This window comes from Leptotrichia sp. OH3620_COT-345, assembly GCF_003932895.1.
Lineage (GTDB): Bacteria > Fusobacteriota > Fusobacteriia > Fusobacteriales > Leptotrichiaceae > Pseudoleptotrichia.
This window is the reverse complement of record NZ_RQYW01000009.1, coordinates 57,672-112,300: the sequence shown is the minus strand read 5'-3', so window position 1 is coordinate 112,300 and position 54,629 is coordinate 57,672. Positions and strand designations below refer to the sequence as shown.

The following is a 54,629-nucleotide window of genomic DNA, read 5'->3' as shown; positions in this document are numbered from 1 at the left end:
TCCCTGCTCTTTTGATTTCAAATCTTCCACTTCAGCTTCAAGCTGTACTTTCTGTGCTTCAAATTCTCTTTTCTTTTGCGCTTCCTTTTCAAGAAGATTATTAAATTTTGCTTCTATTGCATCCAAACTGTCTGCAAGACTTTTTTTAGGTGCAGAATAACTTACTGCTGAAATTACCATAAGCCCCGTTAAAAATAATATTGCTTTTCTCACTTTTCCTCCTTATAATATTTAATTTTTAATAATTATTAATAATAATAAAATTTCTTTTTCCTGTATTTTAGAGAATCAGGTTTATAATAATCAAGTCTTTCAAAAAAATATGTAACCTTTCTTCGTGCCAAATCATTTTTCACTTTTTTTATCAATTTTTCCTCATACACATATATTACTGAAAGTTCTTCTTCATTGGGAATATTTGGATAATCCCAATTAATATCCCTTTCCGAATTGTATGTTACACAAGAAGCAAAAATCTTTAGATACTCCTGTGTAAAATTTTTTATTGTTCTATTCCAATGAGAAATAAAACATTGTTGGTTTTCAATATAATCCATTTTTTTCTCTTTTATATTTTTAATGACTTCTTCGAAATTTTCTCTAATAGCTTGAGAAGATGTATCATCATTTTTTTATTTTCTGAAATATTTAATACGCACATAAAAAGAAAAATCAATAGTATTTTTACTAAGTTAAATACTTTTTTCATTTTTTTCTCTTTTCTCTTTACATTTAATTTTTTTTTATTTATAATTCTGTGTATTTAATAATCAGTTTTTTTCCCATATATTTTGCAATTAACAAAGGAGCAAAAGACATTTAAAAGGATAAAACTCTATAAAAATAAAAAATGACGGTTATTTTCTTTTTACAAGTTTAAATTCTATTCTTCTGTTCCGGAATCTTCCCTCATCAGTGTTATTCGTTGCTACAGGTTCCTCTTCTCCTCTTGATTCGACACCTTTTATCCTATCTGATGATAACCCGAATTCTAGCAATTTATTTCTTACACTGTTTGCCCTTCTCTGACCCAGTCTCATGTTATACTCATTACTTCCTTTAGCATCAGTATGCCCTACTATTGTCACATCATAGTCATACTTTTCTATAAATTCTTTTAAATTTCTCAATATACTATAATACTGAGGTTTTACAATTGATTTGTCAAAATCAAAGTTCAGTGCTCGATCATCCAATACAACTGTTATTTCATCATCAATAGATTTTTCTTTTAATTTTACTTCCAGTTCATCTATTTCCAGAGCATTTATTCTAATTGTATTTTCTCTCATCTGTTCTTTTGTAAGCTTTCTTACAGCCGCTGCATTTGCTGAAAGTAAGAATACGGATATTAACATTAATAAAGTTTTTCCTAACTTCTGACTCATAAAATAGTACTCTCCTTTTTTGATTTTTTTGTAAATTCTAAATAAGTTTTAAAATATTAAACACTAATAATATTACTGTATTCAATAAAACTAAGAATGTAATAAACCACTTCACAATATCCAAATCCAATATAATCACCTTTTTCTTTAATAAGATTTTTATAAAATAAAATTTTCATTTTCCTCAATTCTAATTCTTTACTAATAAAATACTATATTTTTTCTTATAATACAATACATAAAAAAAATATTGTCTTATACAACAAAAGGAAGATTTTTAATTATAGCTCTAAAATAAAAAATCTATAACCTTCAATCCCTCTAAAATGGTTTTGAAATCATATTTTTAATTCCATAAAATTAAAAATAAGTTAATTAAGTTTTTTGTCTTAGAACACAATTATTTTTTTCTTTCAAAAAATATAAAAATTTTTTTAAATTATTTTTATAAAATTTTGCCAAAATTTAATTATTCTTTTTATTCTAAAATATTAATTTTCATATCTAATATCTCAAATAAAAAAAATCCGAAAATTAAAAAATAAAACACAAATAACAAATGTTTCTTTTTTAAATTATCAAATTTATCTTTTCATATAGCATCCTCTAAATTTTTTTATGAAAGTTTTAAAACAAAATTTTCAGAAATTTTATATTTTCATAATTACCAGATTCGTCGTAAGCCCTGCTGCTGTTCCTATAAGCAAAATTATATCTCCCGATTTTATTATGCCTCTATCAAAGGCAGTACATAAAGTCACAGGCACCGAAGCTGAAACCATATTTCCATGCTCTCTTACAAGGTTTATATATTTTTTTTGAGGAATGCCTAGCTTTTCCATGACAAAAGGCATAGCCATACTTGCTTGATGTGGAATAACCATATCTATATCATCTATCGTTATATTCCCCTTATGCAAAAATTCTTTCACCATATCGGGTATTTTTTTTATTGAAAGAGATAAAACAGTTTTTCCGTTCATATCAAACATAAATTCCTTTTCAGTTTTTCCTGAATAATTTTTCGGATGAAGATTTGACAAACCTCCTCTAATTTCTGTAGAATGTGCACCTTCCGACCATGTTTTCTGTATAGCGGAAATTATTCCTTTGTCTTTCTCACTCTGTCTTAGAATGACTGCCGCTCCTCCATCACTGAAAAGCTCATAACTTTCCTTCTGTTCAGGATTTAAAGCTATTGAAGCAACATCACAGGAAACTATTAAAACTGTCTTGTATCTTCCTGCTTCTATTAAATAAGACATCATGTCAAGGGCAGTTATAAAGCTTGTGCACGTAGTATTTATATCCAGTGCGGGAATATCAGTTCCGAAAGCTATTCTTTCATGAATAAGTGCAGCTGTACATGGGATAGGTTGAACCCCCACAGCACTTGCCCAGACTATACAGTCTATTTCTTCTATTGAAATTTCAGATTTTTTTATTGCTTTTTTACATGCTTCTACGGCAAGTTCCAGCTGTGTTTCACTTTTTTCTATTTTATAACGTATATCATTTCCAAATTTTACAGTATTTTTCGGGAAAGCTGTTCCATATCCTATAATTTCCAATTTTTTCATTTTCATACCTCATTTACTTTATTTTCCTGCAAATCCTTTTTAATTTCACATATTTATCCGTTTTATATTCAATAAATTTTATATTTACATTTTCCACATTAATTGAACTGAATAGATTTCCAAATTCCTTTAAAATTTCCTTTTTCTGATCCGGCTGTAAATTCTGTATTGCTATTTCCAAATAATTATAATCTGTCTGAAAAACCTTATATTCTCTTATATTCTTCGCTAAAATCATACATCGCCTTATAAAATCGGGAAAGACGATCACAGTTTTACCGTTTTTATTTATAAACCTGAAAATATCATCTGAACGTCCTTCAATTTTCTCAATTTTCTCGTATACCAAGCCGCATTTGCAAGGAACGGAGCTTTCAACCAAAATATCATTCAGTCTGTATTTAACAAAAGGCTGACTCGTTCTTGTAAAATCGGTTATAATCGGATAAAATCTTTTATCATCAATATATTCCTTTTCAAACTTTATTATATCTTCATTCAAATGAATTGAACCATATCGACATGTATATCCTAAAAATCCTTCTGTTGCTTGATAAACCTGATGTATCTGATTAACATTAAAAATTTCTCGGATATATTTCTCATCCTCTTTTTCAAGTATCTCAGCTACTGAAATAATCTTTTCAGGGGAAATATCCAGTTTTCCTGATTTTTTTGCTTTACAGAGCAGTAACAGCATCGAAGCGGGGGCTATTAGAATAGTAGGCTTAAAAATATTAAGCCTTTCAGCATGACTGTCAATATTTTTAAAAGTATCGAAATATTCAAGTTTAAGAACAGGAGAATTTACCGACTTGTAAAGATCATTATCCGCTCTCAGGAAAAAAGCTATCTTATGTCCAAAAAGTTTCTTTTCAGGAAGCATTTTCGCTAATATAGTTCCGGCCCATATCCCCTGTTCCTTTTCGGTAGTTACAAAAATTCCTCTATGACCTGATGTTCCGGAAGACAATCCTACCGAAATTCTTCCGTATTTCTTTGTAAAATTACGCGTTCTCTCGTTTTCAAGAGCTATTTCCATAGCTTTTTCTTTTTTTATACCTAAAGTATTAAGACTGTCAAAATTTTCCATCATAAACTTTTTATCCATTCTGAAGCCTTCGCTAATATAGTTCTCTTTAAAATAAGGAGATTTTTTCTTTAAAAACTTCAAATATTTTTCTATTTTCTTTTTTTGATATTTTTCAAGTTTTTCTCTTGTATTAAATTTATTTAACCATCTCGTCTTAATAAATGAAATTATCAGTCCGGATATTTTATTCATCTAACACACCTCTTATTCTTTCGGGAGGATCATGGCTTACTATAATTTTCACTCCTTTTTCGGCTAATTTTTTAAGCGTTTCCACTCCTTTTTTATATTCAGAAAAATTATCCTGAACCATTTTAGGCAAAAACTTCATTTTCTCTGTCAATAAAAGCAACTCCATACCCCAACACACATCTGAAGCTATAAATAAATTTTTCTCAGGAAAAAATGCACAGCACTGTCCTTTTGAATGTCCATTTATACTTATAAGTAAAAAGCTTCCGTCATTAAATAAATCATAACTCTCAATTCCATAAATATTTTTATTCCTATTTTCCGAATTTATTATTTTTAATCTTTTTTCAAAATCTTTAGGTAAAAATTCCTTAAAAATCAACGATTTAAAAGATGATTTATCGTATTCTCTGAAGCATTCTTCCGTTATAATAATTTCAATATCAGAAAAATACTCAATCCCTCCTATATGGTCAGGATGGAGATGAGATAAAATAATCCTTTTTATCTCTTCTGCCTTTATTCCCGCTTTTTTCAAATGATTGTCAATCATATCTTCCCTTTTCAAAGTAACAGGATTAAGCTTTTTATATATCATATATTTTATGGTGTTTTTCAACAGTCTTATATTATATCCTGTATCATAAAGTACGTAACCATATTTTCTATGTTTTATTAAAAATACTCCTGCATAAAAATTCAATTTTTTTTTCGGAACTCCCTTAAATATCCTGCTCATCTCATTTGTACAGTATCCGCAAGAAAAATATCTAATTTCTTCTATTATGTTCGACATATTTTTTTACTCCTTCAACTACAGTCATTTTCGGTTTATACCCCAATTCTTTTTTAGCCTTTTCTATACAAAGTGTCTGACTGTACCTCATTAAATAAAGAGTGTATTTGGTAAAAGGAGGCTCCTTATCTATACCTGCAATCAGGTATATTTTTTCAATAATACTGACTAAAAATTTTGCTAAAAAATAATTTCTCTTCACATATTTACCTTTTATACCTGTTTTTCTGAAAAAAAGCTCGAGAACATCTTTAAACATCATAGGTTCATCATTTGTAATGTTATATACCTGTCCTATCGCATTTTCATTTTCCAAAGCTAGCCTTACAGCCAATGCCACATTTTCAACACATGTGACATCTATATACTGCTCTCCTTTTCCAAAAATAGGAATACCTTTTGTTTTATTCAGATGAAGAAGCCTCGGAATAACACTGGTATCTTCTATACCGAAAAGTCCCCTCGGTCGCAGTATAACACTCGGAATATCATTATATTCCCTAATTTTTTTTTCAGCTTCTATTTTACTTTTTATGTAAAAATTCAAGTTATTCTCATTAGGAGCATCCTCCTCTTTTACGTTCAGCTGGTTTTTATCTCCCGCATAAATACTGGGTGAAGAAATAAATACCAGTTTTTTTATACTATATTCCCTACATAGTTTCAAAATATTTTCCGTACTTTTTACATTGGCATTGTAAAAATCCTGCCATTTACCCCATACAGTGGAAAGTCCTCCTGCATGAATTATTCCCGAAACATTTTTTATTGCTTCGGACAATTTTTCATTATCAGTAAAATCTCCTTTAAAAAATATAACTTTTTTATTTTTTTCAAGATTCTTTCCAATTTCTTCATTTCGTCCAAAAGCAACAACATTATAACCATATTCTGTCAGCTCATTTATAATATATTTTCCTAAAAATCCTGTAGCTCCTGTCACTAAAACTTTCATTTTTTCCTACTTTCACATACTTTCTATAAATTTTTCGATTTTTAAACTTGAAGAATTCTTCTAATTTCATCTTTCAGAATTTTATCATAAGGATATTCCTCAAACTTATTATGAATTTTTTCAAGATTTTTCCATTCTGAACGATTCAGCATTTTTTCTACAGCTTTTATAACAGACTTTTCAGACTTCAAATTTGCAATTATTCCAACATCTGATAAAATTATCCTGACAGCATAGTCAAACTGATCATAGTCATGAGGAATTACCACCGACGGCTTGTTATACTTTATACAGTTATAAAGAACTCCTGTTCCTCCATGATGAATAATATAATCGGATTTCGGAAAAATTACTGCATAATCTATATAGTGATAAATAAACATATTTTCATAAACTTTTTTTATTTCCTTTTCTTTGTTTCCGTAATCTCCCAAAGATACTATAAAACATATATCAGGATAAATATTTGACAGCTTTTTCACTATTTCCACAAGACCTTTTTTCCCCCATAATACATGTGTACCATTTGTAACAAATACAGTTTTCCTAAAATTTGACACATCTATAAGGGGATAAATATTTTTATCAAATGTAGGAACAGGATATCCCGCCCACACAAAATGCTCAGGAAAATCATCTCTAAATTCAAGTTCTTTCATTCCCAGTCCTAAAATAGAATATGGAGAAAAAATAGTCTCTTCATTTTTTTCATTATATAATTTAAAATTATTAAGTTTCAGTTTTTTCACTGCTAAAAAAGCAAGGATTTTTTTTGCACTTCTTACTGCAAATCTTCCAATTGCATCCCTTATTTGATATAAGAAACCTTTTCGAGGATATAATCCTCCTAAATATCCGGGTGTCGTAGTTTTATTTTCAATTGCAAAAACCGTGGGTATAGATGTTATCCACGGTATTTTCATTTTATTACATACCAGTCCTGCAGGAATTGCCACAAAATCGGCTATCACAATATCAGGTCTATCTTTTTTAAATTCTTCCTCCAATTCATTCATTATTTGAGGTATCATTTTTATATTATCTCTGAATTGTTTATACATAGTCAGCATATTTGTCTGTTTTAAAGTATTTGCTATATTTTCCAAAGCTGAAGGTTTGTCTTTTAAAATAATTTTACAGTTCAATCCCGTATCCGTTACCGCTTTTTCTTTCTGCATTCCCGTATATACTGTGATTTCATACATTCCACTATTTAAAAGAGGTAGCAGAAGTTCCATCAAAGGATACAGATGTCCACTGAAAGGGGGAGAAACAGCACTAATTTTTATTTTTTTCAAGCCATTCATATATTATCTCCTTTACTTGTTCATTTTTCAAATAGTCGAAATGCCCACAATCAACTTTTATATCACATTTATGAAAATCCATAAAATTAGCATAAACATCTTTTTTACCTTTAAAAATGACACAATTTTGAATTTTTCTATGACCATAGGAAAAAGCTCCTAAAGCAAATATTTTTACTTTTCTGTTTGAAATATCCCAACTCTCCAAAGCAACTTTCAATAAATTCAATCCTGAACTTTGTGTCACTATAATTATGTCATTAAATTCAGATAAAGGCAAAAAATGCCTCTTTATTTCTTTTCTGAATCTTTTATTATATAAAGTATGTAAATAATAAATAATATTCGATATACTTGCTTTTAATATAGATACATCTTCAAAATTTTCATGCTCAAAATCATTGTTATACGGAAAATTGGATTTTATAATTTCATACCCGTACTTTCTAAAAATTTCGAGAAAATTTTTCTGTACATCTGATAAAGCAGAAGTTTCATAATTACTGCTTCCACTTAATAACAGTACTATTCTGTCAGATTTCAAGAAAGTTTTTGAATTATCCAATTTTTCGAGTTTTTTTAAATATTTTCCAAATTTATTCATAACGAATTTTCCCATCCATAACACGAATTTTCTTATTTCTCCATTTTATTATTGGAGGAGTTACTAAAGTATAAATAAAAATAACCGGCAAAATCAAATCACTTGCTATTTCATATAAAATAACCGTTGATTTTTCCTTTTTCTTGAGCATTTTATTTCTAAAAATATACATTGCAGATGATTTCACTGCAAAAAATAAAAAAACAAATACATTATATTTTATTCCCAAGATTAATCCCGTTATAAGCAGTAAAAAAGGCATTATTGACGGAAGCAGTACCAATGTGAAAAATTTCAAGGAAAAAGCATTTTTCATATATATTTTTGAAAATAAAAGCCATCTTTTCATAAGAAGCATGTAAGAAGTAAAGTTTTTTACTGTCGTCCGTACATTACAAAAAACAGCTGTCTGTATTATTTCCACTTTTCTTTTCAACATGTATTCAGCTAATGCCAAATCATCACAAAGCATGTACTTTATATTTTCAAATACATTATATTTTCTAAACAAATCAGTTTTTCCCATATAAAACATTCCATTTAAAGTTCTTGTTTCTTTCACATATGCCATTGAAAAATATGTAAGAAATGAATTACTGTTCACAAATGCCGAAATCATATTTGTCCATATTCCTTTTGTTCCGTAATTATAAGGTATTCCCGTAACAAGCCATTCATTTTGACTGTTTTCATAGTTTTCATATATCCCGAATTCTTTTATTCTCTCAATATCAATTACCGTATCGTCATCTAAAATAATTGTATATTCTGTCTTTACTTTCTCAATTACTTGACTGATTTTAAAAATTTTAGGATTCAATTCCTGAGGAACTTCATCTATAAGAAAAATTTCCACTCTATTTTCTAGATTAATGTTTTTCTGAAATTCCTGGAGAATATTTATAGCTGTTTCATATGCCGATAAATCACTCTTATCAATAAGCCACATAAATTTCATCTTATGGGTATTTTTTAGATTTGCCGATAAATCTTCCTTTAATCTTGAATCTCCTGAAAGTATTGTTTGAATAATTGTATACTTTTCTTCATTTATCTCTTTTTTTTCTTTTTTTTCAATATTTTTAAAATATCTCCATGAAAAGAAAATTCTTAAAATAAATAAAATTATTGTTAAAATCAGTAAACTTCTGAAAATTAACATTTTATACTCCTTTTTTCAAAAACTTTTCAACTATTTTTGTCTGAGCTGTAACAGGTAAAAATCTAATCATCCTTACAAAAAATTTATTTCTAAAACCGATAACAGTAAAGCTTTTCTTTTTATCAAAAGCTTTTATTATATGTCCTGCAGTATCTCGAACTTTCATTTCATATTTTACATATGTAGAAAATTTTCTCTTTGTACTTTCATTAAAAAAATTTGTAGCAGTAGGACCGGGACATATACTTAATATTCTTATATTTTTATTTTTACTGTTTACTTCTCTATCCAAAGCAAGAGAATAATAAAGCAAAGAAACTTTTGATGCACTGTATGCACCCAAATAAGGATTAGGATATAAAGCTGCCGTGGAACATATGTTAATAACAGTTCCTTCTTTTTTTAATAAATATTTTTTAATAAATATTCTTGTTAAAATTACAGGTGCAATTGTATTCAACTTGAATATATCTAATTCTTTCTCTATTGAAATATTGTCCATACTTGATATTTCACCTATTCCGGCACAATTCACCAATACATCCGCTTCCAAATCTTCAAAATTTTTTTCTATTTTCTTCAATTCTCTTAAATCATATTTAATTATATCACAATTAATTTTATATTTATTTAAAATCTCAGTTTGTACTTTTTTCAGTTTTTCTTCAGATTTTGCAAGCAAATATAAATTATAATTTCTCTGAGCAAATAAAAATGCCAATTCTTTTCCTATCCCTGAACTTCCTCCTGTTATAAGTACAGTTGACATATAAAACTCCTATCCTCTCTTAACTATATTTTACCTTTCATTCTTATAGATTAATCATTACACCCAAACTTTATAATATAAAAAATTCTAAAAAGTTTTTAATTTGAAACCAATAATCGGAATATGAAAATAATACAGTGCACCGGAATTTTTGAATGTTTATAAAATTTGAATTAAATTATTTTCGGGCACAATCTTTTTTGAAATAGAAATATAGATATTTCATCCAAATTTCTTTAAAAAAGCCTAAAATCATCTTTTTCAGACTTTATATTTTCTTTTACCTCGGAAATCTCAAATCCTGTCCAGTTTATAATCTTTTTTGTTTTTTCAAAACATTTGCTATTTAAAAAATCTTTTTCATTTCCGATATTTCCCGAAACTGCTGGAGATCCGTGCTTTATTATTTCTCCCGAAATTATATCTTTTTCAAATATTTCGGTATCTTTTCCCCATAAAAAATAAACCATATCTTTATTATGTAAAGATATATATCTACATAATTCCTTTATAAAAGGTATCCAAAATTTAGAATATTCCCCTGACTTTCCGTCAATTACCGTCAATGCTCTACTCAAAAATAAAACTCCCTGCTCTTTCCATGATTTAATAAGTTTGTCCGGAGAAAATATTTTAAAATTTCCGCTTAGTATTTTTTCTTTTATATTGTTTATATCTATTGATTTTCCCATATATGTCTTATATATAAGTTTTAATATATTTTTCAGTGAAGTGCTTATTTCAGGATCATCCCATGACGATTTTTCCTTTTCGGAGTCATTTTCCGAAGATTCACTATATTGAAAATAAATCTCTTTCCCTATTAAACAAACTTTTCTTGAATAAAGAGAATCTGAAAATATTTTAAATATATTTTCCTCTTTAGGAATGTAATTTACTTTTTGAATTTCCATCTGCTTCAAAAAATTATGTATTTTTACTATTTTTTCAAATGTAAAAAAATCATAATAATCTTTATGTATATTATGTTTTTTTAAAAACTTTTCTCTAAAAAGTATTTCAGACTTTTCATTTTTATTTCCTGTTATCTTTAAAGTAACTATTCTGTTATCAGTTCCCAGAACAAATATTCCGTCTTCAATAACACAAATTTTTCTAATCTCACTCTTAAATATATTTTGAACTTTTAAAACTTTAAATTCAGAATCTGTAATAATCAGATCTCCGTTACCTGTTCCGATAAAATAATTTTCATTACTTCTTTCAATATACGATATTTTTGTATCAGAAATTTTTAATGAATTATAAAGTTCTTTTTCCAAAATATTCCATATTTCAATTTCACCCGTTGCAGTTCCTGCTATATATTCTAAATCTACAATTTTAGAATATATGTGGTTATTCTCAGTTTTTATGTCAAATATTTTTTCAAGTTTACTGTCAAAAATATTTATAATATTTGTCTGACTATGAAGTTCCCTATATTTTAAAATAATATTTTCTCCGCTTGTAAATATCTTATAGTTTCCTTTATGTTTTTCTTCTTCTGTTAAAATTACCTCCGAAATCAGTTCTTTTGAATTAGGATCATATGAATACAATATATTATTTTCAATATAAACTACTTTTCCTCCTTTAGTAAAATTAATAAATTCAATCGGTTTTTCAAAATCAAAGACAGATTCTACTATTTTCTTTTTTATACTGTCACATTTAAATATTTTTCCATTTTGAGTGGACACAAAAAAAATACTTGAAACAAAAAGCTGATTTTTTTCTCTAATATATTTTATTATCTCTGAATTCTTAATTTTTCCTGCTATTTCTTTTTCAATTACACCGTTTTTAAAAAATACCAGTTTATCTCCTGTAGTAATGAACCTTTTATTTACAGGATCTACTCCGAAATCTTTTATTATATTTTTATAATTAATAATATCATCTAAAATTATATTCATATTTCACCTCATTTTCCAATTTATATATTTCCGTTTATTGAAAATTCCGCCGCCTTTTTTGCGTGAATTAATGCCGTATCAAATAATGGAATGTCAATATTTTCCTGGCCTATTAAAAGTCCTATTTCAGTACATCCCAGTATAATCCCCTCTATTCCTTTATTTTTAAGTTTATTCGCTATTTCAGTATACTTTAATCTGGAATTACTGTTTATAATCCCCACACAAAGCTCATCATATATTATTTTATTTATAATTTCCATATCATCTTTATCGGGAATTATCACATTTATACCTTTTTCAGTTAATACCGATTTATAAAATTCCTGCTCCATTGTGTATTTTGTTCCTAAAAGACCGATATTTTTTATTCCCTTTTTTAAAATTTCATCTGCTGTTGCTTCGGCAATATGAAATATAGGAATAGAAATTTTCTTTTTAATAATATTGACAACTTTATGCATTGTATTCGTACATATTACTATAAAATCAGCTCCGGATTTTTCTAAACTCTGTGCAGCATTTCCAAGTATTTCTCCACTTTTTTCCCAATTACCTGTTGCCTGACATTCTTCTATTTCATGAAAATCAACACTATATAAAATACATTTTGCCGAATGAAGCCCTCCTAACATATTTTTTACTTTTTCGTTTATTATCCGATAATATGTCACAGTGCTTTCCCAACTCATACCGCCTATCAGTCCTATTACTTTCATAACTTCTCCACTCCTTTAGTTTCTTCCTGCTTTTATCATTGAAGAAACCCCTATAAATAAAACAATTACACAGCTTATGAGTAAGTATACGGGACTTTGAAAAATATCTGTAAGAGAAAAATTAAATGCTTCGCTAAAAGGCACTTCAGGATATTCTTTTACTATACTTAAAGTATAATCCAGAACTTCGGCAATATAGACTCCTATTAATGAAAACAATGTTGCCAAAGCGACAGTTCCTTTTGAAAGATTATCTTCCTCTTCATAATACTTCATTCCATCATTGATTTCGTTCTCATCAGACTCACCTGAAAATAAATTTGAAAAAAAACTTCCTCCAAAAATTGATCCGTAAAATATTGCTACTACTGTTATAGAAGCAAATATCCTCAATCTTGAAGCAATTACATATAATATTATTCCCGGTATCACACCTATCAGTAATCCTAATATTCCTAAAAATTTATTTCTTTTTTTCATCTTTTTTTCTCCTTTTTCTATATAAACTGTATTTTTTTAATTTTATCATTTATAAGTCTATTTTACAATTATTTCAAAGAAAATTTTTATAAAAATATTGCATTTTTTTTAACTGTAAATAGAAAAATAAAAAGTAGGATTTTACTCCTACTTTCCCTATTTATGATTACGCCATTTCTAAGCCATTTTTACTGTTGAACACATCGTAAGGCAGAAACCATAACAGTCCAATAATTTGAAAAATATTATCTTTTTGAGAATTGCGGGCTTCTTCTTGCTTTCTTTTTTCCATATTTTTTTCTTTCAACCATTCTTGAATCTCTTGTCAGGAATCCTGCTTCTTTCAAAGCTCCTCTCAATTCTTCATCAGCAACAACTAAAGCTCTTGAAACACCATGTCTTATAGCTCCTGCCTGACCTGTATTCCCTCCACCGTTTACATTCACTCTAACTCCGTATTTATTTAAAGTTTCTGTTAATTCTAACGGTTGTTCAACTATTTTTGCTAACAGTTCTCTTCCACCAAAGTATTCTCTCATATTTTTTCCATTTATTTCAATTCCTGAAGCTCCCGGAATTAATCTAACTCTTGCTACTGAAGTCTTTCTTCTACCTGTTCCTAAATATTGAATTTTTTCTGCCACCTAAATTACCTCCTATAACTCTATCTTCTCAGGTTTTTGAGCACTATGATCATGCTCTGACCCTACATAAATTTTTAATCTTCCGATCATTTGACTACCTAATTTATTTTTAGGCAACATTCTTTCAACTGCTTTTCTTATTACTTCAGTAGGTTTTTTTTCAAGCATTTCTTCCAGACTTCTCACTTTCAGTCCTCCAGGATATCCACTATGTCTATAATATTTTTTGCTCAACATTTTTGTTCCTGTTACAGCAAATTTCTTTGCATTTGTAACTATTACATAGTCTCCTCCGTCAACATGAGGTGTATAACTTGGTTTATGTTTCCCCATTAATTTTACGGCAATTTCTGATGCCAATTTCCCTAATATTTTTCCTTCGGCATCAATTTCATACCAGTTTCTTGTTACTTCTTCTTTTTTTTGCATTACAGTGTATTTATTCACTTTTTATCCTCCTAGATTTTATCATTTTTAGGATAACGGTCCTTTGTGGGAAAGGATTAATTACATTAAGAGATTATATATTATTTGCTTTTAATTGTCAAGTAAAAAATCTTTATATATTAGAAATTTTCTCTAATTTTCCACATTTTTTAATATATCATATTTATTTTCAAATTTAGTCCGTATCTGCTTTAAATTTAAACTCAATTTCTTATAAATTTTCCTTAACTAAATCATCAATTTTATATTCTTCAACTATTTTGTTTATAACATTTGTTCTCTCTTCATTTGCTTTATTATTTAACAATCCGTTAGCTATTTGATTATAAGCGTCATTAGGAGTTACATTTCCTAATTTACCTTTTTCAGCTTCATATATATTTACTATTTCTTCATGAGTAACCTGTACTTTTTTTCTTACTTCCAAATCAATGTAATAATTTAAAAGAACATTGTCTTTTATTATTTTCAGGCTATTTTTTTCTTTCTTTTCAAAATCATTTTCTTTAGCTTTTTCAGTTACTATTTTATTCAATATAATATTTCTTATTACATCAGGATTCCCTTGGGAAAATAAAATTTCCTTTTTTGTTATTTCCACCGTTTCTCCCATTTCCTGTACTATTTTATTGAACTCTTCATTTTCAAGTGTTGCAACCTGCTGATTTAAAAGATCTCTCTGTATTATATCTCTTGCTTGAGAAAAAGGAACATTCTGCGCATCAAACTGTGCCTTATTTTCATTATAAATTTTTACAACTTCATCTGCATCTACAGATATTTTATCTTCTATCTGTTTTGCTACGAAATATTTTGTTTTTTCATTGTTATAAAAATAATCCAATTCTTCTTTTTCCTGTTCTGAAAATTCATTTTTTTCAGCAGCTGCAAGAGCAGCTTTGTTAATGAACGCTTGCTTTATCCCTTCTTCGTTTCCTTTTAATATTTCTTTTTCTTCATCAGTCAACTTTAATTTTTTCATTTTTTCTCCTTAATTTTATTATTTATTTAAATTTCATTTTATTTTACATTATTTTTCCAATAATATCAATACTATTTATTTAACATTCTTGACAAAAATTCTTTGGTTCTATCATGTACAGGATTGTCAAAAATTACTTCCGGTCTGTCATCTTCTACAATGATACCCTGATCCATAAAAACTACACGGCTGGAAACATCATGAGCAAAATTCATTTCATGTGTAACTACAATCATAGTAAGACCGCTATTTGCGAGATCTTTCATAACTTTTAGAACTTCCCCTACCATTTCAGGATCAAGAGCTGATGTTGGTTCATCAAATAATAAAACTTCAGGTTCCATTGCCAGTGCTCTTGCAATAGCCACTCTCTGCTTTTGTCCTCCTGATATCTGGGAAGGTTTTGCATGAACGTATCTTTCCATACCGACTTTTGTAAGAAGTTCCTTTGCGGTCTTTTCAGCCTCTTCACGAGATTTTTTCAGTACTTTCACCTGTCCTATCACACAGTTGTCCAGTACACTCAGATTATTGAATAAATTAAACTGCTGAAAAACCATTCCCACTTTTTCTCTTAATTTTATGAGCGGAACATTGCCTGAAACTATATCTTTTCCATGAAAAAGTATTTCTCCCCCTGTAGGTCTTTCCAGTAAATTAATACATCTTAAAAGAGTGGATTTTCCGCTCCCTGAGGAACCGATTATACTTACAACTTCTTTTTCATATACATCAAAGTTTATATCTTTTAAAACTGTTCTGTTTCCGAAATCTTTTCTTATATTTTTGATTTCTATTACCTTATTTCCTTTTTTCATTACTTATCCCCTCCTGTAATTATCCCCTGAGTTGTATCCTTTGTAGAAATTTCATCAAGAAATTCAAAATTCTGAGGTCCGTCTATTTTTTTCTCGATATATTTTAAAATAGAAGATAATGTAAATGTCAGAAAGAAATATATTACACTGGTAATAATAAATACTTCATAGTAACGGGAATATGACCCCGCTACGGATTTTGATATGAAAAAAAGTTCCGTAACACTTATTACATTTAATACAGAAGTATCTTTTATATTTATAATAAATTCATTTCCTATTGCAGGAAGAATAATTCTGAACATCTGCGGAAAAATTATATTTTTCATCATTTGAAAATGAGTCATTCCTATTGCTTGTGCAGCTTCAAACTGACCTTTATCTATGGAATCTATTCCCCCTCTTATGATTTCACACATATACGCACCCGTATTTATAGAAACTATAAAAAGCGCCGCTCCCATAGGAGAAAAATTCCAGTTAAAAACTTGAGATGAACCGTAATATATCACCATTGACTGAACGATCATCGGTGTTCCTCTAAATACTGTCACATAAATTGAAAAAAATGTATTTAGTATTTTCAGACCGATTTTTTTCAGTTTCGGTGTTCTTTCATCGGTATTTATATTTTTAACGAGTATAACTCCCAAGCCTATTATAAATCCTACTATAGTTCCTGTCAGCGAAACAAGCAAAGTAGTCAATGTCCCTTTAAGAAATGCTCCCCAATTATTTCTAAGGAAAAATAATACCCATTCCGTAAATGACCTCTGCTCCATTTCAGGTTGATTTTTTATGGCAGTTTCCATAATACTTTTTCTTTTTTCTGAAGATATTTCATCCAAAATCTCGTTTATTTTCTGAACAAGTTCTTCATTTCCTTTTTTTATACCTATTGCTACATCCACTTCAGAATTTTCATACTCAAATCCGTTTTCTTTATCAAATTCTATAAAAGTCAAATTAGGATTTGAAAGTTGGGCTGCCATCGCTCCCGGTTTTTCTGAAACATATCCGTCTATCTTCCCTGAACTTAATGCTACTATCATTGCAGGAAAATTTTCCATTGCAGGTTGTTTCGATACCCCTTTCATCTGATTTATGACATTATAATGTAAGGTGCTTAATTGACCCGTTATTCTTGCTCCCTGAAAATCATTAATTGACTTTGCTGTAGTATATTTCCCGTCTTTTGCCACTACCACTACCAAATCTGATTCGTAATAAGGTTTTGTAAAAGATAGGCTTTCTTTTCTTTCTATTGTAGGTGACATTCCTGCAATAACTATATCTACTTTCCCTGAAGTCAGTGCAGGTCCTAAAAGAGCATCCCATTCAGATTTTACTATAACTAATTTTTTCCCCAGTCCTTCAGCTATTAATTTGGCTATTTCAACATCATAACCTCCACAGTAGCCCCCTTCTATTTTTACTGCATCGTTTTTACCTGTATTTTGAAACCAGTTAAAAGGAGCATAACCACATTCCATCCCAACTTTAAGCTCTCCATTTTGAGCATATCCTCCAACAAATACAGTCAAAAATATTAGTAACAGAACTATTTTATTTTTTATTTTATTCAGTTTCAATTATATAACTCCTTTTTTTATTAATGTTTCAGCAATCTGAATAGTGTTAGTTGCCGCACCTTTTCTTATATTATCTGCAACTACCCATAAATTCAGTCCGCTCTCTACTGATTCATCTCTTCTTATTCTTCCTACATATATTTCATCTGTTCCTGCTGCTTCTATAGGCATAGGATATATATTTTCAGAAACATCATCTCTTACAATAACTCCTTCTTTTTCTTCAAAAGCTTTTATCACATCTTTTAAATCAAAATGTTTTTCCAGTTCCACATTTATGGAAACTGCATGTCCCATTCTCACCGGCACTCTTACACATGTGGCTGTTACTCTCAAGTCAGGAAGGTTTAATATTTTTCTTGTTTCCTGCACCATTTTCATTTCTTCTTTTGTATATCCGTTATCCAGAAACACATCAATATGTGGGATTAGATTAAATGCTATCTGATGAGGATACCCTTTTGACGGTTCCCCTCTTAAATTTGCTTCAAGATCGTCTATCCCTTTCTGCCCGGAACCTGCCACTGCCTGATAAGTTGAAAATACGACTCTTTTAAGTCCATATTTATCTTGAAGAACTTTCAATACAGGAATAACCTGTATAGTTGAACAGTTACAGTTGGCTATTATACCTTTATGCCCGTCAAGTGCTTCGGGATTTGCTTCAGGAACTACCAACGGTATGTCTTTTTCCATTCTCCATGCACTGCTGTTATCTACTACTACAGCTCCTCTATCTCTAAATTTCGGAGCAAATTCGAGAGATATTCCTCCTCCTGCTGAAAATAATGCTATATGTATATCTTCCCTTATATTTTCATCTTTCAGCTCAATCACCGTATAATTTTTCCCACCAAATTCGACAATCTTTCCTGCTGATCTTTTTGAAGCATATAAATATAAATTTTCTATAGGAAAATTTCTCTCTTTCAAAACCTTTAAAAATGTCCGACCTACCAGCCCTGTTGCTCCAACTATTGCCACATTATATTTTTTCATTTCATTCCTCCTGCTTTTATTAATTAGATTATCCCTTTTTCCTTAAACAGTTTTTCCAGTTTTTTCTGAGTTTCTTCCTCTGACGGAAGAAGTGGAAGCCTTACGTTGTCATTTTTAATTTTTCCGAGTATTTTCATTGCAGTTTTTACAGTAACAGGATTCCCTTCTATAAACATATTTCTGCTGACATCATATAAGTCGGTATGCAATTTATAAGCTTTATCAAAATCCTTATTTAAAAATGAATATATCAGATTGCTCATTTCCTGTGGCATAATATTTGCAACTACTGAAACTACTCCTTTTGCCCCTATCGACAGCATCGGTAATATTAAATGATCTTCTCCTGATAAAATTTCTATTTTATCTCCGCACAAATCCTGTATTTTTATCATCTGCTCAAGACTGCCTGTTGCTTCCTTTATAGCAACTATTTCAGGAATTTCTGCAAGTTTTGCTACTGTTTCAGCTTCTATATTTACTCCTGTTCTTCCAGGAACATTATAAAGCATTACCGGAAATTTCGCTTCTTCAGCTATTTTTTTATAATGTTCGTAAAGTCCTCTCTGGCTCGGCTTATTATAATAAGGACATGTACTGAGTGCAGCATCTGCTCCCAATTCCTTTGCATACTTTGTAAGCTCTATCGCTCTCTGTGTATTATTTGATCCTGCTCCCGCTATTACCTGTATTCTTCCTTTTACTTCTTCCACTACTATTTTTATAACTTTTTCATGTTCGGTAAAAGTCAGTGTAGGAGCTTCTCCTGTAGTCCCACATGGCACTATTCCTGCTGTTCCATTTTCAATATGATAGTTTACAAGTTCTCTTATTTTTTCTTCATCGAGTTCTCCGCTTTCTTTAAATGGAGTTATAAGTGCTACATATGATCCTTCAAATTTCATAGTTATCATCTCTTTTCTACATTTTATCTTTTGAAAATATAATATCCTTCAGCTATTTTTTCACTCGGACCCGTCATAAAAGCTTCACTTCCGTATCCTGCATAATCTATAACAAGCTGTCCTCCGGGAACTTTTACATTTATATGATCTTCTACAAATCCATAAATCCTTGCGAGAACTGCCGATGCTGTGGCTCCCGTTCCACATGCAAGAGTTCTTCCTGCTCCTCTTTCCCATGTAATTATTTCAATACGTTTTTTGTCTATAACTTTGACAAAGTTTACATTCACTTTTTTGGGAAACAACTCAGTAAAGTTTTCTACTTTTTTCCCGAATGTATCTATGTTGTACTCTTCAAAATCATTTACAAATATAACCGAATGATCCGTCCCCATAAAAATATATGAAATTTCCACTTCTTTTTCATCTATAGTTATTTTTTCCCGCATAAATCTTTCATTTTCAATATTAATCATCTTTTTCACGTCAAATATAGGTTCACCCATATTTACTTTAGCAAAAAAAACGTCATTTTCAGTGAAAGTTTCAATAATCATGTCACCTGCAAGAGTTTTTATTGTAAATCTATCTTCCTGTTCAACATTGTTATTTTTTAGGTAGTGACCAAAACATCTTATTCCGTTACCACACATAGGAGCCTGACTTCCATCCGGATTATAGAAAAACATGAAAGGCATATTCGCTACATATTTCAATATTAAAAGACCGTCCGCTCCAATACCGAAATGTCGACAACATATTTCATGGGCAAATTGACTGTAATCGGGTATTCCTTTTTCTATAAGGTCTTTTTCATTGACAATAATAAAGTCATTTCCCGCTCCCTGATATTTTTCAAATTTCAGCATCTTTAATTCCTCCTTTATTTAATATTAAGTCTTTATTCTTACTAATATTTATATCTACTTTACTAAATGTTAAATTCTTTTGCAAGAAGCCTTGCAGCTTCTTTCCCCATTACTTCATCCACTATTATGGCTATACTTATTTCTGAAGCCGCCACTTGATGGAAACTTATATTATTTTCCGCAAAAACTTTAAATATCCTTGCCGCAACTACTGTATTACTTATAAGTCCTATTCCTACCAAAGAAACTTTAACTACATAAGGATTTATAATTACAGATATATCCTTAAATTCCTCTTTTAGTATTTCACTTAATTTTTCCAGAGAAGTCTTTTCAGTTTTAGGACAGGCAAAAGCAAAACTCCCATGTTCGCTTAACACATCATTCTGACTTATCATATCAATATTTATCCCGAGATTTACAGCTTGTTCAAAAATTGCATAAACATTTTTTGCATATGTCGGTATATTTTCAATATTAACCATTAATATATTTTCATTAACGGATATACCCGTTATTACTTTTTCTTCCATCATTTTCTCCTTTGAAGTTATTATAGTTCCATTTTTTTCTCCTAAAGATTTTCCTACATATATTTCCACTCCATATTTTTTACCCAATTCCACTGCTCTCGATTCCATTACTCCTGCTCCTAAAAATGCCAGCTCCATCATTTCATCATAAGATATATGTGAAATTTTCTTTGCATCTGGATAAACTCTCGGATCAATAGAATATATACCATCTACATCAGTATATATCTCACATTTTGCATTAAGTACAGCAGCAAGAGCAACTGCCGAAGTGTCTGAACCCCCTCTTCCCAGTGTAGCCACATCTCCTAATTTATCTACACCTTGAAATCCGGCAACTATGACAATTTTACCTTCTTTCAAGTATCCTTTTATTTTTTCACCATCTATAGATTTTATCCTATTTTTTGTGTGATGACCTTCTGTCATTATTCCTGCCTGTCGACCCGTAAGGGATATAGCATCATATCCCAATGACTGTAGAGCTATACTTAGAAGAGCAATCGTCTGCTGTTCTCCCGTTGACATAAGTCTGTCCATTTCCCTTTTATCAGGGTCTTCAGTTATTTCATATGCCAATTTTATTAAATTGTCAGTAGTTTTTCCCATTGCAGAAACTACAACTACTACATCATTGTTTTCCGATTTCACTTTTCCCAGATATTTTGCTATGTCTAATATTTTTTCAGTTGTAGCTACAGAACTTCCGCCATATTTATGTACTATTATCACTATAAAACCTGCTTTCTAAAATTATTTTCTTTAGTTTTAATTGTATACAAATTTCAAATTCAGCAATTTGAATTTTATTTTATCATACTTCTATAAATTTATTTTTTTCATTTTCCCAATTCAGTTATCTCACACTTCAAAGAATATTTCAAAATAATCTTTTCAAAATTCAATATTCTAATCTATTTTACCACAATTTATATTTTTTTTAAAACTTATTTTCCTATAAAATTATAGTTCAAAAATTTCATCATTTCTTACTATATCTTCATAAGATTCTCTTTTTACTGCAAGTTTTGCTTTCCCGTCTTTTACAAATACAACTGCAGGCTTTGTAAATCTGTTATAATTACTGGACATTGAATAACAGTATGCTCCTGTTGTAGTAATAGCAAGAATATCCCCTACTTGTGTATTCTGAAGTTTAGTTTTTTCAATTAAAATATCTCCCGACTCGCAAAATTTCCCTGCAAGAGTAACTTCATTTACAGGTATTTCATTGAGTTTATTAACTACTCCTGCCTCATATTCCGCCTGATAAAGTGCCGGTCTTATATTGTCCGCCATTCCTCCGTTGACAAATATATAAGTTTTTCCTCCTACCGTTTCTTTTATTCCTCCCACTTCATAAAGAGTCGTACCTGCATTACCTACTATACTTCTTCCCGGCTCAATACATAATTCTTTAAAACCTATTTTATATTTTATTTCCATGGCTTCTGTATAAGTTATTATTTCTTGAAGTACTTCTTCAATGGCCGCAGGATCATCTCCTTCTTTATAATATATTCCAAAGCCTCCTCCCATATTTACAGTATGAACAACTATTCCAAGTTCTTTTTTAAGTTTATCCAGATATTTAAATATTTCATCCAACGCAAATATAAAAAATTCAGATTGAAATATCTGGGAACCTATATGTGTATGAAATCCTTTAAATTCAAAATGTTCACTATCATTTATCCTTTTTACTATTTCAAAAAGATTTTTTTGAAATAAAGATACCCCAAATTTTGATGTAAGCCCTGAAGTTTTTATATAATGATGTGTATGTGCTTCAATTCCGGGATCTATTCTAAGAAGTACAGCCTGTTTTTTCCCTTTTTCCTTACATATTTCCTCTATTTTTTCTATTTCATTTTCATTATCTATTACTATTTCTTTTATTCCCAGTTCTATTGCCATTTTCAGTTCTTCATAAGTTTTGTTGTTTCCGTGCATATGTACTTTATTCATAGGAAACCCCGCTTTATATGCTGTATACAGTTCGCCTCCCGAAACTACATCAAGTTCAAGTCCTTTTGAATTAATTAATTTAGCCATTCCTGTAGTAAAAAACGCCTTCCCCGCATAAGCAATATGTGTATCAAATCTTGAAGACACGAACACTTTCTTCATTTTGTCAATTGTTGTTTCTATTAATTCCTGATCCATTACGTAAAGAGGAGTTTTAAATTCTTTTACAAGTTCTATTGTATCTACTCCTCCTATAGATAAATTCCCCTTCTTATTTACTTCTGATGTCCCAAACAATTTCATTTCCCATTCCTCCTATTTTTTAAATTTCTTTCATAAAAAAATGCTGATAGAGAATATCAGCATATAAAGCAATTATTTTATAAATATATAATAAATATATTAAAATTATTAATTTATATCTGACAGCTCACCATTATCACTATGATAATGACAGTTCTACGGATATTTTCCGTAGCCCCAGCAACAAAGTCAGTCACACTTTGCCCTTCGGCAGTTATCCCTTTCCATTTACTTCATCAAATTGACTCTTCTCCATAAATTTACTCTTAACAACTGCACCTCTATCTTGACATATTATACATATTTTATATGTATTTGTAAAGTTTAAATTTGTTATCTCATATTTTTTGCTTTCCTGTTTTTGAAAAACCTTAGTAAACCTTTCCAAACTTTTTTATAAAAAAGTTTGACAAAAAATTTATCAACTCAAATTATTTCATACTCAAAAACACTCCATTCACTAAAAAATCACAAACTCGCTATGCTCAAACAGTGATTTTTCTTCACACTTATTCTCGTATTTTTTTCGCTGAATAATTTGAATGTTGAAATTTTTACTTAACATTTCGATTTCCTTCGACATTTAAAATTTTTCTGAAAAAATATGAAATTATGTCAATCGGAAAAAATCTGTCTGAATAAACTGAATTTCCAGTTTTCAAGTATAATAATATTTTTAAGGTTTTAAAAATTTTACAGTCAGTAGTAAGTGTCTAAAGGCGGCAATAAGCTCTCATAAAAAACATTAAACCTTCTTCAAAAATGGAACTGTATTTTTCTTTTTAGGAATTTTTGCCATATTAATATTCCAGTCAAGTGTTTTTACAAGGTAAAAAAATAGTAATGCTGCAATAGTATTGGAAAAAAGATTTCCCCAGAATACAGCATATACACCCAGATACTTTTGAGTAAATATGATAAATAAATATCTGAAAAGCCATATTCTTAAAATTGCCATGACCAAGGGAACTTTTGTTCTCCCAAGAGCTATAAAAACTCCCTGGCATATTGAAAACACTCCGAAACTGACAACTGAATATGTATAAATATTCAAAGCATTATTTGCAATTTCAAGAACCTTTCTGTTACGAGTAAACAATATAGTAAAATTTTCCGCAAACGGGACTATAGAAATTATTGTAAGAAAAGCAATAACAATACTTGTAATACAGCCATATCTGAATATCTTTTTTGATTTACCGATTTCACCTATTCCCATATTCATACTTATCATAGTAGTCACTGTAGTTCCTATAGCGGAAGGTAATATAAAACAGATAGAATTAATATTCGATGCTATTCCCTGAGCATTAAGAGATATCGCACCATATTTATCAATTTCTTTGTTAATAAGTACAAATCCAAGCTGAATAAGCATATAACTTAACATTGACGGAAAACCTATTTTAAAAAGTCTTGCCACAATCGGAAGTTTAATATGATATTTTTTTAAACTGAGCTTCATATCACTATTTTTTACAAATAAATCATGCCACATCCATACTGTAATAGAAATATATGAAAAAAGAGTAGCCATTACTGCTCCTATAATACCCATTCTTAAAAAATAAAGGAAAATAGCATTAAATATAATTTTCAAGATTAATAATATAAAAATTCTTATGAAAGTAACTTCCGGACGCCCAACTGCATTTTTTACTGAATTATATATTGCAGTTAAAAACACAAAAGGCATGGGTAAAGAATAAAGGGAAATGTAAATAAAAACTTCATTTTTAATTTCCGAAGTTAATGTTTTCGAGATAAAATAACCTGAAGCTACACATATAGGCATTAAAGCAATTCCTATAAAAAATCCGAAAACAAAAACCTGCAATGAAACTTCTTTTACAGCTCTCATTGATCCCCGACCATACAGCTGTCCTATCATTGCCATAGCTGCCACTCCAAGTCCCTGAGATAAAGCAACCATTATACTCAGAACAGGCTGGCTGAATGAAACGGCGCTGGCTACGACCACCCCTGCAAGATTATTCAAAAACAATCCGTCGGATAAAGGAACAAGGGCTTGTATAACACCCACCATAAGTGTAGGAGCAGATAAAAAAAGGAGAGTATTTAAAATATTTCCGTGAAGAATTAACTCTCTCCGTTCTTCTGCCGTATGTTTTTTAAATAACATTATCTATATCCTCTTTTCTTTTTTTTAATATTTTTCATTATAACACTGTATTAAAAAAAAATATAGAAAAATTTATTATCTTTCTGAAAAAAATTTTCATACTTTTTTGAAAAAAATATATAATAAAAAGAAAATCTCTCCTGACAAAATTTGCCATTTGAGAAATTTTCTTTTTTATATTCAAGTCTTTATTTTACTACATCTAAAACTAATGTTTCTCCTGCTACCGCATTTCCTTCTTTTTTACCTAAAGATGAATATTCTTCATAATTTGAGATTATTACAGGAGTAATAACAGATTTTGCATTTTCCTTTAAAAATTCATAATCATATTTTATTAGAGGATCTCCTTTTTTTACTGTATCTCCTTCGTTAGCTATTCTTTCAAAACCTTTTCCTTCCAGTTTCACGGTATCCATACCAAAATGTACAAATATTTCCATTCCTGATGTTGTAACTATACTGAAAGCATGATTTGTATCAAAGATTTTTTCTACTCTTCCGTCAGCAGGAGCTAACATTGTTCCTGAGGCATCAGGCTCAATGGCAATACCGTCCCCAACCATTTTCTGTGCAAAAACTTCATCAGGTACCTGCTCCAACGGTAAAATTTTACCTGAAATCGGTGCATAAACTTTACCTTCAAATTCTTTTTTTTCAGCTTCCTTATTATTTCCTTTCAGAAAATCAAATAAACCCATATCTCTAAACCTCCACAAAAAATTATAATTTACATTTTAAATGTATCATATATAGTTTAAATAGTCAATTATTATATTTCAATTAAATCTTTACACAAATTGAAAATATATTTATTTCTAAAATTTCATATCAAAATATAAATTTTTATTTTTCTGAAAAACAAAAATCCAGAGAATAATTTTTAAAGAAAAATGTACCGTTATTATCTTTTTTCATATTAATATATTTTACCGCCACCTTATATTTTATCTTTTCAGTTTCTCCCATATATTCCATAATACTCTCAGGAATAATTTTTTCCATACTCTTATTATTTTCTACATTAAATTCCTTCTTAGATATAATTTCAGTAAGAATTTTATTTATATTTACATTTAAAATTTCCTTTTCATCTTCCTTATCCAAAATTTTTATCTCATCATTATTTTTCATTATAATGTATTTTTCTGAAAATTTTTTATACACCTGGTGATCCATATTCTGAACAAAATATCCGTATATTCGTACAAGATATTCATACCCATATGTTTTACTTATATAATCATTATGACCTATATCTTCAGCTATTCTATATGTAATATTTATTCCTTTATCTTCTAAATAATAACTTTTCCAACTTTCATCCATTCCAATAGAATTTTTAAAATCATCGGGATTTTCATATATTTTCCCAAAAGGTTTCAAATTTCTCGTTTTTTCTCTTTCCTTTACACTGTACATTGAATTTCCGTTATACAGTAAATAGTCTACAACACTTTGTATTTCAGACTTGGTATTATTATCAAGATTAGGATTTTCAACAAGTTTTCCGGCTTTTACAAGTCCATTTTGTATTAAAAGTTTTTCCAATCTTTTATTTTGACTTAAAATGGAAATGTTTTTAGCATTGATGGGGCTGTAAATTGCTAAAAAAATAACGGAAATAAATGTCCCTATAATAATAACTACCATTTTTGTTTTAAAAATATAAAAAAACATGCAAAATAAGAGCCAAAGAGCTACTACTACCACATAATACCTTCCTTCGGTTACTCCATACTGTTCTATTCTTTTAAATATGGCCACAAGAGAGAGTATAATTAAAGGTATCGAAACTTTCGGAAAATTCTTTCTAAACAAATTTATCATTTTGTCATTTTTTACCATAGGAGTTATCATTATAATAATAAATAAAGAAAATACGGTATACCATAACACAAGATGAGAAATAACCCCTTTGGGCATTCTCATCTGTATCAGTATTTTACCGAGATAAAGATACAAAACTCCTGTATATATAATTATCAAAGGTATTATTATAAATTTCATCAATATTTTAAACAATACATCTGTTTCATATTCTTCCAGATTTTCATTTACTCCTTTTAATCTTGAAAGAAAAAAAGTGAGTCCGAATACAAAAACAGTAAATACAAAAGACTGCATATATATCATATTATCTATATTTATAAGAAGAACGTCAACCGCTCCTATTATTGCAATTATTCCTAAATACAAAACTACTGAAAAAGCTATTGTTACTACTATATTCAGTGAAACTGTTTGAATATATTTTTCTTCATCACTTTTTCTGTTAATTACAGGTATTAAAACAAATAAAAGAAATGAAATAACTCCTATGAAAAACAGTTCTGAAAAATTACTTATTTTTTTATCGGATAAATATATTATTTTAATAAAAAATAACAGAACTGACACAGTTATAAACGATATTCCTCTCATTACAGTTATATTTCTATTAAAAAAATATTTTTCCCTTATCAATTCTAAAGTTGCTGTTATAAGAATACCCAAAATTAACAAAATAATCATTTTTTTTAACTCAAGAGGGATTGCATCCGCTCCTTTAAGTTCACCTATTCTTATCGCATAAGAAAGCATTCCGAAAGTAATCACACTAAAAGATACTGTTATAGGGAACCTTTCAATTCCTTTTTTCATATTCGGAAAAATTTTTTTAATTTTTTCTATTACAGTCATAATATTGCTTCCTTCCAAATTTTTTATACCGTCACATAAATTTATACTATCATATAAATATTAAAATCGGCTGAAAACCTTTTATTTAAGTATCTATTTTTTTTATTTCATTCTCTAATTTATCGATAAGTATATTAAGTTGTTCCGAAACAGCTTTTATTGCCGTTTTTTTTGATAAATCCACACCCGCTTTTTTCAATTGCTCCATTGGAAAATCATTTCCTCCTGAAGAAAGTAATCCTATATATTTTTTTAATGCTTTTTTCTTCTTTATTTCATTTTTTTCTTTTATTATTCTGTCATACAATATCGCTGATGAAGCGAAACATGTCGCATATTGATATACATAAAACGGAGAATTGAAAAAATGAGGTACTCTTGACCACAGTACATAAAGCAGTTCATCTTTTTCAACATCTTTTCCATAATATTCATCAAAAAGCTCTTCCATAATTCCGCTCAGGACATTAGCAGTTACAGGCTTCCCATTTTCTGCCAATGAATGTGCTCTATATTCATAATCTGCCAATAATGCTTGAAAATAGAAAGTTCCTGTTATATTTCTTATTTCCTGTTCAAGAAGAGCTATCTTTTCTTTCGAATCTTCAGTTTTTTCGAGCATATAATCGAGTAAAAGTCTTTCATTAAATGTAGATGCCACTTCAGCTACAAATATTGTATATCCTGACATGGAAAACGGTTGATTTTCATCGGAATACAGCGTATGTAGTGTATGTCCCAGTTCATGTGCCAATGTAAAAACACTGTCCAATGTTTTATTATAATTTAAAAGCATATAAGGATGAACCCCATAAACTCCTGCTGAATAGGCCCCCGAACGTTTCCCCTTAGCTTCGAAAACATCAATCCACCCCTCACTTATAGCTTTTTTCATTTTTTCCGAATAATCTTTTCCTAAAGGTTTTACCGATTCCAGTACTATTTTTTTTGCATTATCATATTCATAATCTTTGTTAAACTTAATAAGACTTACTGAACCGTCATAATTATGATATTTTTTCAGTCCTAGTATTTTTTTTCTTAATTTTAAATACCTTTGTAGTGCTTCTGTATTTTCCTTTGCAGTATTTATAAGGTTCAGATATACTTTTTCAGGAATATTGTTCCCTTCAAGAAAACTTAATAAAAAGGAATTATACTCATAAGCTTTCTTTTTTCCTATATTTTTCTGTAAAATTGAATTATATATTGCAGCTATTGTATTTTCCTTTCCTTTGTATATTCCATAATAATTTTCAAACATCAGTTTCCTATCTTTCTGATTTCTGCTGTTAGTTAAAATTCTGGAATAATTTGCAGTAGTCACTTCTACTTTTTCTCCTGTGCTTAATCGGACTATAGGCCATTCTACATCAGTTACAGTAATTTCTGTATATATTGTCGATGGTATCGAAAAAAATGAACTGAAATAAGATAAAAGTTTACTTTCTCTTTCACTTAACACATGCTTTTGAAGTCGAAAAAGATTTTTTAATCCAAATTTATAATCTGAAAACTCTTCTTTTTCTATCCATTTTTCTATTTTACTTTTATTATCAATAAGTTCAGAATTCAGCCAAGACAAATCAGTAGATATTCCTGAAAATAAAAACTGTATTTTCTGTAAATTTTCTACAGCTTCTTTATCCGATGAATTCAAATCTCTTGCTAATTGAGGATATCTATAAAGTTTGTAAGATATTTTATCAAGTTCTTCCTGTTTTTTTAAAAATTCCAGTAATTTTTTCTCATTTGACATTTTCCCTTTATACAAAATAAGTTCCTGTCTTATCTTTTCAGCTTTTTCAAAATCTTTTCCCCATTCTCCGTAATTTTTATAAATATCACTTAAATTCCATTTATATTCTTTTACATTTTTTTCCATATTAATTTCCCCCTCCAAATCTCATAAATAAATATATTACGACTGCAATAGGAATAATATAAAATATTACTGATAAAAATGCATTCAACGCTATTTTTAAAAACGCTATTATTAAAACTATTACTACTGCATAAATTAAACTTTTTACTATCATATTCAAGTTACTTTCAGGTGTCACATTTTTCATATTATCCTCTCTTTTCCTCTCTTTTCAAACTTTGTTCAATAATGTTAAATATAAATTTATATATATTTCTTAATTAGCAGTCTTTCTTTTCCTTTTTTTGTTTCTCCGTGTTCAGAAAAAAGTTTATATTTTCCAACTCCTCTTATTGTTATAAGACTCCCGATTTCAAGAATTCTTGCCTTATTTTTCTCTTCATAATAATCAATAAATACTTTCCCTTTTTCTATCGGCTCTATCACTTTTGTCCTCGATATATTGGTTATTGCCGAAATGATACTATCAAGTCTTTTTGACGATACAACTATAAGTCTGTCGTCATATCTGTATTCAGGTATATTTTCAGCATCTTTCATATTCATTTTTTCTACGATACACGGAACATTTCCGATCCGGTTTAATTCCGAAAGGATATAATCCGCTATTTTTTCGGATACGGGAATATATCCTTTATCTCCATACAAAATCAAATCCCCCATCAATTCCCTCTTTATATTAAGCCCTATAAGACTTCCGAGAAAATCTCTATGTGTATACTCACTAAATTTTGAATTTATTTCTATTTTTAATAATCTACACGGAAATTCCATATTATTTTTTATTTTTCCGTTCATATTTAAAACTTCTTTCCTGAAAATCTCTTCAGGAACAAAACCTATTTGTCTTCTGTCACTATTTTTAAACACTCCTTCTGTTATCACTTTAATACCTTCTATTTTCTCAGTGAGTTTTTTCCATATATTTGGAGTATAAAATTCCTCAGTATAAGTTATTATATTGTATTCCATTGCTATTTCAAAAGTATTATAGAGTTTACTTACTTCATATTCCAAACTGGCAGGGAACTGTTTTAAAAATATATCTTTCTTCATTTAACACCCCTTATACTATTATTTTTTAATCTTTTATTACTTAAATTCATTCTTTACAGTTTTCAAATAAATTTATTCTTTTATTTCATAATTGTCAAGTATAATATTTTTATTCACTTTCTTCATTGACCGTTCTCATATTTTCAAAATCAGGTCCTTCTGATTTTTCTTTTGCCCGTACTTTTAGATTTTCAAATTTTTCATATTCTGAAACCAGTTTATCTAATTTTGATAAAACATAAGTTACTACAGCTATATCATCTCCAAATCCCAGTAACGGCATAAAATCAGGTACTGCATCTATAGGAGTTATTACATAAACTATTGCTCCGATTATTTTCAGCTTATCCATTGTCGAAATTTTAAATTCTCCTTTGAAATTGGAATTTATCATTTTTATGAGTAGTAAAAATTTTGATGATACCTTTCCTAAATGAACAGCTATATTTTTAGCTTTTTTAATCTGTTCTTCATTAATATTTTCAGACTTAAACCTTTCATAAAACTTTTTTTCTCTCTTATTCATTGTTTCTCCCCTTTGTAACTATTTTTATTATAATTATTTTAGCATAAATACCAATATTTTTCATTAGAATATACTTTTTATCAAAATAAAAAGAAACTACCGAAGTCAGTAATTTCATATTATTCAAACATTTTTATCCTATTATAATTTCAACTGTATTCTTATTTTTATTATTCTTATAAAAAACTTACTACCCTTTAATGGATTATATTCGTACTTAAATTTAAGTAAATTAAATATTATTCTACTAAGAGATTTTTTATTATTTTTTTAAATAATTTAAATATATCCTAATAATAGTGTTTTGCATTAAGCATTTTTTCAGCTTTTCTATAATCAGGCATATATTTCTCCACATAATTATAAAAGCCTTTACCATGATTAGGATATTTCAAGTGCGCCAACTCATGCAAAACAACATACTCTATTTCAAAAAGTGTTCTTTTTATAAGTTCTGTATTAAGATTTATATATCTTTTATTATAATTACACGAGCCCCATCTTGTTTTCATTGGTTTAATAGATAAATGCTCTATTCTTTCATTTAATATATTGAGCCATTTTTCCATCACAACAGGAAATAGTTTTTTTGCACATTCAAAATACCACTTTTCCATTATTTTCTTTTTTTCTTCAAAATTGTCAAATTTTGTAATAAGTAACAATTCTTCTCTTTCTTTTTTCAAAATGACTTTATTGTTATTACTTATTTTAACTTTTAAAACATATCCTTCTCCAAGAAAATTATGGATTTCTCCTGTTTTATACTCATATCCGGTCTGTTTCAATTTTACAGTTTCAATTTTATTTAAAACTTTTTTTATCCAACTTTCTTTAGAACGAATAAAATTTTCAATATAACTTACATGTAAATTCATTGGAACTGAAATATAAACTTCCATTTGACTATTTATTCTCAAATTTATATTTTTTACCTTTTTTCTGTGAACATCATATCCTAAAACTTTTTCTGTTCTCATATATAAAATCTACACTCTCTTTCATTATTTACCGCTATTTTTATAATCTTCTATTTCTTTATCCATTATTGCAGATATATCAATTCCCATAGGAGTGGACTCTAAAAATTTCTCATACATTTCAGGCTTATTTTCTTTACAACTTTTAAAAAATGTTATTATATTTTCCTTTTTCTGAAGTTTCACGGCATATTCATCTTCCAGTATAATATACACTGTTAAATTACCGAAGCTTCCATTTTTAACAATCATTTGAGTAAAAAATAAAGAATGAACTTCTTCAAGATTAAAATACATTTCTTTTTTCGAAAAATTTTTCAAAAATGTGTATATAAATTCACCATTCAATTCTTCCAGTTTTTCAAAACTTAATTTTATACTTCTCCGTATTTTCCTTATAAAAAAATAAAGAACAAAATATAAAATTATTAATAATCCTATATTATTCATTTATATAACCTTTCTTTGACACTATCCATAATTTTCCAAAGTAGCTGTTACACAAGCTTGTCCAAAAATAATGTCGCTAATCCCAGAAATAGGAAAAATCCGAATACGTCAGTCACTGTAGTCAATATAACTGCTGAAGCCATAGCAGGATCTATTTTTACAGCTTTCAAAGTAATAGGTATAAGAAATCCCGTTATACATGCCAATACCAAATTTCCTATCATTGCCATAAAAATTATCACTCCCAGATAAGCATTTTGATATAAAGCATACATTACAATACCACACAATATTCCTAAAATTGATCCATTTACCGCACCTACAAGAAAGTTTTTAAGTACTATTTTCAAAGTGTCTTTCATATCAATTTCCCCCAAAGCCAAAGCACGTATTGTTATAGACAGTGATTGAGTCCCCGCATTTCCGCCCATTCCGCTGACAATGGGCATAGTAGCTGCAAGAGCTACAACTTTATCAATAGTATTTGAAAATATTCCTACAGTAAATGCCGCCAAAAATGCTGTCCCAAGATTTATTGTCAACCATAACAATCTTTTTTTCACTGAAACAGTAAATTCAGAGTATACATCCTCTTCATCTGAAGCTCCCCCTAATTTTAAAATATCTTCTGTATTTTCTTCATGAATTACATCAATAATATCATCTATTGTTATTATTCCCAACAGTTTTTTCTTTTTATTCACAACAGGTACAACTCTCAAATCATATTTTGAAACAAGTCTTGCTACATCTTCCTGATCTTCTTCAGCATTAACCCATATTACATTTTCGTTCATTATTTCTATCAGTTTTGTATCGTCTGCGGCAATGAGTATATCTCTCAAATCCGCTTCACCTACCAACTCTTTTTTATCATTTATAACAAAAATAGTTTCTATTACTTCAGTTTTAGGTGCTATTACTTTTATTTTGGAAATTACATCTTTTATTTCCAAATTTTCCTTAAAAGCAATATACTGGGTAGTCATTATCCCTCCGGCAGAATCTTCTTCATATCCGAGCAACTCCCTTATTTTATTTGCCTGAGACCTTTTCATTTTCGTAAGTATCGTCTTACTCTTCTGAATATCTATATACCCTAAAATATCTGCAATATCATCAGGAGACATATATCCTAAAATGTCTATAGCTTCTTCATCATCTATAAGTTCAAATACTCTTTTCTGCAAATCTTCATCTGCCTGTTCCACTATACTTGCTTTCTGTTCATCACTCATTAATTCAAAAACTCTGAGCAAATCTTCATCATCCAGCTCTTCAAAACTTTCCGCTATATCAACTGAGTGATTTTCTTCCAGATATTCTTCCAGCTCTTCTTCAGACTCAATCTGCTGTATTTCTTCTGCCATTTCCTCCGGAGTTATTTCCTCTTCCTCCGGTTCTTCATTTTCATCCGACATTCTATGTTTTATTTCATTTTTTAACTCTTCAATTTCTTCAGGAGTTATTTCGTCTTTTTCCTCTATCATGTTTTACGCCTCCTTTCTTTTTTATTTTATTTTTTATTCTTTTTATATTTATCATTTCTATTTTTTGAAATATGTTATTCCGAACACTGTTTTCATATCATCTGTTTCTTTTAATACATCATTTATAGAAATCCATTTTACTTCTATTTCCTCTCCTTCATCTAAAGAAAGTTCTTTCGGTTTTATAGAATCCGATTTTAATCTTCCGCTATAAAAATAAAGATTTTCCGTAGTGTATCCCGGAGAAACAAACAGACTTTTTCCAAGTTCTTCATAATCAGTCACATCTTCTTCAGTATACCCTGTTTCTTCTCTCAATTCTCTGAAAGCTGCTGTTTTAGGATCTTCTCCCTCATCTATAAGTCCCGCCACTATTTCCAAGGTATAATCTTTAGGTCCCGGCCTGAACTGCTTTACAAGAATAACTTTTTCCTTTGTTTCATTAAATAGTACAAAACAGACTGCATTTGATTTATCAAGATACTCCAAAGTAATTCCTGTAGTAGGATGTGTCATTTTTTTTCCTTTTAAAAATCTGAAATTTTCCATTATTATAGAATTCCTTATAAAATAAATTTACGTTAATTCAGGATAACGTATAAGTCCTTTTTAAATTAATAGTTTGTTTTAAAACATAGTTTCTATTACTTTTAAGTTTAATTCTTCAGCAAATTTTCTCGCCATTTCCATCGGTTCATCTTCCATCTCATTATAATTATGAGTATCTGAACCTATTATAGTGCGAATATTATACTGTCTGACAATTTCCCAAAATTCCTTATACGGATACATATACCTGTCCCATTCAGGATATCTTTCCAATGTTTTTCTTATACCGTTTGCATTTACTTCCAACGGCAGGTCCATTTCTTCTGCAGCTTTACATATTATATGTGCAGCTTCAACACAGGCTGCTGTCCACTTCCTATAATTTATCATATATAAATCGGGATGGGCTACATAATCAAAATTTCCTGTTTTTATCGCTTCTGCCATATATTTCGCATAAAAAATTATATCTTCTTCGTTTTTTATTGTCCATGCATTATATATTTTATTTTTGTCTTCCTCATTTTTCCTGAAAGCATGTAGTCCCAATATTATGTAATCCAGCTTATTTCTAAGTTCATCATAATAACTCTGAAATTCAGGAAAATATTCTATTTCAAGGGATTTATATATTTTAATCTGTTTACCGTATTTATTTTGACTTTTTTCTATTTCTTCAAGATAGTTCTCCAGATCTTCCATTTTCATTCTGTCGAAATAATATGCGGGAAGCGGAGCATGATCCGATATCCCCAGTTCAGTATATCCTTCTTCTATAGCTACCTTTACATAATCTTCTACATTTCCAACAGCATGACCACATCTATAATTATGTGTATGGAAATTTGTTTTCATTTTTTATCACCTCGTTTTATATTTTACCAGTTATTTTAAAAAAAATAAAGGCTTTCATATAATTAAATATTTAGAAATGGAAAATAATTTTTTATTTACTGCAACTTATAATTTAAAAATTAAAAATTTATTATAACTAAAAAAGGATATTTTAAAAAAATTAAAAAATCTCAAAAAAGGACATTCATACTGAATGTCCGGTTATTTCTTCATATATCTTCCTGTATTTTATTAATTTAAAGGATAATCATGTGTCAGTATTTTCAGGTTTCTATATCCGTTCCCTCTAAAGTGAATGACATAAGCTGTCCCTTTATCCATATCCTGATATGTAAATTCTTCTACATTTATGAAATTGAAATGTCTTCCTGTAGCTCTGCTTATACAGTTTACATATCTCACTCCGTTTTTATATACTCCTTTCGATGTTATTTCACATTTTTCAACAAATCTGTCTTTTGCAAATCCTATCACACCGAATATTAACATTCCGACTAAAAACCATTTTTTCATTTTTCCTCCTAATTTTTGTTTTTATATTTTCTATAAATATATATCCTGTTAATTTTAGAACATTTTTTAATTTGTTATAAATATGTTTATTATATGTATCATTTGCATATAACTTTCACATTGTCATTCTTTATATTAAAGGATAATTCTCTTGTTTGGGAATTAAAAACAGGATATATTCTTATCTCTCCGTTTTCTATTTCCAAATATTCCGTATAATAGTCCAATTCTCCGTCAGCCTTTACTTCAAATGTTCCCGTATAAGTTCCGTTCGGGAATAACCCTTTACATAATGAGGCTTTATCGGATTTTACCTTACTGTTTCCCGTTTTTTTCTTCATATTTCCTGAAGCTATTGCTGTAAATGCTGCTAAAATTAATATTACTAATATAAGTAATAATTTTTTTGATATTTTCATTTTTATTCATTTCCTTTCAAATATTTTTATTTTATTTTTCCGTTCTGAAATCTACTATTCTCAAATTTTTATATCCATTTCCCAAAAACCATACTGCATATGTATCTCCTATTTCCATCCAATCGTGATATACTTTAACATCTTTAGCTTCTATAAAATTAAATTTTTTCCCTGTCTTTTTGCTTGTACAATTTAAATATTTTGTTCCGTTTTTATATTTTCCTTTAGATGTTATTTTACACTTTTCTATATATCTTTCGTTTAAATTTTCTGAAAAACCTGTCATTCCTAATAATAATAATGCTCCCAATATTATATTTTTCATTATTATTCCTCCTTATTAAATTAAAAATAAAATCATTCTTTATTATATTACAATTTTTTCTTCCCATCATTTTTAAATTATTTATAAATTTATATATATTTAAATATTAATCCTCTCCCTTCCTTAAATTCTTTATTTTTAAATTATTATTGTATATGTTAGAATAAAAGCATTACTCTAGAGAAATATTATCTATTTCAATTTTTATTCTTATTACTAATTTTAAAAGCTTCATATATTAATATTATCCATGCTTTATGTATTTTGAAAAATTTCTATCATTTTAATTTACCATGCTATTTTTTTAATTTTATATATTTATTTTACTTTTTTAACTGACTTTTATGTATATAACCGATATCTTTAGATAATGCTCCTCCGCTTTTTAAAGGAAACTTAACATAACACCTGTCCCCTTCCTGAGAATATTTCATTATTTGTGTACCGTTAAGAAGATTTTCCGATATCTGGGATGTTGAATCTGCTTGATTTCTTACATCTATATAACCGTCTTTGTAACTTACAACATATATTTTTCCTACTTTTAACAACTTCTTCTTCAATTATTTTATAAACTTTCACTCTCTCCAATCCGGTTTTAAAATGATACTTTATCAGATTTCACATTACTTTTTCTTTTCATATTTCCTATTACTATTACTGTAAATACTGTAAAAATAATATTACCGATATAAATAAAACTTTTTTTGTTGCTTTCATTTTGATCATTCCTTCCAAAAGTTTAATTTTTCTATTTTTTTAAATGTCAATGTAACCAAATGTTAAAAAACTTTTTCTATTATATAAAAAATTAATATTTATAAGTGACATTCTTTTATAAATTTCTTTTTTCCAATATTTAATATGTGTTTTTAGTTACATTTATTATTAAATATATTATACAGTAATAACATTAAAATAAACTGAAAGTTTTAATTTTTTTTATTTATCATTTTCCTGAATTTATATAAAATCAAAAATGCTGTTAAAAATTAACCATACATAAATCTGAAATTATTTCCGGTTATTCGTTTTCAAAATTTACGTATTTATATAAATTAAAAACAGCATTTTTCAAATTATTATAATATCATTCGTTAAGTCATTATTTTCGTCTGATCTTTTCCGTCATCTTCAAAAATAAAATAATCTAAAATCTTCACTCTTACTTCTTCACCTGTTTTCAATGTTTCATAAGTGGAAGCTCTTGCCATAACCCTTAAAATATTCCCTTTTCCAATTTCTATTCGTAAATCGTTGGAATCTCCTAAATAAAATTTTGAAAAAACTTTACCTTTTATTTCTCCATCATCTGAAAGAGCTATATTTTCAGGTCGTACAGCTACAATAACATTTCCTTTATGAGAACTTCTATTTTCCAATTTCTGTCCTTCACTATTATTCAGTAGAATTTCATTTCCCTCTACTTTTCCTTTTATAAAATCCACTTTACCTACAAAATTTGCAGTGAAAACATTATTGGGATTTGAATATATTTCCTGTGGAGTACCGATTTGCTGTATTTCTCCTTTATTAATCAATACTATTCTATCACTCATCGTCATTGCTTCAATCTGGTCATGAGTTACATAAATTACCGTTATTTTAAGTTTTTTAGTTATTTCCTTTATTTCATATCTCATTTCCTCTCTTAATTTTGCATCAAGATTTGATAAAGGCTCATCCAACAGGAGTATTTCAGGTCTTGCTACTAATGCTCTTCCTAACGCCACTCTCTGTTGCTGACCTCCTGACAGTTCTGATGGAAAACGATCTTTATATTGTTCAAGATGAACTATTTTTAAAGCTTCATTTACTCTTTCTTCAATTTCATTTTTGGATTTTTTCTGTATTTTCAAGGGATAAGCCACATTATCAAAGACATTCATATGAGGCCATACTGCATATGACTGAAATACCATTCCTATTTCTCTTTTTTCAGGAGGTATAAAAGAATTTGTTCCTGATACAAGCTTATCTCCTATATAAATTTCTCCACTACTCGGCTTTTCAAATCCTGCTATAAGCCTGAGCATAGTTGTTTTTCCGCATCCCGAGGGTCCAAGCAGAGTTATAAATTCTCCATCTTCAAATTTCTGATTAAATTCTTGTAAAACTTTTACGTTTCCGAATGATTTTGTTACACCTTTTATTGTTACAGAAGCCATTTTTTCCTCCTTTTTTAAATTGAAAACTGTCCTTTAGTCAGTTTGTTCAAAACATAATTGATTATAATTACAAATATCAGAATAGCCGTTGCCAATGCACTCGCTACCTGCTGGCTATGATAAGTCTGATATATGTACAATTCATAACCGATAGTTTTTGTATTTGATGAATAAAGTAAAGTTGACATTGTCAATTCATAAAATGAAGGCATAAATATCAGAAAGAAACCTGCTACAATACTTGCTCCTATTAAAGGAACCGTTACATCTTTAAGCATTTGCAACCAGTTAGCTCCTGAAATCTGTGCAGCTTCCTCAAGGGACGGATGCACTTGGCTCATTGCTGAAACTACTGTCCTCATTCCCATCATCATATATTTTATCATATATGCCACTATCATTATTGACAAAGTATTATAAATATTAATTTTAAATTTTCCACTCATTGATATTATCAATGCAAGGGCTATTGTTACACTTGGAGTTCCCGAACCTAAAGTAATGAGAAAATCAGGTATTTTTTTACCTTTTACATTTGTTCTCTGAAGTAAATATGCCATTACACACGAAATGACAATTCCGAAAAATGCCGCTGCAATTCCGGCAATTATACTGTTTTTAGTTGAACTTACTATTGATGCTCTTGAAAACACTTTTTCCCACGCTGCCAAAGACATATTGGAAAGACCTATAGGTTTACCCATATTTACAGTGAATGAAGTTAAAGCTACTGTAATAAAAGGCAAAATTACTACAAAAAATGAAAATATTGAAACAATAGCAGTTACAGGTAATCTCCATTTCCCAAGTTCGACTATATTAGGCCTTGTAGATTTCCCACTCATAGTTATAAATTGACGCTTTCCTATTACAAATGTCGTAATATACAAAACTACATTTGCTATTAACATAAGAAATACAGCTAAAGCCATTGCATCATTCAATCCTTCCTCAGAGCCTATATGTACAAAGTCTATAATACGTGTAGTTACAGTGTAGATTTTTCCCGGTGCTCCTATTATTGACGGAATCCCGAATACAGATGCTGAAGCTACAAATACGAGAAGACCTGCCGCAATTATACTCGGTGTCATCATAGGAACTGTAACTGTCATTAATGTTTTCAACGGAGAGGCTCCTGATATTTTTGATGCTTCTTCCAACGAGGGATCCATTTTTTCCATTGCTCTTGATATTGTTATAAAAGCATAAGGATAGAAAAAACAAGTAAGAACCCATACCATTCCTGCAATGGTATAAATGTTAAAAGGAGCTTTCTGTAAATGAAAAATATTCATAAGAAATTTATTTAAAACTCCGGCTTTGGGATTTAGTAAACGTAACCATGCCATAGCACCCACATAAGGAGGAACCATATATGTAACTACAAAAAGTGTTCTAAAAAATTTCTTTCCGTACATATCAGTCCTTCCCACAAGAAATGCAAGGGGAAAAGCCAACATAACTCCGAAAATCGTAGTAAGTCCCGAAGTAATCAATGTATTTTTCAATGCAGTCCAGTTTAAATCATAAGTATAGACTCTTTTAAAAGATTCCAGTGAAAATGTCCCTTTTGGAAAAAAGGAACTTATTAACAGATTAAATAAGGGAACTACCTCAAATACAAATAAAAATGCAACAATTCCCAGTATCACAATCCATTTTATATCTATGTGCCGTTTTTTTATACTAGACATTTTTTCTCTCTTTTCTAAAATAAAATTTTATGTACTATTTTTACTATTTTACTACATGCTTTTCAAAAATTTTACGTAACTGTTCTCTATTACGATATGTGTTTTCCCAGTTTATTTTCATAACAGAATTTAAAATTTCCGAAGTATTTTTAGCATCATAAGGAGCTTTTTCAGGATTTTTTAAAACTGAATGCATCCATCCCGCAACAATAGCTTCCTGTCCTACAGGAGATAAAAACCAGTCTGTAAGAGCTTCAGCCGCTTTTATATTTTTATTTGCCGACAATTCTTCCTTTATTGTCATAATTGTACTTGGAGTGGAAATTACTCCGTCTGTAGGATATATAACCTCCAAAGCTGAGCTTTCTTCTTCTCTTTTTTTCAAAATGGATTCTTCTAATATCATTATTTGTGCAGCTTCACCTGTTTCTAATTTTGTAACTGCAACAGAACCGGATTCTACAACAGGATTCTGCTTTGCCAAAGTTTCAAAGTAAGCTTCTCCGTATTTTTCAGTTAAAGCGGATACTGCAGCTAAAGCCGTACCTGATTTCAGCGGATCGGGAATAGAGATTTTCCCTTTTAAATCCTCTCTTTTGGAAAATTCATCAAAAGACTGTGCTACCTGTTCTTTTTTATATTTTTCAGGATTATATGCTAAAACCATATTAAGTATACGTACAGGATACCAGTATCCTTCTTTATCATAATCCAGTGCGAGATTTTCAACATTTTTAGAAACATAGGAGTGTAATACTCCTTTTTCTTTTAATTCTAAAGAATAAGACGGTTCTGCAACCATAAGTATATCAGCTCCCAGTTTATTTGCCTGCATTTCAGCTGCAACTTTAGACTGAAGAGTTCCCGTTCCTCCTTGGAAAAATTCTACTTCCAGATTAGGAAATTCTTTTTTCAATTTTCCTTTTACATTATCTATTATGTCTTCATACATAGATGTGTAAATAACTACCTTTCCTTTTATTTCAGCATTTTTGGAATCCGAAGTCGCTCCGCTTCCTTTACCTCCACAAGCTGTTAAAACCAAAGCTGCCATTATCATGAACAACCATAAAAATTTCTTTTTCATAATTCTTCTCCTTACTTTTTAATCTTTGAATTTCCAAAATATTTCTATATTCATTTTACCTTATTAATCAAAATTGTCAAGTCCATTTTTTTCTGTTTTCTTAACGTGTATTTGTCATTTGAGCTTTTTTTTGATATAATATTTTATTATAATAATTAAAGGAGGAAGTTTTTTGATTTCAACAAGTAACCTATCAGTCCAATTCGGAGGAAGAAAACTTTTTGACGAAGTGGACATCAAATTTACACCGGGTAACTGTTACGGGATAATCGGTCCTAACGGTGCAGGAAAATCAACATTTTTAAAAATACTCACAGGAGAAGCTGATTCCACTTCAGGAGAAGTGATCATTGATAAAAATAAAAGACTGTCATTTTTGAAACAAGACCATTTTGCATATGAAGATGAAGAAGTATTAAATGTAGTAATGATGGGACATCAAAAATTATATGATATTATGTTACAGAAAAATGAACTTTATTCAAAAGAAGAATTTAGTGAAGAAGACGGTATCCTCGCAGCAGAACTTGAAGGAGAATTTGCCGAGCTTGATGGTTGGGAAGCTGAAACAAATGCTGAAAAATTTCTTATAGGGTTAGGAATTCCGGCTGAACTTCATCATAAACTGATGAAAGAATTAACAGAACCTGAAAAAGTTAAAGTCCTTTTAGCCCAAGCTATTTTCGGAAATCCTGATATACTGTTATTAGACGAGCCTACAAATGGACTCGATCTTAAAGCTGTAAAATGGTTGGAAGATTTTCTTATGGAACTTGAAAACACTACAGTTCTTGTAGTTTCCCACGATAGACACTTTTTGAATAAAGTATGTACACATATTGCCGATATTGATTACGGAAAAATTAAAATGTTTGTCGGAAACTATGATTTCTGGTATGAGTCAAATAAATTAATGCAGGAACTTATTAGAAATCAAAATAAAAAACTTGAACAAAAGAAAAAAGAACTTCAGGATTTCATAGCCAGATTTTCAGCGAACGCTTCAAAATCCAAACAAGCCACAAGCCGTAAAAAACAGTTGGAAAAACTTCAATTTGAAGATATGCAAATCTCCAACAGAAAATATCCTTACATTGAATTTAAACCTGACAGAGAAGCGGGGAATAATTTACTAAAAGTCGAAAATCTCACTAAAACAGTAGATGGAGAAAAAGTACTTGATAATATTTCTTTCACTATAAATACAGGAGATAAAGTAGTTATCCTATCAAATAACGATATTGCCAAAACAGTTCTTTTCCAGGTACTGTCAGGAGAAATGGAACCTGACTCAGGAGTTTACGAATGGGGTATAACAACTTCACAAAGTTATTTTCCAAAAGACAATTCCGAATATTTTGAAAATGTAGATTTATCCCTTATAGACTGGTTAAGACAGTTTTCTTCAGACCAACATGAAGAATATGTAAGAGGATTTTTAGGAAGAATGCTCTTTTCAGGAGAAGAAGCCAAGAAAAAAGCAAAAGTTCTGTCAGGAGGAGAAAAAGTAAGATGCATGCTTTCAAGAATGATGCTTTCAGGTTCAAATGTCTTATTACTTGATAATCCTACAGATCATCTTGATCTTGAAGCTATTACTTCTTTAAATAAATCTCTTATAAATTTTCCGGGAACGGTATTATTTACTACACATGATCATGAATTTATTCAAACTGTGGCAAATAAAATTATAGAAATTACACCTAACGGGATTCTCGAAAAAGAAATGGAATATGATGATTATATTAATGATGAAAATGTGCAGAAAAGACTTTCCGAGCTATATTCTCAAAATTAATTATATAAAGTATATATAAATATAACTGAATAGTTTTATAAAAAACAATAATTGAATAATAACATTGGATGTATCTAAATTTCTTAGCCATGATTTTTTTCAATGCAAACTGAATAGGAATATAAACTTATTTTTTTACTCATTTTCTACTAAACAGTATATTTTCCTGCTGTTATACCTTTTTATTATTGAATGGAAATATGTAATATATTATACTTAATAATTATTCCGTTAAATAAAATTTTAATTTATAACTGCTTTGAAATTAAAAAATTTATAAAATTTCCTATCTTAAGTATAATTGAGATAAAGTCATATTATATAAAAAATCGGAATATCCTTAATTGAATATTCCGATTTAATTTTTTAAATCAATTATTACTGAGAAACAACGTTTGTTGCTTGAGGTCCTTTTGGCCCGTCTTCCACATCAAAACTTACTTCTTCACCTTCATTAACTGATTTGAATCCGTCTTTATTTATTTTTGAAAAATGAAGAAAATAATCATTTCCATCCTCCCCTGAAATAAATCCGAATCCTTTTTTGTCGTTAAACCATTTTACCTTACCTAACAAAGTACTACCTCCTAAAATTTTACACCTCAAACAACCTTGTTACAAACTACATTTATATATTTTGTTACACTTGCTTTTGGTTTCTGTAGTTATTATACCACATTTTTTTAAAATTAAAAGTCCTTTTTTTGATTTATATTTATTATATATACTTAACATTCTTTTTGTTAATTTTTACAAAAGTCTTAAAAATGCTCACTTTAACCTTTATCATTAATAAAATAGATTTTTAATTAAGAAATTTATATCATTATTAATAAAATAATCCCCTTCTTAATATTGAATTAAACGCTAAAATAGTATATTATAATGTAGAATAAAGTAAAAAACTTTATTAGCTTAAAGGTCATAGGTCCTTAATAACCTAAATTTTAAAAAAGGAGAGAGATAATAACTTATTTACTATAAGTGTTATATATTACAAAAGATGGCTTTAATCATTCAAAAGTACGGCGGAACTTCAGTTGCAGATGCTGAATGTGTTAAAAAAGTTGCCAAAAGAATTGTAAAATACAGAAAAGAAGGACACAATGTAATAGTTGTAGTATCTGCACCTGCCGGAACGACGGATTCACTTATAAAAAGAGCATATGAAATTTCTTCTTCCCCAAATAAGAGAGAACTTGATATGCTCCTTACTTCAGGAGAACAAATTTCAATAGCTTCACTGGCTATCGCTATTCATTCTATGGGAGAAAAGGCTGTTTCATTGAATGCTTTTCAAGTGAAATTCAAGACAACAGGAGATTATACTAAAGCTGAAATACTGGACATTGATACTAAAATTATTGAAGAAAAGATTTCCGAGGGGAATGTAGTAGTATTTGCAGGATTTCAGGGAATTACCGAAAATAATGATATTACCACTTTGGGAAGAGGTGGTTCCGATACCACGGCTGTTGCACTTGGGGCTGCTCTGAATGCGGATGAAGTGGAAATTTATACAGATGTCGATGGAGTCTACACAGCCGATCCGAGAGTAGTTAAAAATCCAAAAAAATTAGAAACCGTTTCTTATCAAGAAATGCTTGAACTTGCAGTTTCAGGAGCAAAAGTTCTTCATCCAAGATCCGTACAGATTGCTGCAAAATATGATATAAGTATACATTTGCGTTCGTCATTTGATAATTCTACAGGAACAATCGTAAAAGAAGAAAAAGAAGGAGAAAATTTAATGGAAAAAGCAAAAATTGTGGGGGTCACTTCGTCTAAAAATGAAGGAAAAATAACATTATCAGGAGTACCTGACAAACCGGGCATAGCTGCCAAAGTCTTTTCAACACTGGCAAAATCAAAAATAAATACCGATATTATATTACAAAGTTCCAGCATAAATAAAGAATTAAACAATATTTCATATACTGTAAAAACAGAAGATTTAAAAGAAGCTGTTGAGATTTCAGAAAATCTCAAAAAAGAAATCGGAGCTGAAGGAGTTTCCTTTGAAGATAAAGTAGCTAAAGTATCTGTTATCGGCATAGGTTTAAAAACCCATTATGAAACTACAGCTGAAATTTTTGATACCCTTGCTGAAAACAGTATTAATATAGATATGATTTCATGTTCAGAAATTAATGTCTCTTGTATAATAAAAGAAGCCGACCTTGAAAAAGCTGTAAAAGCCTTACACGCAAAATTTATAGAAACATAAATCCATATAAAACAAATTATTGATTAGGAGAATTTAGTATGAAAATAGGAATTATTGGATTAGGAACTGTAGGTGAAGGAGTGTTGAAAGTTCTTTCAACAGAAAGAAGTAATATTTTTGAAAAGTCAACTGCAGATATTGAAGTGAAATATGCCTGTGATCTCAATATTAACAGGGAATTTTCATTTGATTTTGACAGATCAGTTCTCATAGATGATTATAAAGTAATTATCAATGACCCTGAAATTGATGTTGTAGTGGAACTTATCGGAGGAGAAACTATTGCAAAAAATATTATTATAGAAGCTTTCAGAGCAAAAAAAAATGTAGTTACCGCAAATAAAGCACTTGTTGCAAAACATGGAGTGGAATTATTCCGAATTGCAAAAGAAAATCAGGTTTCTTTTCTTTTTGAAGCTGCCGTGGGAGGAGGAATACCTATTATAACTCCATTAATGGAAAGTCTTGTAGCAAATACAATCACTGAAATAAGAGGTATAATGAATGGTACTTCAAATTATATACTTACTAAAATGAAAATAGACAAATTATCATTTAATGAAGCTCTTTCTAATGCTTCCGCCAAGGGATACGCCGAAACTGATCCGAGTTATGATATTGACGGAATAGATGCGGGACATAAAATTAACATACTTGCTTCCCTCGCATACGGAGGCTCAATAAAATTTAAAGATATGCAGCTTTCAGGAATTAGAGAAATAAATACAATAGATATTTTTGCTGCAAATCAGCTCAACTGTACGATTAAATTAATAGCCCATTCCAAACTGTTATCTGAAAGTTCCGTTCAGATTTCCGTTGAGCCCACTCTTGTACCGAATTTAGAAATTCTGTCAAAAGTTGATGATGTATATAATGCTATAGAAACAATAGGCTCGTATACAGGAGAAACATTATTTTACGGTAAAGGAGCGGGAATGGACCCTACAGCTTCAGCAGTAGTTGCAGATATTGTAAAAATAACTACCGGAACTCATATAAAATCCGATTATTTCTTTAATTCTACAAAAGTTTTTAATGCGGTAGATATTAATACTATAAAAGGTTCTTACTATATAAGGGTTTCATCTGATTTTGATATAGAAAAATCTCCATTTAAAATATATAATGAAATTGACAATTACTATATTATACTTGCTAATGATATTTCAAGAAATGATATAAATGAATATATTAAAAATTCTCAAGAAAAGCTTATACTGAAAATGATGAAATAAATTATTATTAAGCTCATTAAAAAGTAAAAATTTTAGTAATTTTCCAAATGTAAATAATACATATTTTTAAAATTATGAAATACTGTTTTTATTAATTTTATAAAATAACAAAACATATAAATTTTTTCTGCCTTTAGAAAAAAATTACAAAATATTCTTACAAATTCAACTATTTTGTAAAATATATTACGTTAATTTTTAAGTAAATTTTTTTAAATCAACTTAAAATATCATATAACAGTAATAACTACTTTATATATTTATTGTACAATCAAGTCGGAATATATAAAAAATGAGAGATTAATTTCTCTCATTTTTAACTTCTCTATATATTCGATATACACGATTTTCTCTCCAAAAAATCAAAATACTGAATTAATTAAATATCCTTCTTAACTAGCCTGAGATATAGCTTCTACTGGACATACACCTTCACATGCCCCACAATCAATACATGTAGTTGCATCTATTTCATATTTACCGTCTGCTTCCGAAATAGCTTCCACAGGACACACACCTTCACATGCTCCACAAGCTATACAAGTTTCTTTTTCTATCACGAATGCCATAATAATTCCTCCTTAGATTTACTTTATTATTATTTTTGATTTTCTCTTCCTTTTCTTAATATTAAAATATCACGATTTGTAGCTTATGTCAATAAAAAATATTCATTTGAAAACCTTAATTTTCAATACTTTGAATACATTTTATTTTGATAGAAAAATATTTATAAACTATGTTTATCAAACTTTTTTATTCTTACGCTTTGACAATGAGATAAAATAAAAAAGGTAATACTTTAAATGCAAATATTACCTCAAATATATTTATTTCACTTTTTCTACCAATTTTGCAAAATCTGACGGATTGTTTAAAGCTAAGTCAGCTAATACTTTTCTATCAAGTTCTATTCCCGCTTTTTTCAGTCCATTCATAAATTTAGAATATGAAACTCCATTTAACCTTGCTGCAGCATTTATTCTTATTATCCACAATTCTCTCATTTTTCTCTTTTTCTGTTTTCTATGCTCTGTTGCATAAGCCATAGCTTTTTTTACAGCTTCATTGGCTTTCTTAAAATTCGTTTTTACGGATCCTCTATATCCTTTTGCTTCTTTTAATACTTTTTTATGTTTTTTTCTTCTTACTATTCCTGTTTTTACTCTTGGCATTTTCTTTCCTCCTTATACTATTTATACCCGGTTTATCTTCCTTCTTGTCCTGCTAACAACTTTTTAATTCTTCTTTCTGCACCTTTTGGAACTATCGCATCCTGTCCTAATCTTTTCTTTCTTTTATTTGATTTTTTAGTCAAAATATGACTTTTTCCTGAATGTTTAATAACCAGTTTTCCACTTCCTGTTACTTTGACCCTTTTTTTAGTTCCTTTGTGTGTTTTCATTTTTGGCATTTTTTTTCCTCCTTATTTTACTTTTTAGGTGATAACATAATAAATTTCTGTACCTGTTCTTTTCCGTACTTTTTTTCAACAGTTGCAGTTTCTTCAAAATGATTTGCAAACTCGTCTAAAATTTTAATGGAAGAATCGGCATGTAATTTTTCTCTACCTGTAAGTCTTAAACTCACTTTCACCTTATATTCCTTTGCTATGAATTTTTCAATCTGAGATATTTTTGTTTCTTTGTCATGCTCATCAATATGAGGTTTAATTCGTATTTCTTTGATTATGACATTTTTTTGTTTCTTTTTGTTTTCCTTATCTTTTTTTGTTTTCTCATACTTGAATTTTCCATAGTCCATAATTTTACATACAGGCGGTGCAGCATTTGGAGATATTTCGACTAAATCAAGTCCTTTCTCATTTGCAAGTACCATTGCCTCATTAACTGACAGCACTCCGAATTGTTCTCCGTCTTCTCCGATTACTCTTATTTCTCTTGCTCTGATTCTTTCATTCATTCTCGGTTCATCAGATTTATTAGTTCCTTTTATAAAGAACACCTCCTAATTTTTATACAATAAAAAAACAAGATATAAGAAACCTTGTTCAATAGTCACGTAAAAATATGTGCATATAGTTAAATATGCAAAATTATTTTAAAATAACTACATACCTTACTCATCAATGAACTTTTTTCTAAATAAAAGTTTTAATATTAATGACATAATTATGTCATGATGGAAAGGTGAGAAACAATGTTTCTACTTTCTAATTTAATTACTGGGATATTTTACTATATTTTTATATATTTGTCAACTCTATATATTTCTTAAAAAACATTTAAAAAATCCTGCAAATTTAAAAACTAATCTTTTATCACTCCATATTTTGTATAAATCAATTCTATCAGTCTTAAATTTAACTGTTTCAAATATATTTTATTGAATTTTCCAAAACAGTAAGTTTCATTCCTCAGTCAAACTATATTAGCAGTCATAAATAATAAACTATGAGATGCAGAAAAACTTGAATATAAAATTCCATCCTTTCCTATATCACGACATCAATTTCAGTATTTTTTATTTTTTCTCTTAGATTTAAAATTATTCCATATAATATTCGGAATATTAAATATAAGATTAAAGAATTAATTTTTAAAATATTCTAAAACAAGATTTCAATGTTCCTCTTACTTTTAACAATGAATGTTTATCCTTTGTCAGTAGCATCATATTATCATTATTTCCTAAAGATTTTACTACGATGATTTCATCCATATATTCTATTTTTTTTACTTCTATTTTTTCTTTATATTCTATAAGTGCTATTTTTCCATGTAAATCATTTAATCGATAGTCATTATTTTTTTCAAAAATAAGAATATCATTTATATAAAAATCGGGAATATAGTGTATACATTGTATCCTTATTCCGAAAAGTTCATTATTCGTATCATGTTTAGGAAAAAAAAGATATTCGCTATTTTCACTATATCTGAAAAGTCCTCCACTATCAAATTTACCTAAAATGGAAATTTTTTCCATATTATTTATTTCATCATCTTCACTTTCTCTTTCTCCTGATTTTTTTAATAAAAGAATTTCTTCCTGAAATTTTTTGGGAAGTTTCCTAAATTCTTCATACTCACTTATTTTTATTTTATCTTTTTCATTTACATCAAATATTTTATAAAACTTTTCCAAAAAATTTTCAGAAGGACTTTTTAGGTTTTTTATTATATTATTAATATATTGAGGAGACACTTCTATTATTTTAGCTAAATCAGTCTGAGTCATCTTTTTCTTTAAATATTCTTCAAGTATTTCTCCCGTTTTTTTCATAAATAACCTCCTTCTTTATATAATCTGCAATTATTTTTCATTGAGATGAATTATCAGTTTTATTCCGTTAGGCGTTTTTATTTCAAATTTTCCAGATTCCAGAAACACTTTATCATAAATTTCCCTATTTACACTAATATAAATTTCTTCAATTCCCGTAGAATTTTCCTTTTTAATAATTTTCCTTTTACTATTCCATCGGTTTATACCGAAATGATGATGATATTTATTTATGGATACAAAATATGCTCCGGGTATACAGGAAACTATCTCCATTCCAAATTTTTCCATATAAAAATTTTTTTCTTTTTCAAGATCTGAAGTTTCCATATGAATATGTCCTATTTTTGTATTTTCAGGAATTTTAAACTCCGATATTTCTTGGGAAATTTCTAGTAATTCTTTTATATTAACCGCTGTTGTTCCCATTATAACATAGTTTCTATCCCATTTCCATGTATTACTGTCTCTGTCAGCATAAACTTCTATTCCGTTAGCCTCAGGATCAGTCAGGTATATAGCTTCACTTACGCTATGATCTCCCGTTCCGTCAATTTTTATATTTTCCTTTATACAGTTTTTCAAAAAATTTCCTAAATCTTTCCTTGATGGCAATAAATAAGCCACATGGTATACATTTATTTCGTTATTCTCTTTTATATTTTCATTTCCGTATGAAACAAGTTTTATTATTTCCCTTTTATTTACCCCTAATACTACAGTTTCTTTCTCTTTTTCCCTGTTTTCTTTCAAAATATCCATTTTCAGTAATTTCAAATAAAAATCTTTCATTTTTTTTATATTTTTTACTCTTAAAACTACAGTTTCAAAATTAAAACCATATTCATTTTCATTTTTTCTATTCATAAATATATCCCCATTTTTTAAAATTAACACTATAATAACAGCTCCCTTTAAAAATGTCAAACTTTAAAAATATTAATCAGATTATAAAAAAACCTCCTGAACTTTTCATAAATATTCACGAGGCTTTTATAATATTATTATTTATTTGCAAAATTCAGGAAACTCTTTTTTTATTGCTTCGTACAATCTTTCCAGTGCTTCTTCCAAAATATGAACAGGAATTGCCAGATTTATCCTTTCAAAACCGCTTCCATTTTCTCCGAAAGTATATCCCTCACTAAAAAATAACTTCGCTTTTTCATTCATAAATTTTTTCAGTTTTTCATTATCCAGTCCCAATTTTCTAAAATCCAGCCATTGTAAATATGTTCCCTCTATTAAAGGAGCTCTTAATCCATCAAATTTCTCTTCAAAAAATTTATTTACAGTTTTCTGATTATTGTTAATTAATTCCAACATTTCCGAAAGCCATTGTTCTGAATCATTATATGCCAACTCGCATGCTTTATAAGGTAAAGGAGAAAAAATATGGACAGAAGATTTTTCTTGACTTTTTCTAAATTTTTTTCTCAGTTTTTCATTTTTTATTATTATATTCGAAATACCTACTCCGGCTAGATTAAATGTCTTTGTAGGAGCAGTACATGTTACAGTTATATCAGCTACTTCTTCTGAAAGCGTTTGAAACACAGTATGTTTATAGCCATCCATTATAATATCAAAATGAATTTCATCAGATACTATAATTAAATTATGTTTCAAAGCTATTTCCGCCACTTTTTCCAACTCTTTCTTGGTCCATACTCGACCTACGGGATTATGAGGGCTACACCAGATAACCAATTTGTTATCCTTTTCTGCTGCAAGTTCTTCAAATTTTGTGAAATCTATCATGTAATGACCCTTATTTTCAATTAATCCGCAATCAATGATTTTTCTGTTATTTACTTTTATAGCATTATAAAAAGGATAATACATAGGTGTAAAAACTATGACACCGTCATTCTCTTCAGTATATGACTTGACACAATCATATATTGCGGAAACTACTCCCGGTGAACAGGATATCCATTCCTTTTTCACATCAAAATTATGTTTTTTCTTCATCCAATTTATTACAGCATCATAATAATCCGTATAAGGACCTGTATATCCCAATATCATTTCATCTATGTACTTTTTTAGTCCTTCTCTTATTTCAGGAGCAATTTTCAGCTCCATATCAGCTACCGAAAAAGGTACTATTCCATCTTCCAATTCCGGATAACTTTCATACATCTGATCCCACTTATACGAACCTACATTTTTTCTGTTTACTACTGTTTCAAAATCATATTTTTTCATAATTTAAACCTTTCTTCATCTAAAAAATTTATAAAATCATCTGATTATATATTTTTTAACAATCTTACCCTCACTCAATTTTTTGATATTTTTCAATACCGTTCATTTATTACTTTTTAAAATAATCCTGTAATTACCCCATTTTCATTTATATCTATTAATTCTGCTGCGGGTTTTTTCGGAAGTCCCGGCATATCTATTATTTCTCCTGCCATAACTACTAAAAATCCCGCTCCTGCTGATAATCTTACTTCATTTACCATAACTTCAAAACCTATAGGTCTTCCAAGTAAATTTGGATTATCTGACAATGATTTCTGTGTTTTTGATATACATACGGGTAATTTATCATATCCATTTTCCACATATTTCTTTATATTATTCAATGCTTTAGGCATAAATTTCACATTGTCGGCTCCATAAATTTCACGGCATATTATTTCAATTTTATCTTTAATAGGTAATTTTTCATCATACAAAGGAGCAAATTTTTTTGGGGACTTTTCATTTTCTTTAATAGCTTCTATTACTTTTTCAACTAATTTTTCTCCTCCTACTCCTCCTTTTTCCCAAATTTCACAAAGTGCCACCTTTACACCTTTTTCATTACAGAATTTTTCAATTTCTTTGATTTCATTATCTGTGTCCGTTATAAATTTATTTATTGCCACTACAACAGAAACATTATATTTTTGCATATTTTCAATATGTTTTTCAAGATTTGACATTCCTTTTTTTAACATTTCTATGTTTTCACTTTTCAGCTCTGTATCTCCTCCATGATGTTTTAATGCTCTTACAGTTGCTACAAGTACTATTGTGTCGGGCTTCAGTCCGGCTTTTCTTGCTTTAATATCAAGAAATTTTTCCGCTCCCAAATCAGCGGCAAATCCTGCTTCAGTTACTACATAGTCTGACAGTTTTAGAGCCATCTTCGTTGCCAAGATCGAATTACATCCGTGAGCAATATTTGCAAAAGGACCTCCGTGAATAAACACAGGAGTATTTTCCAATGTTTGTACCAAATTGGGCTTTATAGCTTCCTTTAACAATGCTGTTGCCGCACCTTCAATTTTCAATTGTTTTACTTTAAGCATTTCACCTTTTCTATTATAACCGAATACAATTTCACCTATCTTATTTTTCAAATCAGTAATAGATTCAGCAAGGCAAAATATTGCCATTATTTCTGAAGCGACAGTTATTTGAAATGATGATTCCCGTGTAATTCCATTCAGTTTTCCACCCATACCTATTACAATATTTCTCAATGCTCTGTCATTCATATCAAGTACACGCTTCCATGTAATATTATTTACATCTATATCAAGCTTGTTACCGTGTGAAAGATGATTGTCAATACATGCTGAAATTAAGTTATGAGCAGTTGAAATAGCGTGCAGGTCTCCTGTAAAATGAAGATTTATATCTTCCATAGGTACCACTTGAGACATTCCTCCTCCTGTAGCTCCTCCTTTTATTCCGAATACAGGACCTAAGGAAGGTTCTCTCAATGCTGCAACGGAATTATAACCGAACTTATTCAATGCCTGAGTTAATCCTACTGTGACTGTTGATTTCCCTTCTCCCGGAGGTGTCGGTGTAATAGCTGTTACAAGTATAAGCTTGCCGTCTTTTTTATCTGAATTTTTTTCCAATACACTAAGGCTTACTTTTGCTTTATACTTTCCATAAAGTTCATAATCCTCTTCAGTAAGTCCTATTTTCCCCGCAATAACGTTTATTTTTTCTAATTTTGCCTTTTGAGCAATTTCTATATCCGTCATCTCAATTTAAAGTATGATAAAAATATAAAATAAATTATATAATTTCCATACATCTCCTTTCTTTCATTTTATACTACTGGTTTTAACTTTGAATTTTCTTCTTTTTCCGTCAACTTTTTATATATTTCAAATATTCATTTATAAAATTACTTATATCCCCGTTCATAACTTTATCCGCATTTCCTTCTTCAGCTTTTGTCCTATGATCTTTAACCATTTTATATGGCTGAAATACATAGGATCTTATCTGACTTCCCCATTCAATTTTTGTTT

At 29.1% G+C, this 54,629-nt stretch carries 56 protein-coding genes, 1 pseudogene and 1 riboswitch (1 of these 58 only partly in view); of the genes and pseudogenes, 3 read left to right on the top strand and 54 right to left on the bottom strand.

Going from position 1 to position 54,629, the window contains the following annotated elements; all coding sequences use genetic code 11:
- From EII29_RS07005 to EII29_RS06795, 44 genes and pseudogenes are all read right to left on the bottom strand, one after another.
- Positions 1–213, bottom strand: a pseudogene (locus EII29_RS07005) (hypothetical protein); the annotation flags it as partial.
- Positions 214–248: 35 nt separating this feature from the next.
- Entirely contained in the window at positions 249–557 is a 309-nt protein-coding gene (locus tag EII29_RS07000) for a hypothetical protein (RefSeq protein WP_125236824.1), read from the bottom strand.
- 300 nt (positions 558–857) lie between these two features.
- A complete protein-coding gene (locus EII29_RS06995; RefSeq protein ID WP_125236823.1) occupies positions 858–1,388 on the bottom strand; it encodes an OmpA family protein in 531 nt (176 codons plus the stop codon).
- Between the two features lie 650 nt (positions 1,389–2,038).
- Positions 2,039–2,968, bottom strand: a complete 930-nt coding sequence (locus tag EII29_RS06990; protein WP_125236822.1) for a 3-oxoacyl-[acyl-carrier-protein] synthase III C-terminal domain-containing protein — start codon at positions 2,966–2,968, stop codon at positions 2,039–2,041.
- A gap of 13 nt (positions 2,969–2,981) precedes the next feature.
- Positions 2,982–4,253, bottom strand: a complete 1,272-nt coding sequence (locus EII29_RS06985) for a F390 synthetase-related protein (RefSeq protein WP_125236821.1) — start codon at positions 4,251–4,253, stop codon at positions 2,982–2,984.
- Positions 4,246–5,049 (bottom strand): MBL fold metallo-hydrolase, encoded by an 804-nt coding sequence (locus tag EII29_RS06980; RefSeq protein ID WP_125236820.1) that lies wholly within the window; start codon positions 5,047–5,049, stop codon positions 4,246–4,248. The genes EII29_RS06985 and EII29_RS06980 overlap by 8 nt, the downstream gene beginning before the upstream one ends.
- Positions 5,024–6,004 carry an NAD(P)-dependent oxidoreductase gene (locus tag EII29_RS06975; protein WP_125236819.1) on the bottom strand — a complete coding sequence of 327 codons (981 nt, stop codon included), beginning with the start codon at positions 6,002–6,004 and terminating at the stop codon, positions 5,024–5,026. Before EII29_RS06975 ends, EII29_RS06980 begins: the two co-directional genes overlap by 26 nt.
- A 41-nt stretch (positions 6,005–6,045) precedes the next feature.
- Positions 6,046–7,311 (bottom strand): glycosyltransferase, encoded by a 1,266-nt coding sequence (locus tag EII29_RS06970; protein ID WP_125236818.1) that lies wholly within the window; start codon positions 7,309–7,311, stop codon positions 6,046–6,048.
- Entirely contained in the window at positions 7,283–7,915 is a 633-nt protein-coding gene (locus EII29_RS06965; RefSeq protein WP_158612481.1) for a hypothetical protein, read from the bottom strand. The genes EII29_RS06970 and EII29_RS06965 overlap by 29 nt, the downstream gene beginning before the upstream one ends.
- Positions 7,908–9,077 carry a glycosyltransferase gene (locus EII29_RS06960; protein WP_125236816.1) on the bottom strand — a complete coding sequence of 390 codons (1,170 nt, stop codon included), beginning with the start codon at positions 9,075–9,077 and terminating at the stop codon, positions 7,908–7,910. The genes EII29_RS06965 and EII29_RS06960 overlap by 8 nt, the downstream gene beginning before the upstream one ends.
- A 1-nt stretch (position 9,078) precedes the next feature.
- The gene (locus EII29_RS06955; RefSeq protein ID WP_125236815.1) at positions 9,079–9,846 is read right to left on the bottom strand and encodes an SDR family oxidoreductase; all 768 of its coding nucleotides are present in this window, start codon (positions 9,844–9,846) and stop codon (positions 9,079–9,081) included.
- Between the two features lie 236 nt (positions 9,847–10,082).
- Entirely contained in the window at positions 10,083–11,765 is a 1,683-nt protein-coding gene (locus tag EII29_RS06950) for a uracil-DNA glycosylase (RefSeq protein WP_125236814.1), read from the bottom strand.
- Between the two features lie 20 nt (positions 11,766–11,785).
- Entirely contained in the window at positions 11,786–12,484 is a 699-nt protein-coding gene (locus EII29_RS06945) for an aspartate/glutamate racemase family protein (RefSeq protein WP_125236813.1), read from the bottom strand.
- A gap of 15 nt (positions 12,485–12,499) precedes the next feature.
- A complete protein-coding gene (locus tag EII29_RS06940) occupies positions 12,500–12,964 on the bottom strand; it encodes a hypothetical protein (protein ID WP_125236812.1) in 465 nt (154 codons plus the stop codon).
- A 245-nt stretch (positions 12,965–13,209) separates the two neighbouring features.
- Positions 13,210–13,608: a 30S ribosomal protein S9 gene (gene rpsI, locus EII29_RS06935; RefSeq protein WP_125236811.1), complete on the bottom strand. Its 399-nt coding sequence runs from the start codon at positions 13,606–13,608 to the stop codon at positions 13,210–13,212.
- A gap of 12 nt (positions 13,609–13,620) precedes the next feature.
- Positions 13,621–14,055, bottom strand: a complete 435-nt coding sequence (rplM, locus tag EII29_RS06930) for a 50S ribosomal protein L13 (protein WP_125236810.1) — start codon at positions 14,053–14,055, stop codon at positions 13,621–13,623.
- Between the two features lie 211 nt (positions 14,056–14,266).
- Positions 14,267–15,037: a viral A-type inclusion protein gene (locus tag EII29_RS06925; RefSeq protein WP_125236809.1), complete on the bottom strand. Its 771-nt coding sequence runs from the start codon at positions 15,035–15,037 to the stop codon at positions 14,267–14,269.
- A gap of 71 nt (positions 15,038–15,108) precedes the next feature.
- Entirely contained in the window at positions 15,109–15,855 is a 747-nt protein-coding gene (locus EII29_RS06920) for an amino acid ABC transporter ATP-binding protein (RefSeq protein WP_125236808.1), read from the bottom strand.
- Entirely contained in the window at positions 15,855–17,447 is a 1,593-nt protein-coding gene (locus EII29_RS06915) for an ABC transporter substrate-binding protein/permease (RefSeq protein WP_125236807.1), read from the bottom strand. The genes EII29_RS06920 and EII29_RS06915 overlap by 1 nt, the downstream gene beginning before the upstream one ends.
- Positions 17,448–18,446, bottom strand: coding sequence for an aspartate-semialdehyde dehydrogenase (locus tag EII29_RS06910; protein WP_125236806.1), 999 nt, complete (start codon positions 18,444–18,446; stop codon positions 17,448–17,450).
- 23 nt (positions 18,447–18,469) lie between these two features.
- Entirely contained in the window at positions 18,470–19,351 is an 882-nt protein-coding gene (gene dapA, locus EII29_RS06905; RefSeq protein ID WP_125236805.1) for a 4-hydroxy-tetrahydrodipicolinate synthase, read from the bottom strand.
- Between the two features lie 23 nt (positions 19,352–19,374).
- A complete protein-coding gene (gene dapF / locus EII29_RS06900) occupies positions 19,375–20,220 on the bottom strand; it encodes a diaminopimelate epimerase (RefSeq protein ID WP_125236804.1) in 846 nt (281 codons plus the stop codon).
- A 62-nt stretch (positions 20,221–20,282) separates the two neighbouring features.
- Complete coding sequence (locus tag EII29_RS06895; RefSeq protein WP_125236803.1) at positions 20,283–21,485, bottom strand: aspartate kinase; 1,203 nt, start codon at positions 21,483–21,485, stop codon at positions 20,283–20,285.
- 231 nt (positions 21,486–21,716) lie between these two features.
- Entirely contained in the window at positions 21,717–23,024 is a 1,308-nt protein-coding gene (gene lysA / locus EII29_RS06890) for a diaminopimelate decarboxylase (RefSeq protein ID WP_125236802.1), read from the bottom strand.
- Between the two features lie 115 nt (positions 23,025–23,139).
- A riboswitch (Lysine riboswitch) is annotated at positions 23,140–23,316 on the bottom strand.
- A gap of 453 nt (positions 23,317–23,769) precedes the next feature.
- Positions 23,770–25,167, bottom strand: a complete 1,398-nt coding sequence (locus EII29_RS06885; protein WP_125236801.1) for an MATE family efflux transporter — start codon at positions 25,165–25,167, stop codon at positions 23,770–23,772.
- A gap of 188 nt (positions 25,168–25,355) precedes the next feature.
- Positions 25,356–25,868, bottom strand: a complete 513-nt coding sequence (crr, locus tag EII29_RS06880) for a PTS glucose transporter subunit IIA (RefSeq protein WP_125236800.1) — start codon at positions 25,866–25,868, stop codon at positions 25,356–25,358.
- Positions 25,869–26,013: 145 nt separating this feature from the next.
- On the bottom strand, positions 26,014–27,849 hold the full coding sequence (locus EII29_RS06875) for a DUF4153 domain-containing protein (RefSeq protein WP_125236799.1): 1,836 nt from the start codon (positions 27,847–27,849) through the stop codon (positions 26,014–26,016).
- Positions 27,850–27,934: 85 nt separating this feature from the next.
- Positions 27,935–29,734, bottom strand: coding sequence for an oligoendopeptidase F (gene pepF / locus EII29_RS06870; RefSeq protein ID WP_125236798.1), 1,800 nt, complete (start codon positions 29,732–29,734; stop codon positions 27,935–27,937).
- Position 29,735: 1 nt separating this feature from the next.
- Positions 29,736–29,921 (bottom strand): hypothetical protein, encoded by a 186-nt coding sequence (locus tag EII29_RS06865; RefSeq protein WP_125236797.1) that lies wholly within the window; start codon positions 29,919–29,921, stop codon positions 29,736–29,738.
- A gap of 56 nt (positions 29,922–29,977) precedes the next feature.
- Positions 29,978–30,790: an RNA-binding protein gene (locus EII29_RS06860; protein ID WP_125236796.1), complete on the bottom strand. Its 813-nt coding sequence runs from the start codon at positions 30,788–30,790 to the stop codon at positions 29,978–29,980.
- Between the two features lie 109 nt (positions 30,791–30,899).
- Positions 30,900–31,316, bottom strand: a complete 417-nt coding sequence (locus EII29_RS06855; RefSeq protein ID WP_125236795.1) for a YkvA family protein — start codon at positions 31,314–31,316, stop codon at positions 30,900–30,902.
- Complete coding sequence (locus EII29_RS13055; RefSeq protein ID WP_255411024.1) at positions 31,309–31,434, bottom strand: hypothetical protein; 126 nt, start codon at positions 31,432–31,434, stop codon at positions 31,309–31,311. Before EII29_RS13055 ends, EII29_RS06855 begins: the two co-directional genes overlap by 8 nt.
- A 172-nt stretch (positions 31,435–31,606) precedes the next feature.
- Entirely contained in the window at positions 31,607–32,296 is a 690-nt protein-coding gene (locus EII29_RS06850; RefSeq protein WP_125236794.1) for a M48 family metallopeptidase, read from the bottom strand.
- Between the two features lie 24 nt (positions 32,297–32,320).
- The gene (locus EII29_RS06845; RefSeq protein WP_125236793.1) at positions 32,321–32,746 is read right to left on the bottom strand and encodes a hypothetical protein; all 426 of its coding nucleotides are present in this window, start codon (positions 32,744–32,746) and stop codon (positions 32,321–32,323) included.
- Between the two features lie 47 nt (positions 32,747–32,793).
- The gene (gene mgtE / locus EII29_RS06840; RefSeq protein WP_125236792.1) at positions 32,794–34,236 is read right to left on the bottom strand and encodes a magnesium transporter; all 1,443 of its coding nucleotides are present in this window, start codon (positions 34,234–34,236) and stop codon (positions 32,794–32,796) included.
- 57 nt (positions 34,237–34,293) lie between these two features.
- On the bottom strand, positions 34,294–34,785 hold the full coding sequence (locus EII29_RS06835) for an NUDIX hydrolase (protein ID WP_125236791.1): 492 nt from the start codon (positions 34,783–34,785) through the stop codon (positions 34,294–34,296).
- A 78-nt stretch (positions 34,786–34,863) separates the two neighbouring features.
- Positions 34,864–35,640, bottom strand: a complete 777-nt coding sequence (locus EII29_RS06830; RefSeq protein ID WP_125236790.1) for a histidinol-phosphatase — start codon at positions 35,638–35,640, stop codon at positions 34,864–34,866.
- Between the two features lie 231 nt (positions 35,641–35,871).
- The gene (locus tag EII29_RS06825; RefSeq protein WP_125236789.1) at positions 35,872–36,153 is read right to left on the bottom strand and encodes a ubiquinol-cytochrome C reductase; all 282 of its coding nucleotides are present in this window, start codon (positions 36,151–36,153) and stop codon (positions 35,872–35,874) included.
- Positions 36,154–36,251: 98 nt separating this feature from the next.
- Positions 36,252–36,572, bottom strand: coding sequence for a hypothetical protein (locus tag EII29_RS06820; protein WP_125236788.1), 321 nt, complete (start codon positions 36,570–36,572; stop codon positions 36,252–36,254).
- Between the two features lie 31 nt (positions 36,573–36,603).
- Positions 36,604–36,897, bottom strand: a complete 294-nt coding sequence (locus EII29_RS06815) for a hypothetical protein (protein ID WP_125236787.1) — start codon at positions 36,895–36,897, stop codon at positions 36,604–36,606.
- Positions 36,898–37,220: 323 nt separating this feature from the next.
- Positions 37,221–37,460, bottom strand: a complete 240-nt coding sequence (locus tag EII29_RS06810; RefSeq protein WP_125236786.1) for a hypothetical protein — start codon at positions 37,458–37,460, stop codon at positions 37,221–37,223.
- 534 nt (positions 37,461–37,994) lie between these two features.
- On the bottom strand, positions 37,995–39,065 hold the full coding sequence (locus EII29_RS06805; RefSeq protein ID WP_125236785.1) for an ABC transporter ATP-binding protein: 1,071 nt from the start codon (positions 39,063–39,065) through the stop codon (positions 37,995–37,997).
- 14 nt (positions 39,066–39,079) lie between these two features.
- Positions 39,080–40,762, bottom strand: a complete 1,683-nt coding sequence (locus EII29_RS06800) for an iron ABC transporter permease (protein WP_125236784.1) — start codon at positions 40,760–40,762, stop codon at positions 39,080–39,082.
- Between the two features lie 43 nt (positions 40,763–40,805).
- Positions 40,806–41,849 carry an ABC transporter substrate-binding protein gene (locus tag EII29_RS06795; RefSeq protein WP_125236783.1) on the bottom strand — a complete coding sequence of 348 codons (1,044 nt, stop codon included), beginning with the start codon at positions 41,847–41,849 and terminating at the stop codon, positions 40,806–40,808.
- A 172-nt stretch (positions 41,850–42,021) separates the two neighbouring features.
- Here EII29_RS06795 and EII29_RS06790 point away from each other — a divergent pair, with 172 nt between their 5' ends.
- The gene (locus EII29_RS06790) at positions 42,022–43,647 is read left to right on the top strand and encodes an ABC-F family ATP-binding cassette domain-containing protein (protein ID WP_125236782.1); all 1,626 of its coding nucleotides are present in this window, start codon (positions 42,022–42,024) and stop codon (positions 43,645–43,647) included.
- Between the two features lie 378 nt (positions 43,648–44,025).
- On the opposite strand, the gene EII29_RS06785 is transcribed toward EII29_RS06790, so the two are convergent.
- Complete coding sequence (locus EII29_RS06785) at positions 44,026–44,223, bottom strand: cold-shock protein (RefSeq protein WP_125236781.1); 198 nt, start codon at positions 44,221–44,223, stop codon at positions 44,026–44,028.
- A gap of 427 nt (positions 44,224–44,650) precedes the next feature.
- On the opposite strand from EII29_RS06785, the gene EII29_RS06780 reads away from it, so the two are divergent.
- A complete protein-coding gene (locus EII29_RS06780; protein WP_125236780.1) occupies positions 44,651–45,874 on the top strand; it encodes an aspartate kinase in 1,224 nt (407 codons plus the stop codon).
- Positions 45,875–45,912: 38 nt separating this feature from the next.
- A complete protein-coding gene (locus tag EII29_RS06775) occupies positions 45,913–47,112 on the top strand; it encodes a homoserine dehydrogenase (protein WP_125236779.1) in 1,200 nt (399 codons plus the stop codon).
- A gap of 392 nt (positions 47,113–47,504) precedes the next feature.
- Here the strand turns inward: EII29_RS06775 and EII29_RS06770 are convergent, their stop codons facing one another.
- From EII29_RS06770 to prfB, 9 genes are all read right to left on the bottom strand, one after another.
- The gene (locus EII29_RS06770) at positions 47,505–47,681 is read right to left on the bottom strand and encodes a 4Fe-4S binding protein (RefSeq protein WP_125236778.1); all 177 of its coding nucleotides are present in this window, start codon (positions 47,679–47,681) and stop codon (positions 47,505–47,507) included.
- A 261-nt stretch (positions 47,682–47,942) separates the two neighbouring features.
- Positions 47,943–48,287 carry a 50S ribosomal protein L20 gene (gene rplT, locus EII29_RS06765; RefSeq protein ID WP_125236777.1) on the bottom strand — a complete coding sequence of 115 codons (345 nt, stop codon included), beginning with the start codon at positions 48,285–48,287 and terminating at the stop codon, positions 47,943–47,945.
- A gap of 32 nt (positions 48,288–48,319) precedes the next feature.
- Positions 48,320–48,526, bottom strand: a complete 207-nt coding sequence (rpmI, locus tag EII29_RS06760; protein ID WP_125236776.1) for a 50S ribosomal protein L35 — start codon at positions 48,524–48,526, stop codon at positions 48,320–48,322.
- Positions 48,527–48,543: 17 nt separating this feature from the next.
- Positions 48,544–49,077 carry a translation initiation factor IF-3 gene (gene infC / locus EII29_RS06755; protein WP_255411023.1) on the bottom strand — a complete coding sequence of 178 codons (534 nt, stop codon included), beginning with the start codon at positions 49,075–49,077 and terminating at the stop codon, positions 48,544–48,546.
- A 594-nt stretch (positions 49,078–49,671) separates the two neighbouring features.
- Complete coding sequence (locus EII29_RS06750) at positions 49,672–50,358, bottom strand: helix-turn-helix domain-containing protein (RefSeq protein WP_125236774.1); 687 nt, start codon at positions 50,356–50,358, stop codon at positions 49,672–49,674.
- Positions 50,359–50,388: 30 nt separating this feature from the next.
- Complete coding sequence (locus EII29_RS06745) at positions 50,389–51,225, bottom strand: VOC family protein (protein ID WP_125236773.1); 837 nt, start codon at positions 51,223–51,225, stop codon at positions 50,389–50,391.
- A gap of 141 nt (positions 51,226–51,366) precedes the next feature.
- Positions 51,367–52,572, bottom strand: coding sequence for a MalY/PatB family protein (locus EII29_RS06740; RefSeq protein WP_125236772.1), 1,206 nt, complete (start codon positions 52,570–52,572; stop codon positions 51,367–51,369).
- Positions 52,573–52,685: 113 nt separating this feature from the next.
- Positions 52,686–54,356, bottom strand: coding sequence for a formate--tetrahydrofolate ligase (locus EII29_RS06735; protein WP_125236771.1), 1,671 nt, complete (start codon positions 54,354–54,356; stop codon positions 52,686–52,688).
- A gap of 109 nt (positions 54,357–54,465) precedes the next feature.
- Positions 54,466–54,629 (bottom strand): peptide chain release factor 2 gene (gene prfB / locus EII29_RS06730; RefSeq protein WP_233573275.1) (it continues 932 nt past the right edge of the window). Within the gene, positions 54,466–54,629 belong to an annotated coding region that runs on past the window's edge; the region does not span the whole gene.

Excerpts from the sequence above, each read along its gene's own strand:
- EII29_RS06855 (WP_125236795.1), bottom strand. The coding sequence starts at position 31,316 with ATGAATAAGAGAGAAAAAAAGTTTTATGAAAGGTTTAAGTCTGAAAAT.
- EII29_RS06875 (WP_125236799.1), bottom strand. The coding sequence starts at position 27,849 with ATGACTGTAATAGAAAAAATTAAAAAAATTTTTCCGAATATGAAAAAA.
- EII29_RS06970 (WP_125236818.1), bottom strand. The coding sequence starts at position 7,311 with ATGAATGGCTTGAAAAAAATAAAAATTAGTGCTGTTTCTCCCCCTTTC.
- EII29_RS06860 (WP_125236796.1), bottom strand. The coding sequence starts at position 30,790 with ATGAAGAAAGATATATTTTTAAAACAGTTCCCTGCCAGTTTGGAATAT.
- EII29_RS06965 (WP_158612481.1), bottom strand. The coding sequence starts at position 7,915 with ATGAATAAATTTGGAAAATATTTAAAAAAACTCGAAAAATTGGATAAT.
- EII29_RS06805 (WP_125236785.1), bottom strand. The coding sequence starts at position 39,065 with ATGGCTTCTGTAACAATAAAAGGTGTAACAAAATCATTCGGAAACGTA.
- EII29_RS06750 (WP_125236774.1), bottom strand. The coding sequence starts at position 50,358 with ATGAAAAAAACGGGAGAAATACTTGAAGAATATTTAAAGAAAAAGATG.
- EII29_RS06845 (WP_125236793.1), bottom strand. The coding sequence starts at position 32,746 with ATGAATAATATAGGATTATTAATAATTTTATATTTTGTTCTTTATTTT.
- lysA (WP_125236802.1), bottom strand. The coding sequence starts at position 23,024 with ATGAAATTGTTTGGGACATCAGAAGTAAATAAGAAGGGGAATTTATCT.
- EII29_RS06995 (WP_125236823.1), bottom strand. The coding sequence starts at position 1,388 with ATGAGTCAGAAGTTAGGAAAAACTTTATTAATGTTAATATCCGTATTC.
- EII29_RS06955 (WP_125236815.1), bottom strand. The coding sequence starts at position 9,846 with ATGTCAACTGTACTTATAACAGGAGGAAGTTCAGGGATAGGAAAAGAA.
- EII29_RS06775 (WP_125236779.1), top strand. The coding sequence starts at position 45,913 with ATGAAAATAGGAATTATTGGATTAGGAACTGTAGGTGAAGGAGTGTTG.
- EII29_RS06800 (WP_125236784.1), bottom strand. The coding sequence starts at position 40,762 with ATGTCTAGTATAAAAAAACGGCACATAGATATAAAATGGATTGTGATA.
- EII29_RS06910 (WP_125236806.1), bottom strand. The coding sequence starts at position 18,446 with ATGAAAAAATATAATGTGGCAATAGTTGGAGCAACAGGGCTGGTAGGT.
- EII29_RS13055 (WP_255411024.1), bottom strand. The coding sequence starts at position 31,434 with ATGAAATTACTGACTTCGGTAGTTTCTTTTTATTTTGATAAAAAGTAT.
- EII29_RS06745 (WP_125236773.1), bottom strand. The coding sequence starts at position 51,225 with ATGAATAGAAAAAATGAAAATGAATATGGTTTTAATTTTGAAACTGTA.
- EII29_RS06985 (WP_125236821.1), bottom strand. The coding sequence starts at position 4,253 with ATGAATAAAATATCCGGACTGATAATTTCATTTATTAAGACGAGATGG.
- dapF (WP_125236804.1), bottom strand. The coding sequence starts at position 20,220 with ATGCTGAAATTTGAAAAATATCAGGGAGCGGGAAATGACTTTATTATT.
- EII29_RS06945 (WP_125236813.1), bottom strand. The coding sequence starts at position 12,484 with ATGAAAGTAATAGGACTGATAGGCGGTATGAGTTGGGAAAGCACTGTG.
- EII29_RS06830 (WP_125236790.1), bottom strand. The coding sequence starts at position 35,640 with ATGAAAACAAATTTCCATACACATAATTATAGATGTGGTCATGCTGTT.
- EII29_RS06825 (WP_125236789.1), bottom strand. The coding sequence starts at position 36,153 with ATGAAAAAATGGTTTTTAGTCGGAATGTTAATATTCGGTGTGATAGGA.
- dapA (WP_125236805.1), bottom strand. The coding sequence starts at position 19,351 with ATGAAATTTGAAGGATCATATGTAGCACTTATAACTCCATTTAAAGAA.
- rplT (WP_125236777.1), bottom strand. The coding sequence starts at position 48,287 with ATGCCAAGAGTAAAAACAGGAATAGTAAGAAGAAAAAAACATAAAAAA.
- EII29_RS06770 (WP_125236778.1), bottom strand. The coding sequence starts at position 47,681 with ATGGCATTCGTGATAGAAAAAGAAACTTGTATAGCTTGTGGAGCATGT.
- EII29_RS06795 (WP_125236783.1), bottom strand. The coding sequence starts at position 41,849 with ATGAAAAAGAAATTTTTATGGTTGTTCATGATAATGGCAGCTTTGGTT.
- EII29_RS06990 (WP_125236822.1), bottom strand. The coding sequence starts at position 2,968 with ATGAAAAAATTGGAAATTATAGGATATGGAACAGCTTTCCCGAAAAAT.
- EII29_RS06820 (WP_125236788.1), bottom strand. The coding sequence starts at position 36,572 with ATGAAAATATCAAAAAAATTATTACTTATATTAGTAATATTAATTTTA.
- EII29_RS06865 (WP_125236797.1), bottom strand. The coding sequence starts at position 29,921 with ATGAAAAATGTGACACCTGAAAGTAACTTGAATATGATAGTAAAAAGT.
- EII29_RS06980 (WP_125236820.1), bottom strand. The coding sequence starts at position 5,049 with ATGTCGAACATAATAGAAGAAATTAGATATTTTTCTTGCGGATACTGT.
- EII29_RS06975 (WP_125236819.1), bottom strand. The coding sequence starts at position 6,004 with ATGAAAGTTTTAGTGACAGGAGCTACAGGATTTTTAGGAAAATATATT.
- EII29_RS06835 (WP_125236791.1), bottom strand. The coding sequence starts at position 34,785 with ATGGAAAATTTCAGATTTTTAAAAGGAAAAAAAATGACACATCCTACT.
- EII29_RS06780 (WP_125236780.1), top strand. The coding sequence starts at position 44,651 with ATGGCTTTAATCATTCAAAAGTACGGCGGAACTTCAGTTGCAGATGCT.
- EII29_RS06925 (WP_125236809.1), bottom strand. The coding sequence starts at position 15,037 with ATGAAAAAATTAAAGTTGACTGATGAAGAAAAAGAAATATTAAAAGGA.
- EII29_RS06815 (WP_125236787.1), bottom strand. The coding sequence starts at position 36,897 with ATGAAAAATATAATATTGGGAGCATTATTATTATTAGGAATGACAGGT.
- EII29_RS06885 (WP_125236801.1), bottom strand. The coding sequence starts at position 25,167 with ATGTTATTTAAAAAACATACGGCAGAAGAACGGAGAGAGTTAATTCTT.
- rpmI (WP_125236776.1), bottom strand. The coding sequence starts at position 48,526 with ATGCCAAAAATGAAAACACACAAAGGAACTAAAAAAAGGGTCAAAGTA.
- mgtE (WP_125236792.1), bottom strand. The coding sequence starts at position 34,236 with ATGATAGAGGAAAAAGACGAAATAACTCCTGAAGAAATTGAAGAGTTA.
- crr (WP_125236800.1), bottom strand. The coding sequence starts at position 25,868 with ATGGGTTTATTTGATTTTCTGAAAGGAAATAATAAGGAAGCTGAAAAA.
- EII29_RS06920 (WP_125236808.1), bottom strand. The coding sequence starts at position 15,855 with ATGAAAAAAGGAAATAAGGTAATAGAAATCAAAAATATAAGAAAAGAT.
- EII29_RS06940 (WP_125236812.1), bottom strand. The coding sequence starts at position 12,964 with ATGAAAAAAAGAAATAAATTTTTAGGAATATTAGGATTACTGATAGGT.
- EII29_RS06960 (WP_125236816.1), bottom strand. The coding sequence starts at position 9,077 with ATGTTAATTTTCAGAAGTTTACTGATTTTAACAATAATTTTATTTATT.
- pepF (WP_125236798.1), bottom strand. The coding sequence starts at position 29,734 with ATGGAAAAAAATGTAAAAGAATATAAATGGAATTTAAGTGATATTTAT.
- EII29_RS06950 (WP_125236814.1), bottom strand. The coding sequence starts at position 11,765 with ATGAATATAATTTTAGATGATATTATTAATTATAAAAATATAATAAAA.
- EII29_RS06850 (WP_125236794.1), bottom strand. The coding sequence starts at position 32,296 with ATGAGAACAGAAAAAGTTTTAGGATATGATGTTCACAGAAAAAAGGTA.
- EII29_RS07000 (WP_125236824.1), bottom strand. The coding sequence starts at position 557 with ATGGATTATATTGAAAACCAACAATGTTTTATTTCTCATTGGAATAGA.
- EII29_RS06735 (WP_125236771.1), bottom strand. The coding sequence starts at position 54,356 with ATGACGGATATAGAAATTGCTCAAAAGGCAAAATTAGAAAAAATAAAC.